The organism is Halalkalibacter sp. AB-rgal2, from assembly GCF_041821005.1.
Lineage (GTDB): Bacteria > Bacillota > Bacilli > Bacillales > Bacillaceae_D > Halalkalibacter.
Window position 1 is genome coordinate 1 of sequence record NZ_JBGUAV010000024.1, and the last position, 57,671, is coordinate 57,671.

The window sequence follows — 57,671 nt, forward strand, 5'->3', positions numbered from 1 at the left end:
TTTTCTCTTTTGTTTTTTCAAAAGAGATAATAAGTACTTTTTTTCTTCATAAGTAAACATTTTTAAATGTCACCTCTTTTATTACCCACTTTTAAACAATATATGAAAAAATTGATAATGAGTTACATTCAAGAAGTAAGAGTAAATGATAATTAGGGAATACCCATAAGCCATATAAGACCTGTGATGAGTTATTATAATTGTGGCTACAAAAAGAGCATCTGCCTATCATTAAGGCTCATTTTTAAACTGGAGTAAAGCCCTAGTAGACTCTACGGGGCTTTGGTCTCCACATCTATAACCGTAAAGTCAACCTTCTAACTTTAACCGTTTCTATGTTGCTTTCAGAATTCTAACCATTATTGGTGAGGAGTAATCTTTAATAAGCGGTCATTATCTCCTGGGTTACCAGCTCTTGGTGATGTGTTCGTTGTAATTAGATACAAATTCCCTTCATAAGGAAATACATTCCTAAGCCTTTCGTTCGAACTAAATATAGGATCTAATGAACCCGCTGATTCATTGTAAACGTATAAGCTTTGCCCACTTCATCCTGTTACCAATAAATAACTTTCATAAAATGCAATCCCTGATGGAGCCCATGTATCATTCCCCGAATGCAATGTCTCAATTTCCTGGGATAGTTTTAAGGTTTCTAGTCCTAATTGCATACCCACCTGGATCATTTGTTTCCGCTTCTTTTTCAACTCAGCTCTTATTTTTTTCAAATCTTGTAATTAAATTTACCTTTTATAGTTAACTCTAAGTCAAGTAAATCGATTAAACTTTTGATTGTTCTTTCTTAATTTTCAGATAAAAAATAAAATAAACCCTAAAAAGCATGCTTTTAGGGTAGATTATGCTCAGCATCACTACATATCCGATATTTTAAACCGAAGCTAATACTCCATTCGTATAATTCATCTATTGGTTCGCCAATAATATAGAGTCTTACATTCTTATTTACTCAATATTTTCAGCCAAATCAAAAGCGATATTTATATCACCGTCTCCGGCAGCTTGAGCAAAGCCTACTGCCTCTTCAATATACCCGAGACGAGTGTAGCTATAAGAACTTGAGAAGGTTTCATAAAACAATACCAGACCATTATCCCCATACAACATGATATCTCCTGCATTAATCTCCCCGGGTCTCTCGGAATTTGTTGGGAGTGCATCTGGAAAACGATAGAATTTTTCATTACTATTAACATCGCTCATGTTTATGTCTAAAGGTAGTTTTTGAATGAATGCCTGAGTGGTTTGGTTATTGTAAAGCTTTGCAGAAAATACCTGATCACCTATTGTTATGTTTATGCTTAGGGTGTTTTCAGCCTCAGCCTCAGCCTCACCCCTTTCTTGGTTAACCTCACTGCTATGATCTCTTGCTACATTCGTCTCTTCACTTTCTTGGTTAGATTCACTTCTTGGAATTTCCTCTGCATTTATCTCTTCGCTTTCATTTGTTTCACTAGTAAAACAGGCAGTCAGGCCAAAGCTGATTATAAACATATATAGTATTAATAACATTTTTTTCATTTACCGGCATTCCTTTCTTTTATTAAATTATTTAAGGGCTTTTAATTTAATATATATCATCTCTTAATCTGCTGATAACATGAAAACAGTAGGATTACTCCATACTGTTTTCGATTTTTTTAAGAATGTTTGCTAGTACACCGCCAACAATAACGTTAGGTGGTACAACATTGGTGACTGTAGCACCAGCTGCTACAGTCACCAATGATCACACCAGGTACAACTGTTGTCTTTGCTCCAATCCATACATTATTACCTATCACTATGGGCGCAGGATGCATCGTACTGCGTTTGATGGGATTTATGTCATGATTTAGGGTAGCCAAAACAACATTCTGTCCGATAAGTGCCCCATCGCCAATTGTAATGGCCTCCCTGATCTTGCAAACGGCATCCTGAATGGATAAAAACATTCTATCCCACTTTGATACTTTTACCAAAGTCTGTATAATTCGTAAATTATTTTCTGATTTAATAGGCACTCCCGTGGATGAGACGTTTGCCTTCGGCAAATGAGAGGAACGCACCCAAATGAGACTACACTAACTATTTAATCTCTTGGGAAAGAAGTTCCTATCTTAGTTTCATATGCTTCAATTAACTGGTCCTGAGCAGTTTCATCATAGATAACTGGATTAACTTTTGGATCTTCCTCATTTTGAAAGAAGTATTTTCCTGTAATATCCGTGCCTTCTTCGATACCTTCAGCAAGCCAAACATAAGTCATGTATCCAGCACGTAAGTCATCAGGTGTAGTAGTATTACCATTATGGAATCCCATTAGAGTCGGAACCCATCCTGGTTGAATTGCATTCACTTGAATGTCTGGCCAGTAACGAGATACTGTCATTGCTAAAGTAAGAATTTGAAGTTTAGTATCATTGTAGTTAATATTAGGGGTACCACTTACGATTTCTTCAACTTTAAGGTTTCCTCCTAAATGTTGATCTGATGAAATGTAAATCAGATGCTGTGGTTTATTTACTAAACTAGTCAGAATATACGGGGATAGAGAATTAACATTTAACATCTCTTCTGATGGAGCACCGTATACACCTGCATTATGAATAATGACATCGAACGTACCGAATGCATTAATTTGATCCGCCAACTGTCTTGTTTGTTCTAGGTCAGATAAATCCCCAATAACTACACCAAGTGCTTCTGGTAAGTCTCTTCGAACATCTTCTGCACGACTTTCATTTCTAGCGTGTACGACAACCTCATGACCTCTCTCTATAAGATACTTAGCAGCAAGTTGTCCTAACCCACCTGTTGATCCAGTAACAAAAATTTTCTTTCGATAGGCTTCATCAACTGGTTCGGTATTTTCTTCTATATATAGAAGTTCTTCAACCACTTCTTCTGTATTGTATGCTCCCAAACCGAATCTCCCTTCGTTTTGGCTGTTGTTATTTTCACTTTCTCCGTTATCAGGAGTTTCATTATTTACAGTTTCGCTAGGATTTTGATTAGCCTGATTTGATTGAATAAGTATATTAATAATTAATCCTACTACAATCACGATAACCAATCCTGCTATTAATCGTTTATATCTTATCATTTTTCCTCCATATATTTACTAATATACTTTATTCTAGTTCCAGTCCCCTTATTTTGCTAGAATTTTTATTTTAAAAAATCTATTCTACTCGTTCTATTGTCACCATTACTGGTTCAGTATTACCTCTCAAAATAGATAAGTTACCCTCAATCCGTCCTAATCGAACAGCACCCACCCATTCTCCAAGATCAGAATATGTCAGTGAGAGTGCATTGCTCGGTGCATAGTAACTCAAATCTCCAGCTTTTGGTGAATCTCGTTCAGGCATACCTTCCATTGTAATCGATTGTGGTGGTTCTGCGATAAGCTCACGACCTCCATAGTCTTCAAATTCTAGTGTTAGTGGCAGCTGTGCAAGGAGTAATTCTGAAGCAGGATTTTCCCATAAGACAGCGGTAAGTGTCTGATGCCTACCACGATTCGAAGTATAGCCAGGTTTTCAATTTCAGAAGAAATCGGAGTTTCTTCTGGGTTTTGTTCAACATCTGAAGTTTGATTATTATCAGATTCTTGAGGAAGTTCTAATGAATTTGGTTGCTGATAAATAAAGTATGAGCTTCCTGTGATAAGTATTGCGCAAGCAATAAATATGGTAATAACTCTGTTGCGTTTCATGTTTTTTCTCAATGGCTCCTTTACTGTTTTAATTAAAAAGCTACAAACAGATTTAATTTTATTTGATAAGATAGAATCATTTTTCACAGAAAATATATATATGAATACTAGTAAAAAGCATGTAGATTGAAAAAACCATAAAGAGCTGCACCCTCACAATTAGGAATCACAAAGAATTATTCCTTACTGGTTTCAATTTTCTTTAATATCTTCGCAGGCACACCTCCTACGATAACATTTGGAGGGACATCCTGTGTCACAACTGCACCAGCAGCGATAATAGCTCCTTCACCAATGGTTACACCGGGAACGACTGTGGCATTTGCACCAATCCAGACATCATGACCAATCGAAATAGGCGCAGGATGCATAGTGCTGCGTTTTCTAGGATCAATGTCGTGATTAAGAGTAGCCAAGACGACATTGTGACCAATTAGAACACCATCGCCAATTGTAATTCCACCCTGATCCTGAAAGCGACAGCCTGAGTTGATAAAGACATTCTTGCCCACATTAATGTTTTTCCCAAAATCTGTATAAAAAGGAGGGAACACGGCAAATGAGTTGTCTACTGGTTTACCAATCAACCGGGAAAACAGTTCCTGAACTTCTTGGGGAGTATGATAATATCCGTTTAACTCGGCGGTTAACTTCAATGCCTCTTGTGAGACTTTGTGCATCATCTGATGCATCTCCGAATCTCCCTCCACCGCTTCTCCACGGTTTAAGTGCGCTAAAAAGTCTTGGATATCCATTAAAATCCTCCTTGTCGTTAAGATTCAGTAAGTATAGTTAATTTATTTATCTTCTTAACTCTGATGAGAGACATCTTTGACAATCTTATCCTTTAGTGAGTAATGTCATATTAGGTGGGTAATGCATTATAAATATAATCATTCATGTAGGCATTCTTACCATAAAGCAAGGGGCTGTTTCATGCTAGGTTTTGTATAGATTAAGTCTAATTGATCCAAATCTTGCTGGGTTAATTGAATCTCAGCTGCTTTCACATTATCGATCACATGATTGGTATTACTAGATTGTGGTATAGCAATTGTTTGACCATTTCGAATACACCATGCTAATAAAATTTGAAAAATATCCGATTGGTGACTTTCAGCAATTTCCTTTAAAACTTTTTGTTTAGTTAGGTTGGTACCAAAACATCCCCCCGAGCAACTGGAGAATAGGCGATTAATGGCATTTCAAGTTTGTTCATCATTGGTACTAAATCAAATTCAATCCCACGATCTCCCAAATTATAACGCACTTGATTTGCTCCACAGTTTATTCCATAAGGTAATTTCATTATTTTATCTAAGTCAGCAACATCTAAATTAGAAACACCCCATGACTTAATTTTCCCCTGACTTTTTACTTTCTCCAAGGCTTCAACCGTTTCTTTAATAGGAATATTCCCTTGCCAATGGAGTAAGTATTGATCTAAATAATCTGTATTCAATCTTTTTAAGCTATTTTCTAAACTAATCGGTAACTGCTTTTTTGAAGCATTGGAAGGAAGGACTTTGGAAATAAGAAATAATTCTTCCCGGTCATAAGGCTTAATGGCATGTGCAACTAATTTCTCTTCATTTCCATTTCCATACATTTCAGCAGTATCAATAACTTGAACGCCATTATCCAGACCAACTCTTAATGCTTCTACTTCTTGTTCAAATTGATTTGCTCTTTCTCCCATATTCCAGGTTCCTAAGCCAATGGGAAAAACTTTCCTTCCTGCAATTTTTACTTTTTTCAACTTTTTCACTCCTCACCTGATAATTTTATTGCTGATTTCAATAATTTTTTTGCTTTATGACTACTAATCACGGGCTAGAGCAGATTCAGAAAAAAGTTTTGCAGGGTTAAACATATAGTTTCTTAGTAAAATAGTTATTAAACCTAATATCAATGATAGGATTCCCACCAATACGACATATTGCACACCCATTTGTGAAATGAAGAATCCGCCCGCAACTGCACCCACTGTCGTCCCTACGTTACAGGCTGATATAAATATTCCATTGGCGAAATCAGGAGCTTCTAGAGCTGAAGATGAAATTAAATATTGGTTAATATTTGCCATGATTCCTCCAGCTAATAGTCCCCAAAAGAAAGTGATTATTATCATAGGTACGACAAACTCTCCAGTGAAGAATAAAAGGATGTAAATAATAATCAATAACAATGGAAAAATAAAAATGGTCTTGATAGGAATATTTGTGAGTGCCCTTCCTGCAACGATGTTTCCAATAATATTAGCTCCCCCGAAAACTAATAGCGTTAAACTGATGGTATTCGAAGATATTTGGGTGACAGTTCCCAGGTACTCCGAAATATAACTATATACCCCGAATACGGAAGCATTTAATAAAATGACAGCTACTATAGAAACCCATATAACGGATTTTTTTAATACAGCAAGTTATTCCCCGTAAGATTGTCCTTTTTTAACAGGCATAGATGGTACAAAAATCATTGTAGCAACCAATTCAAATGTAGTTATCATAAAAAAAGAAGGCCATCGCCACTTCATATGCAATCGGTATGCCGGCTACCATACCAGCAGATACTCCTATGAATACTTTTGAAACAGCTTTTGGAGCTTCTTCGGATTTTACGGAGGAAGCAGCTATACTAAATGCCATGGAACAATAAACCGGATGGAAAAGACCTAGCGCAATGCGAATGATTAATAGGAGGGTAAAGTTAGTTACAAATACAGATGCAATGTTCCCCACCACAAAAACACTTAATACAAGTAACATGACCTTCTTTCAATTGATCCCGGAGAAGATAACGGCATCGTTGGTCCAGTTATAGCAAGAGCAAGAGCAAAAAGACTCACCGTCATTCCTGCTTGTGATATGCCGACGTTAAAGTGATCAGCAATGGAAGGCAGTAACCCAATAACCCCCATCTCCGTATTTAGGATACCGAAAACACCTATGGTTAATATGAAAATCAACATCTTATTTTACTTAACCAAAATACAACTCCTATCCTCATTTTGTTTATTTAATCAATTGATTTTTTTAGTTTTTCAATCATATCCAACGAAAGGGACTACAAAAAATTCCTTTTACATAAATGCATGAACTACCATTAGTAAAAAATTGCCCTCAACAATCTAAAGGACAATTTTTCACTAAGGAAGTTTTTATGATAGCTATCATATAGAGCAAATATTATTCCGTTATACTTTTACCATTAAAAAATTTGTTTGGTTGGACGAATCAAAATTTCGCTTACCACAACTGTTTCAGGTGTGCTAATCGCATAAACTATTGCATCTGCAATATCGCCTGACTCCATAGACAAACCATCTGTATTCCTAAGATTCTTTACCATTTCTCGACTTTCAGGATCATTAATTGTTGAATAAAGTTCAGTACTCACAGCACCTGGTGAAATGATAGTTGAACGAATATTATTTTCTCTTTCTTCTTGGCGCAATCCCTCCATAATAGATCTAACTGCAAACTTAGTCCCGCAGTATACAGCCGACCCTGGATAAACAACATGGCCAGCTACGGAATCAGTAGCAATTATTTGACCGGATTGTTGTTTTTTCATAATCGGTAGAACTGCAGCAATTCCATTCAAAACACCCATAATATTAATATCTAACATTTGTCTCCATTCATCAATGCGTGCATCTGAAAGTGGTGCAAGCGGCATGATTCCAGCGTTATTTAAAAGTACATCTACACGACCATACTTTTTGACTGCCAAATCTACCACTGATTGAACTTCCTCTTTATTCGTTACGTCTGCAACTACATATGAAACTTCTGCATTTGGCAATGATTCAACAAGAGATTTCAAGCGATTTTCCCGACGAGCAGCAATGACTAATTTCGCTCCTTCTTGTGCAAGCTTTGTGGTTGTAGCCTCACCAATCCCACTAGATGCTCCCATAATTACAACAACTTTATCATTAATAGTAGACACACTAATCACTATCCTTCCTACTGATGTTATACTATTTATTTTATCTATGTAATATATATATAGCTAATACCTATATCGAATAGAACGATATGCTTGTTGAGCATTTCTTGAACGTATATACTAAAACATTATAAAGGAGGAGTATTTTATGGAATTAAGAGTTTTGCGTTATTTTCTTACTGTTGCTAGAGAAGGAAGCATTACAGCTGCCGCTGTTTTTTTGCATCTTACACAGCCAACCTTGTCAAGACAATTGAAAGACCTAGAAAAAGATTTAGGTAAAAAACTATTCGTTCGAAGTAGTCACAGTATCATGCTTACCGAAGAAGGAATGCTCTTGCGAAAGAGAGCAGAAGAAATTCTCGATATGGTCGATAAATTAGAGGCAGAATTTAGTTCCATGAAAGAAACAATAGGTGGTGATGTCTATATAGGTGGTGGGGAAACAGAGGCTATGAGACAGATTGCACGGGTAGGAAAGGATTTACAGTTACGTTATCCAAATATCAGGTATCACCTTTACAGTGGAAACGAAGACGATGTGACAGAAAGGCTTGACAAAGGATTGCTTGACTTTGGAATTTTAATTCAACCAGCTGATTTATCAAGATACAATTATATCGATATTCCAGCCAAGGATGTTTGGGGAGTTATTATGAGGAAAGACAGTCCTCTTGCCTCCAAAGATACCATTCAAGCTATGGATTTATTAAATGTACCGCTAATCTGTTCCCGACAGCCTATGAAAAAGACATTTTCTAAAAATGAATTTATGGATTGGTTTGGTGAAGATTTTGATAAATTAAACATCGTGACTACATACAATCTAGCTTATAATGCTGCCATTATGGTTGAAGAAGGCATTGGATATGCAATAGTTCTTGATAAAATAGTCAATACATCTAGTGATAGTAACCTTTGTTTTAGACCGTTAGAACCCAGACTTGAATCTGGCTTAAATATTGTTTGGAAGAAGCATCAAGTTTTTTCCGCCGCTGCTGATTTATTTTTAAAAGAAATTCAGGAAAGATTTCAAATTCTTTGAACTGATGACGGCAGCCTCAACATCTGATGGATAAATAACTTCCATATTCAGGGTCAACAGATTTGTCGTAGTCGCCCAAAACTTTGACTATCTTGTAGATAATTAGGACCAGTGGCTACCACAAGAACCTGCGGCAAAGGAGATATTGTGAATTCTACGCCGATTCCAAGTCCAGCACACGTTATAGTCCATAAACAAATTTTAAGGAATTATTTAATCAAAAAGAATTTAGACCTAATATTAACACTAGGTGTCTTTTGCTTCGCAGTATACTACGTATTACAAGAGTTAATCTGTAAGCGTGCACCTGAGAGAATGTGGTGAACATATAACACAAAAAAGCTTTTCAAAAGTTGAATCAACTTTTGAAAAGCCTCTTTTATGTTAGCAATTTGTTAGCAAAATTACTCCAAACCTTATATATCAAGGGAGTTGAGCAGCTATTACATCATGCCGCCCATTACGTTCCAAACTGTAATATTTTATCGGATTGCGTTAAATTAATGTTAAATTTAACATTGTACAAACTCCCAATATCTATCCTTGAATTGTTTAGGTGTTAATTCACTACCCTATCAAATTTGAACCTTCCAGTTCAAACTTGATTAAATTTAATTGTCAAAGTTAATGAAAGGTTCTCAAAGAAACCGTTATAATAACATTTTACTAATCTCACTTTTCAAAGTTTATTCTATTTTATCAGTTAAACTCGGCACAAGAATCGGCACGCGTTAACCATTGAAGTGAGGAGAGTATGGGCGTTCCACAATCAAGTGTTTATCGCATTAATTACTCATTGACTGCATGTTCTCAGTTAACTCGAGACAATAAGTAAGCGAAAAACCTTACAAATCAGTCGTTACCTAAGAGCGGCTTTGTTGAAGCTGACACGTGTTTGGCTTCGTAAAAATTGAAGATCGATCAGGTTAATCACCAGACACAATAAAGTCAAGTTGGTAATGAGGATAATTTATGGATAATAGTTGCTCAATATTATGTTTACTAGTTCGCAATGCTGCTATCGGGACAACCGGTTCCGTAAATTCAAGCATGACAGATATATGGATAAACATGCCAACCTTGCGAACTTGACATGTAGTTAATAAACAAATATCTGGAAGATTCTGCTCAACAATCGGCTGTATTTGTTCCCGCCACTGCACACGAGGTGTGATCCCTGAAGTAAGCTCAATAAAGCTATTTTTGAGTAATGAAACCGGTGTTAGCCAAGCAAACATAACCAAAATCAGACTAATAATTGCATCACCGATATAAAGCACGAACGAAAGTGGCCCTCGTTCATCAACGAGCAGAAACAATCCGACACCTGTGGCCACACCCGTAGCCATTAAACCATCGACAAAGGCAGTACGTGAGTCAGCCGCGAGTATCGTGCTTGCTTCCCCAATCTTTCGGTTCTGATAACGCGCAAATATTGATAAGCCAAAGCTCAAGACAATCATTAGCATAATATAAGGAATAACCGGGGTAACATTTAATTTATCTACATCACCTGTTCGCCAGTATGTGTACAGGATAGCTGCACTTTGGCTCAGTGCAATTAGCAATAAACTAATCGTAACCAGAGATTTGAATACCGCATACAGCGGCTCTAATACAAATCGTCCGTATGGATAAACCTCACTGGATCTTACGCTATATCGAGAAATCAAGATCGCAACTATGCTGGAGATGGCTACGATCAATGAAAAGTATGCGTCTAAAAAGACCGCAGGTATTCCCGTCTGAGCGTATACTCCAAAAGCAGATGCACCGAGTGATATATTAATTAATATACTGACGATTAATGTCTGTTGTTCTACTCGCTTTTGCTGCATCATACCCTCCCGTTCCAACTGACATCTCAATCCCCACAGCTTCATTGCCTCTGAATCGGACAAGTCGCACATCGAAAAGCCCCATCCAATCGAGCATGCCAAGTAAAGTCGACAGGTTCAACTGTATATCCCCATTCTTCCAAACGCTTCTGTAACTCCTGATGTCGCTTTTGTATGATAATCGTCTGCGGATCAAGTACAAGAACGTTCGTCCCCATCTGAGTACGGGTGATATCATCCACTTCAATAAATTCATAGGTATGAAGCGGTGCTGGTAGCGGTTGCTGTAAGGACTCACGGTGAATAATACCTCGTTTATCACCAATGATAGTCATACAACAATCAAGATGCAGAATACCATCATTTGTAAGCTGAACCGGAATGACTTCTGCCTGATCACCAAGTATGGCCTGTAGCCATCTACTCCCTTCTTGATTACTTGCATACTTGCCTATTCCTACATATACATATGGCAAATCCACGATTACATCGCCACCTTCTAGATAAAGTCCGCTTTCCGCAGCAATTCGCTCAATGCGAGCTTGCTCCAGATCGAACATCTCAATCAGCTTTTCCATTCCTCGCAGTTCTTTATGCCTCATCTCGATCTGAAGTTGTCCAGCAATCAGCCGATCATCTACGCATAAAATAGGATCGCGAGCAAACATCTGACCTAGACCTGGCGGTTCCTTTGACTGAGGCTTGATCGCTTCAGGATGATGTACATGAACACCATGACGTAATAACACCTGCTTTAATTCAGCCAATTCCTGCTGGAACTTCCTTGTTAACCATTTCGGCGCTCTCTTCCCCTTTAGCAATGGGTAAAGATATTGGGTAAGCATCTGCTTCCACCATGGACTCGCTGATTCAGTTTCAATATTATGCATATCAGGAATATAGAGTTCTTCAGCGGTTCCCAAGATCACCTCTTCCAATTTTCCATACTCATTCCGAATCCTAATGCGAGATTCCATTTCTTTCACTCCTCTTCCACTTATGCTAGATTCATAACCATTACTACACGCTAATTCCAAACCAAAACATTCGCCACATCGTCTCAGCAGTCTGCTTGAAGGATTCATCTGACACATAATGGATTTGCATCATCACACCATCTGCTGCACAAAGAAAAGCAGTTACCAGATCTTCAACAGGCTCCGTACGAATAACTTCGTCTTCTATCCCTGATTTTATGACCGAAGCCAGCGAATCTTTTAACAGTAACTCGTACTCCTCCAGTTTGAGTCTTAATTCCTCATATAGAGCTGTAGGTGGAAAAAACAGCATATTTAACTGACCTAGGGAGATCATTTGTACCGGTATTGAATGCTATGTGTGAATGGGGGAACCAATATGCGGGTATGAAAGGAATAAACAAAGATCAACTCATTGATTGTGAACATCATTAAGCATAGCTTTTAGCAAAGACCGACGAAAACAATATATTCATTTAACTCAAGAGGGAGAAGTTATAATGAAACAGGCATTTGCCACAATGGAAGACCGTTTTCTAAAACGCATACTAAACGCTTCTAACGATGATTTAGAAGAGATTGAACGTGCTATCCATACTCTCCAGAAGAAATTATTTCATTCTTAAACATAAGTTAACTTTCAATCAAAAACCTCATTTACTCAATAGTTCTCAGTCACAGAATATGAAGAAGCCTCACACTTCTGCAAAGTGCGAGGCTTTCCTATTACTGACCTTTATAATGAAAAGGACATTCTCCCTGTATCGGTTCTGCATCATCTCCAATGAAGAATTGCTTCCATTCATTGTGATCAGGGTCTCCAAAGTGAGAAATATCAGGATGTTTAGGGAGCTTATCCCATTTTTCTACTCGTTTTCTCACTTTTTCACGAGACATAATCCCACCCTTTTGTGTTCCTTCAAGTCCTTCAAAAATCTTTCTTGGTTGAAAACCAAGAATAAGGCTGTTTCCAAGGTCACGCGTTTTTCGTTGTTTGTATGCAGGAGCATTTCCAAACACAAAGATCGGTTCCCCGCCAAAATGGAAGTCCCATAAGTAATGTTCGGGATCTTTAGGTTTGTTGTCTGGCCATTTCTGTTTATCGTTTTCATGCAAGTATTGCAAAATCTCCCAAAACCTTTTACGGTAATGTTCGAGGTCATCCTTCTCTTCTTCAGGTTCTACAAAAACAAAAAGGCCATGACGGACGTATGGGGGTTCTACAAAAAGCATTAAAAATTCCTCTACCGCATTGGGTAGGTTAGACCAATCCTCTTTAGTGATATAGGCATAACGGAGCTCCCCTTTCATCTCTGCTTTCATTCCAAAATAACAGGGAAATGTATCATTCGTTACAATCTGATGGAAGGTATTGTACTCATGTATGACCCATTCAGGAACGACCGCTGGATTTATCATATCATCCTTTGTTAACAGTATTTTATTCATTTCCTGCATACCATTCCTCCTTTTTACTTAGTCTTTCTCTATAGTTACCCGAAAATGCCTAACCAAAAACTCTACTTATGGGCAGTATAAACATATTCTCTCTTGTAACCCTTTAATGACTTCTTCTGGCACTTCCCTGACCTTAATATCCCCACCTAGAAAAAGCAGCCAATTCGTTATTTCGGTTAATTCTTCTGAATGATTAACATTGATAAAAGTCTTTAGAATGGCTGTGGTTTGGCAAGGGCTCGTATAGGAAATGGAAGCTTTCAAAGGATGGTATTTTTTAAACTGGACAATCGCCTTCGGACCAAGCTCTAGGACAAGATTGATGACTTCTTCCTGCTTACTTAGTTTTTCTAAAATCTTTTTTGTTAGGGTATGATTTGACATGATGTAAGCTATCAACAGGAAGCATCCTCCTCTTTTCATCCTATAAGCCAAAGCCTTCTATCATCCAAAGGCATTTTTCATTATAAAGGTGCAAGAAAATGGGATAAGCCTTTATGACCTGCTCTTCTTTGATGGTAATCAATAAATAGCTATCCAAAAGGAGAATTTGGATAAGCCTTTCTAACATAGAATGCTGGAGGTGTATATACACAAATTTCTATTTGACCATAAAGTATATACCAGTAGAGCATCAAGCTTAGTAGCCAATCGTAAAAATGCCCAATCGGGTTGCTTAAGCAATTCTGTTACTTTTTTTGTTTAAATCGAATAAATATATGAACCGAAAGTAACACTATACACAAAACTAATGGGGGTAGTAATGACATGAAACAGATTATTCTCTGGTCACTCTTGATATTGCCTTGGGCGTCCTTGTTTTTTTTGAAAATGGATACTGTGCGCAGGTACATGCCGGTCGCTCTATTTATGACCATTATACATACCTTATCATATCAAGCGGCTTATCATTACGGATGGTGGAACGAGGCAGATTCCAGTCTTTTCGGGTGGGATAAGGTCGCGCCGATTCCTTGGGTGTATGGAGCATATTTAGTTATAGTTATCTGGGTATTCCACTTTACTTTTAATAATTTTTGGATGTATCTGACTGTCAATATACTTTTGGACGGGTTATATATGTACATCGTTTACCCGGTATGGCAACGGGTGGGTCTTGTTTCGAGTGAATCGACTATATCTACAATAGCTGTTGTTGCTATGATGATCGGTTTTGCGCTTATCATCTATCTGTATCAAATGTGGCAGGATGAAGTGTTCAAACAGCCCAAAAGCGAAACTTATAAATGACCGAGAACTGACTTGATGTCCCTTCATTTGAGAAGAAAAGCGAAATGACCGGAAACATGGATATCTGCGATTCTAAGACTTGTCGACATTGACTTTATAATAGCACCTTGTACGAAGCATTCCACACATTCTACATTGGTTTCGCCTTCACCTTGCTAGGCCTTGTTATTGCGAAGTTGGCCATGGCTGTGAAAATCTGTGCACTCCCCTCAAGTATTGTCCTCATAATCAAATGATACTCCTTGCTTATGCTTTATTTATGGTACCGTTTCGCCGTAGAGTATCTAAATGAGGTTTTATAATACTAATTTAGGCCCACTATTCAAAAAAAATGAATCTTACCGTTCTTCCATTCCCGGAAGGCAGCTAGCTAGCAACCTGACTCCATTTTCAATTTCATCAATTGATAAACCACCAAATCCCAACATGATATAGGAATGAGCCTCAGGGGGTGGATGAATCCAATACTGTGCCGGGGAATAAACGTTGACACCCTTCTTGAGACCCCTTTCAATCAGCTCTAAGGCTGTTATCCCTTTTAGTTTCAATAAAATATGTAGGCCAGATTTTTCTCCTACGATTTTTGCTTGAGTGCCCATATAGTGTTCAATGCTCCTTAGCAAAGCCTGGTGCTTTCTTTGGTACAACTTGCGCATTCTTCTAATATGCCTTTCGAATTCTCCAGATTGCATGAACAAGGCTATTGCCCGCTGAATAATAGGAGAGACAGTTTGGTTATAAACAGCGAACTTTCGTGAATACTGAACCATTAAAGACGGAGGAAGTACAATATAACTTAACCGAACGGACGGAAGAAAGGATTTAGAAAATGTACCTAAATAAATGACTCTTTCCCCTTTATCCAGAGATTTGAGCGAAGGAATCGGCTGACCCTCGTATCGAAACTCCCCGTCATAATCATCCTCGATAATGTATCCTCCCGTTTGATACGCCCATTTTAACATTTGCATTCTTTTTGAAATGGACAGGACCATGCCAAGTGGGAATTGGTGAGAAGGCGTTACGTATACAGCTGTTGCCTTGCTCCTTTGAAGATAGTCCATTGACAATCCGTCCTTTTCAAGAAGTATCGGTTCAATATAGCATCCTTGATCTTCAAAAACCGATCGTACACCCGTGTAACCTGGTTCCTCCATTGCCAACGTCTCTTCTCGAAGTGCTAAAAGTTGGCAGATCAGCGTCATGGAGGCCTGTGTTCCAGCCGTAATCAAAATTTGCTCTGGTGTAGATCGCACACCTCTCGATTGCAATAAATAATTTGAAACCTCCTGTCGTAGTGCCAGTTCTCCCATTTTATCACTATACTGAAATAACCAGTTGCTCTCTTGATCAATTGCATCTGTCAGACATTTCTTCCATTGTTTTAAAGGAAATTTCTCAATATCAACATTTCCATATTCAAAATCAACTAGAGCCTTGCTTGGCGGCTTACATTCCAAATTAATAGGATGCTCCTTCGCAATCGGATGCAAAAAAGGTTTCTCGATCTCTGCTACCCATATTCCACTTCTAGGGACACTTTCGAGATATCCCTCTGATTGTAACTGCTGATAGGCAGCCTCAACCGTGTTTCGACTAACCTTTAAATGAAGCGTTAGCTGGCGAATGGATGGCATCTTCATTCCTGGTAAAAGTCTGCTTTCTTCAATTTCCTTCTTAATCCAATTATACAACTGACTGTATAATGGATCTTTTAAATCCTTTTGTAAAAATGGGGTCAATTCCACATTCAATCCTCCATCTGTCCCTATCAAACTTTTCAATTCTGGCACTTTTCTTATGTACAGATATTGCTTAAAATCATTTTATCATTTAAAAAGAGAGTGGGGATGGAAAATGAATAAAATCCGCCAAGAAAAATTAGAATGTAAGGATGATAAGCGTATTGAACAGTTTTTAAGCGAGACACGGACAGGATACCTTGGATTAACGGATGGAGAGGTTCCTTATGTTGTACCTTTGAATTTTGTCATGATGAAGGAGGCCGTATATTTTCATGGAGCTGCACATGGGAGGAAAATAGATTTGATTCATTCCAACCCCAACTGTTGTTTCACAGTATCTGAAGATTATGGAACGATGGTAAGTCCTATACCAGCCAAGACTGATACTGCTTATTTTAGTGTGATGCTGTTTGGCGTACTCGAAGTAGTAACGGATTTGAATGAAGCAACAGCAGCCATGCAAGCGATACTCGATAAGTATGTACCAGGATACTATCATAACAGCCTATCACAAGCTCATATTGAGAAATACCGCTCCTCACTAGGCAGTCATACACTTGTTTATAGACTAGTTCCCAGCGTACATACAGCAAAAGAAAATCCGTTGAACCCGCAATTGGCTTTTTACTCAGGGAGGAAAGTGGATATGGATATTTAACTTTCTTTTGTCTTGTGAGTCATTTCCGGTGGGGAGGGAGAGCTGATGCTGAAGGAGACATTAGCTCACTTTTCTACCTTTAATCGGTTCTGATATTTCTACAACATGTTCCTGTGACTAGCTAATTCGATAACCATCCCAATGTCGCTTCTTTTATAAGAGGTCTATCCAAATTTTCAATGCTGATACAGCAATCAATACAGCTAATATCACTTGCAAAATCTTTGTATTCATCTTCTTTCCTGTCATTGCACCTAGTGGAGAGGCTGTTAAACTCGCCACAATCATAATAAAAGCAGGAAAATAATCAATTTGCCCAGTTGTCATCTTCCCGACCGTTGCTCCTATGGATGAAATAAAGGTAATAGCTAATGAAGAAGCAATGGTCATGCGCGTTGGAATCTTTAATACAACAAGCATGATTGGCACTAGCAAAAATGCCCCAGCTGCACCAACAATTCCTGCTCCAATTCCGACAATTAATGCAAAGCTTGCAGCTAACCATTTGTTACATGTCACCTGATCCATTGGAACATGATCAATCCCCTTTTTAGGGATAAACATCATGATTGCAGCAATTAAAGCTAAAATACCGTAAATTAGATTAATCCCGTCTTCTGAGATCAGTTTTGATCCATAGCCACCCACAAAACTACCAATTAGAATCGCTGATCCCATATAAATGATTAACGTCTTATTTAAGTATCCACCTTTACGATAAGCCCACACTCCACCAATGGTTGCAAAGAACACTTGAATTGCACTAATCCCCGAAACTTCATGAGCACTAAAGGCAGCTAAACCAAATAGAGGTGGAAGATACAGTAACATAGGATATTTTATAATCGATCCACCAACCCCTACCATTCCGGAAATATACGAACCTATGAACCCGATTAAAAAGATAGTAATAATAAAAGCAAAATCAATCATACTCTACCTCCTTTTAAAGAAAAGGAGGCTGAGACATAATAAAAGTGGTAACTGAGATTCCGAACATGTAGAGAGCGTAGAAGAAAAAACATATACATAGACTCCTATTCGATGAAAAGGGAAACCACTGAAAAAGTGCTTTCTAGTAACTCAAGGAAGAGTAATGACTCCGCTCGTTGCGCGCCTTGCTATTGAGAAACCCACTCATTGCAAGGCTTTCAAAATCGGGCAACGGCTACGCACATTACTTCAAAGCCATTGAAAAAGTTAAAACCAAACTTTTTCAGTGGCCTCATGAAAAGGAGGTCACAAAAAGCGAAATAGCGGTGAATGTGCTCCACTCTAGATTTGTTCGGCTTCTCATTTATGAAAATACTTTTGTCCCAACCTCTTTCTTTTTTACCCTTTTTTAATCCAGAACTTTAATACACCATCTTCTTCCGTATTTGATCGTAGCTCATGCCCACCAGACTTCGCCCAAGCTGCTAGGTCATTTTTTGCTCCTTTATCAGTCGCATGAATTTCTAAGATTTGACCTGACTCAAGTTCATTCATTGCTTTCTTTGTGCGAACGATTGGCATTGGGCATGCTAATCCTTTTGCATCTAATACTTTATCTGAATACATTTATGAAGCCTCCAATTATCAATTTCTATGTTGTTATCTTACTGCACAACGGTTTGGACCAATTTCCATTTCACGTTGTTTTTCTTCATCTGGAGTGATTTTCCCCATATTTGTTTCACGAATTTCTTGATACGCGTTTGGTTGTGGAGGTAGGTTCTCTGTCACCATTGATCTAAACTCATGTTCATCTTCAATATTTAATCCATGATTTTGAGCGAATAGTGTACCTAACTTCTCGGCCACACTTCCATCATCATTTAACTCTTCAATGATCATAAAGTGAGCCGGTAAAACCATTAACTCTTCTGACAGCTCTCTATAACGCTTATAAAGCGACTCACGTAAATCTCCTACCCAATCTTCTGCGAGCCCTGCTAGGTCAGGTCTTCCAATGGAATCAATGAACAGAATATCTCCGGATAATAGGTATTTTTCATCGATAACAAATGAAGTCGAACCGATTGTGTGACCAGGTGAATATAAAGCATGGATGTTGATCGTTGAGTTCCCGATTTGTATGTCATTCCCTCCGTCTAATGCTGCATATTCAAACACAACTTCTCCTGCATCCCTTGAAGGCAACCAGTACGTCGCACCAGTTGCTTCCGCAATTTTTCTTCCACCTGAGATGTGGTCAGCATGCAAGTGTGTATCAAATACATGTGCAATATTCGCTCCGATTTCTCTCGCGAAATTTACAAACACTTCCGCCATACGTGTTGCATCAATAATCGCCGCTTCACCATTTGAAACAACCATATAGGATAGACACCCTTTACCTAGACGAACAAATTGATACAACTCACCACCGTCTTTCAAATCTCCTACTTTAACTGGTTCTAGATATTCACTCCATGCCTTCATACCTCCCTCTAAATAAGCTATATCTAACCCTTCATCAGAAAGCATTTCAGCTACCATCACAGAAGAACCTTCCTTCGCACAAACAACTAATACTTCTTTATCTGTTGGAATTTTATCCAAGATTTCTTCTACACCATCTAATAGTGCAAAATAAGGTATGTTGAAATAATTAATGTTTTCTCCTTCAACTTTCCAATCAGCAAAATCATCTTCATTACGAACATCTAGAATAAATAGCTCTTTCTTTTCGATTACTTTTCTTGCTAATTCCTTTAATTTCATCGCTTTAACAGACACCCTACATACCCCCAATAGTATATATTTATATAAAAAAATATTTAGTTAAAACCTTAATGTTACACCTGCACCCTTGGCGAATTCTAACATCATACAATATCGACAACAATTATTTACTTAGACTATCAGTTGGATAACTCCATTCACTCATTCCAGGTACGACATTTATCACTTTTTTAAATCCTGCTTCTGTTAATGTTTGTGCGGCTAAATCACTACGGCTTCCCGTTCGACACACAACATAAATATCTTTATCAGTGCTTAATTCATTTAAACGATTGTCAAGCTCACCAAGTGGTATGGATTTCGCCTCAGGAATATGATTAAAGGCATATTCAGTTAATTCACGAACATCTAAAACTAGAATATTTTCATTGTTAACCAATTTCGCTTGAAGTTCCTCGTTGTTTACAACATGTGGGTATTTCTTCTCTTCTTCCTCAGTGGCCTTACGAAGATAATGCTTTAACACATCTCCCTCTTCAACAGTTCCTAAATATTGATGTCTCATGCTCTGTGCCCACGCTTTAATATCAGCAGTTGACCCTTTATCTGTTGCTTGAACTTCTAGTACTTTTCCTGGCTGAAGGTCACTCATCGCCTTTTTTGTACGAACAATCGGCATTGGACATGCTAACCCTTTTGCATTTACTTGTTGATCGAATTTAACCATTTCCATTCTAAATTCCTCCTATTATACACAGTTTTAATTAATTTCAAAAAAATTTATTAAATATATTCGTATCAATTTGTTATACACCTTTAACAGGCATGAACTTATTAATTATGAAGAGTGTGACTATAAGGGCAACTTACGTATCCCCATAGGTTAAATAAATAAGTTCACATTTCCTTCTTCTGCATCAGCTAAATACGCAGCTACACCCGCATATTCTAAACCATCAATCAACTCTTCTTTTTGTAGTCCTAATAGATCCATAGTCATCGTACAAGCAACTAACTTTACACCTTGTTCTTGTGCCATTTCTACTAAATCAGGTAATTGCATTGCATTGTGTTTTTTCATAACATGCTTAATCATTTTTGGTCCCATTCCTGCGAAGTTCATATTAGAAAGGCCCATGTTATCAACGCCTCGTGGCATCATTTTCGCAAACATTCTTTCTAAGAACCCTTTTTTCACTGGTATATGTTGATCCTTTCTAAAAGCGTTTAGTCCCCAAAATGTTGAGAAGATTGTTACTTCATGATCATAGGCTGCAGCACCATTTGCAATAATAAAAGCTGCCATTGCTTTATCATAATCACCACTAAATAAGATAATTGTTGTTTTCTTTTTGTCTGTCATATTGTCGACTCCTTCGGTTCAAAAGTAATACTAGTATGGGTATATATTAATAAGTAGCTTAGACTTTTTTTACCCAAAACTTCAATACACGATCTTCTTCAGTATCTAAAAGTACTTCATGCCCACAAGGTTTTGCTAAGCCAATCAATCATTTTTAGCTCCTTTATCAGTCGCATGAATCTCTAAAACCTAACCTGATTCCATCTCAATGATTGCTTGCCTCTCTCTCCAAAACACATATACCCCTACATGTATTATAAAAAATAAAAAAATTTATCTGTAACATATTAATTTCGTTCCTCAAGGTTCATTTAAACCTATGAGGGTATTATAATTACTACACTCACCTCTGTCAATCATCTTTGTATTATCTGCTTTTTACTAATAAGTTCACAGCTTCTTGAATAAAAGCTTCCGTGTCTTCACCTTTTACAATTTGCTCGCGAACACAGTGCTCTAAGTTAGAACTTACGACTAAACCAATCGCTCGGTCCATTGCATTTCTTGCAGCTGACATCTGGACGACGAGATCCTTACAGTCCTTCCCTTCTTCCATCATTCTAAGAATGGCTCTCACTTGTCCTTCTACACGTTTGACTCTGTTTTTCATTTTGTCATTGTACTCCATTGGGTTTCCTCCTTTCCTTAGGTAAACCTAGTTGGTTGTTTATTATTATATAGATATGGCTCCCATGAAAAAGATCATCGTTTCTTTTTAAATAGGCTAATTACTATCTATATCCCCTCATTAAATTCATGAGTCTCTCGAACATCTACAAAGAAAACATCTTGATGCTGCTCATTCATTAAATTGATGCTAATATTTTCTTCAATTATCTGCCCTCCTTATTGCTTATACTTACACATTATATACCCTATAAGGTATAAAATCAATCTTTATTAAATTACTTGATGAAAAGGCATGACCTTTCACAAGATAATTAAATGTTAAGGATACCAATACAATATGTGGAAGGATTGCTGATTATGAAAAAGAATGAACTTAGCATACAACTAAGCTTATCAGATACAAAGATTATATGAGGAACTTATTAGAAAAGGACACTGAAGTGTATCAACGGTCCCCAAGGGAAATAGAAAAACAGCTTTTTCAATTCTTATTGCACAAGGTCAAAATCAAACCTTATCAAGCCCGATTCAGATGTGTACATAAATTCGAGCTCGATTTTGATTTCACTGAAGTCAATATACTGTTTCGCGAAATGGATAAACTAAGTAAAACATTCATTAAAATAGAGATTTCCACCTAAAAAACTACCCTATATGCTCTCAAGTTGTGGTTACAGTTCACCCTTTCCCTGTGAAGGCTCAAGTTGTTTTTCTACTAAAGATATGCATACAAATTAAATCCTAAGTATAATGCCATTCCCAAAATTATTATTGCTGAAATCTGATTCATTCTTTTTAACAGCATTCGGCTGTTTCCAAGTTGTCCAATCTTCCGACCTAACATGGCCAAAAAGAAAAACCAAATCCAAGAAACGACAATACATGCGATGGCAAAGATCAATTTGTCATGACCTGTGTAAGTGAGAGAACTCGTTCCAATGACACCAATAGTGTCAATAATCGCATGAGGATTAAGTAATGAAACTGAAGCAGCAAATGTGATCTGTCTTCTCGCAGAAAAACGATTTTGATTTTCGATATTGTCATTGGCTACTGGATTACTCCTCCACATCACAACCCCCATATAGATTAAAAAGATAAATCCAAATATAAATAGCAAAATGGTTAACCACTCAAAATTTAATACAACCACTGATACTCCTGTTACAGCCAGAAAGATAAGTATTGTATCACAAATCCCTGCTGTAATAATAGCGGGACAAGCATGTATGAATTTCTTATGTGTTGCCCCTTGGTTGAAAATAAATACATTTTGAACCCCTAAAGGTAAGATTAAGCCAAACGACAAAATTATTCCGTGAATAAGAGCCTGCAATTTTTTTCACCCCCGAATGTAATTTCTAGGATACCTAATGTATTTTGTTGTGTCTTCAACCAATTGGATGGAAAAGCACCCAACCAATTTGCTAGTATATAAGTAAACAAGAAAGATTGAGGGTTATCTAATGAAAGAAATGAAGTGGAAACCACAAAAAAGTTCTTCAGTGCCTCTACATTTACAAATATATAATTACTTAAAAAGAAAAATAATGCATGGAGAATGGACAGTAGGAACGAAAATCCCCACCCAAAGGGAGCTGGCTAAACAGTTTCAGGTAAATCGAAGTACAGTGGTGTACGCTCTTGATGGTTTGATTGCGGATGGGTTATTAGAAACGAAAGTCGGTAATGGTACATGGGTAATAAATAATACTTGGAGTTTACTAACTTCCACACCTCCTCCTGATTGGAAAAGTTATGTTTCTTCAGGTATATATAAACCAAACCTTACTATTATTCAAGAAATCAACAGGGCTGAAGCACAACCAGAATTTATAAGATTAGGAACTGGTGAATTATCTCCAAATCTATTGCCGAATGATAAAATGAAGGAAATTTTACGGACAGGTAATGAGGCCTTGTCTTTAGGCTATGTCGAACCAAAAGGGCTTTTATCCTTACGTAAAACGGTTAGTGACTATCTAAAGCTTAAAGGAATTGTAGCATCTCCGGAATCCATTTTAATTGTCTCTGGAGGGCTCCAAGCCCTCCAGTTAATTTCCATTGGATTGTTAGAAAGAGGATCAACCATCCTTCATGAAACACCTTCGTATTTAAACTCTGTACATGTTTTCCAATCTGCAGGAATGAATTTATTAGGTATACCATTGGAGCAAGAAGGAATTAGAGTTGATGATATCGAACATTTAAAGCGACAGCATCATGCTACTTTACTTTACACAATTCCTAATTTCCAAAATCCAACTGGTACATTAATGACTGAAGGGAGACGCTCTAAACTATTAAATGCCTGCCAAAAATTATCTTTGCCTATTATCGAGGATGACGTTTATGGTGACTTGTGGATTGAAAGTCCTCCAGTCAATCCATTAAAAGCAAAAGATACTCAAGGGAATGTCTTATATATAGGGAGCATATCGAAGACACTAAGTCCCGGACTACGAATAGGTTGGATTGTTGGCCCTGAACCCGTCATCGATCGTTTAGCAGATATAAAAATGCAAACAGATTATGGTTCAAGCTCTTTATCACAATATACTGTAGAAAAATGGTTGGCTAGCGGCTTATACACTAGTTTCTTAAAGGAAATAAGAGCGGAGTTAAAGTCTAGAAGAGATTTTACCATTCAACTCTTAAACGACTTTTTTTTAGAAATTGCCACTTGGAGTCTTCCGAAAGGTGGATTTTATATATGGCTTAGGATCAAATCTAATATCTCAACTAAGAAACTATTTGATTTAGCACTCAGAGAACGCATCCTATTAAATCCGGGAATTATATATGATAAAAGCGATTTAAACCATCTCCGGTTATCTTACTCTTTTGCCTCATTAGAGCAATTAAAAGATGGACTAATTAGATTATCACAACTAATAAAAATTCTTTCGTGAAGTAAAGGACGGATCGTACTGGGAAGGAAATGATATATGATTATATGAAATAGATATTTGAAAGGAGAAATGGATTATGGAAACGACAATGGTTCAAAAAGTTGGACAGATTGGTGTACCTGTTAAAGACTTGAATAGAGCATTACATTTTTATAAAGAAAAATTGGGTCTTTCCCTTCTTTTTAACACTGACAGTTTGGCCTTCTTTGAATGTAATGGGTTACGCCTAATGTTAACACTACCAGAAAAAGAGGAATTCGCTCATTCAAGTTCGGTTATTTATTTTCAAGTCACTAATATTAAAGAAACTTATGAGCGCTTAGCAGGTAAAGGTGTTAGTTTTATCGATGAACCACATGTGGTAGCAAAAATAGGACAAACAGAAACATGGATGGTATTTTTTAAAGATACAGAAGATAATACGCATGCATTGATGAGTGAAGTACACGTTTAAGATATTAAAAGAAGACCGTCTAAATCACATGGACGGTCTCCTTCATTTTGAATTAGCCTTTTAATACTTCTTTATTTATGCAGAATTACTTTTATCCTTAGCTTTTAACCTTATTAGAAACGGATTCTTTTTTCATTTATTTAGTGAACAAAAAGATAGGCGATATTAGCTTATTTCTGAAAATAGAATAGGACTGGTTTATATTTATTCACCGTCTACCTTTATTCTGCCTAACATACTTCTATATTTGTTTCTCTAATCCTAGAACAGTAGAACTCCAGTCCCATAATTCTTCCGCTCGGTTTTTATTGTATGATTCTTCAGATGATGGAATTTCTTTTAGACCATCCCAATACTTCCCACTCTTCCCCGCGAGGCTATTATCCAATATTAAATTTGCAAGATCCTTACCTGATTGTTTTGTCGTTCGAATACCTGGATGAAAATAACGCATTAAAGGAAAGATATTATTCCACATGAATTTGACGAAAAAGTTAAAATCCCGAGTTAAACCTGATCCTTTTCCCGGCATAAAACCAGGGTTAAACGCTTTTACAGTAATAGGAAGTTTAGCTTTTTCAATGCGGCGTGTTAATTCATAGCTGAAATACAGATTACATAACTTAGAAGTCGTATACCGTGTCGGACCTTTCATATAAGAGGGGATATCTAATGATTTATCAGATTTCTGCGGATCTGCCAGTATACTAGGGTGAAAATATTTCGGTGCTGGCATCCCTGTTTTCTTACTGGGGTCATGTGTATCACTGCTTACCACAATGACAGATCCTTGCTCTTGAAATTGGTTAATAAGTAATCTGACTAGTAGAAAATGTCCAAGATGATTGATCCCAAATGTACCTTCAATCCCATCAACCGTCGTTTCGGTTTTAGAAAATTGAATTCCTGCATTACAAATAATGCTATGTAACGGCGGGAAGTCACTTTGATTAAACTCTGAGACAAAATGATGAATAGATGAAAAAGATGCTAAATCTACAACCATTCCAGTAATATGTTGATTTCCCGTAGCTTTGATCAATTCACTTACAGCGGCATTCACCCTTTCTTTGTTACGTGAAGCTACAATAATTTGCCAATCTCTTTTTTTCATTGCTATTTCTCTAGCTGCTTCATACCCTAATCCAGTATTTCCTCCAGTAATTATGACCGTTTTATTTACATTCTCCATATATTACGCCTCCTCATCTTTATATATGATACGATACTGTACCGTATCATTATTGTCAATAAAAAAACTTGCTTAACAGCAAGAAATTTTATCAGTTGGCTTTTATCCCGTTTAGCACCATATCAATACCTGCCTTCAAGCTGGATTCCATATCCCTTGTAGTTGGCTTGAGTAAGAGTTGGTAGATAATAAATCCGATTAAAAGTTCGGAAACAAGATCAATATCTGTATCATCGCGTAATTGATCTTGTCCAGAGTACTCTAGCAAAATCTTTGAAATTTCCTTCGTTTTAGGGAGGGAGTGGTTCTCCCAATACGTTTCGGCTATTTGTGAATCACTTGATAAGGTTGAAATTAGCAAGGAAAGCATCTGTTTACCAAGAGGATTATTCATTTGCTTAGTAAAGTTTTGAGATAGTTCATATAAGACTTGATCTAACTCTCCATGTGCAGGCATGTTCATCTCAGGTTTCAAGTATCCGAGAGCTTCAATAATTAAATCATCTTTATTATTCCACCTACGATAGATCGAACTCTTGCCTACCTTTGCTTTCGTAGCAATAGATTCTATACTTATTTTCTCAGCCCCAATTTCTGAGAGTAACGTTAATGTTGCATCAATTATACGTTTATCAACATCACTACTCCTTGGTCTTCCTTGTGAGTTTTGTTTGGGGGGAGTCATTTTATGAGAATCCAACGGTATCCCTTCTTTCTCTTCGTGACTTTAAAATATTGTACCATATATGCCTGTTTCTTATTAAACTATCCAGAGACTAAAATATTAGAAAGTTCCGCTCTTTGTAGGTTTATTGTCTTTCCATATAATACCTATGCAAACAATTAGGAGGAATAAAGAAGAGACTTTGGAATATATCCGGATTCATGCTGTTTAATAGGCGTGATAGCTGAGAAATACTAATTGAATCAAGGTCGATACCATTTTGAATTTGATCATCAAAAAGGCAATCACTTAGTGCATGAAGACTTTCGACTTCCTGCAGCTGCGCAAAACTAAAAGAGTGAAGAGTTTAGGTGTTTATAATATTGGAATTTAATTAATGCAACACTAGTGGGAACAAGTACTTAACAAAATCCGCGTTGCTTTCCGCTGAAAAGTGGCTCAATTTTAAATTATCAAATACAACATTAAACCAAAAGCCTCATTTACTTATGATACGGTTCACCCCGCACTATCCGAAACGCCCGATACACCTGCTCCACCAACACCAGCCTCATCAACTGATGCGGAAACGTCATCTTCGAAAATGATAGCGCTTCATTCGCGCGTTTCATGACTTCATCACTCAATCCAAGCGATCCGCCGATGATGAAGGTGATCTTGCTTTTGCCATAGGTCGCAAGCTTGTCAAGGTTTTCGGCGAGTTGTTCAGATGTGAGCATCTTGCCTTCGATGGCGAGGGCGATGACGTGGGCGTCTGGGTGGAGCTTGGCTAGGATGCGTTCGCCTTCTTTTTGTTTGACCTGCTGCATTTCGGTATCGCTTAATTGTTCGGGTGCTTTTTCGTCAGGGACTTCGATGATCTCTATTTTTGCGTAGGCGCCTAGGCGTTTTTCATATTCGGCGATCCCTTGCTTTAAATATTTTTCTTTAAGCTTCCCGACCGTGATAATCGAGATATTCACATTGTTCACAACCTTTTTATTGTTTATCCACAGGTTTTATCCACATATCAACATGTGGATTTACTTATTTTATCGTGTAAACCGGTTCGTTTTTGCAAAAACTACATGTTGTGGACAGTTTTTGGTTCTGTTCGATTTTGTCGACGATTGGCGGATGCTCTGTTTCATCGACTACTATATCTAGTGCTAGTTCAATATGCTCTTCACACGCGTAATACATTTTGACAACATCCTTTCACATATTTTCATTATATCATACCCACAATTCGCTTGTGGATGAATACTATTTATTGAACCTCGAAGCGATTTGGACTTTGATGAATTCATTAAGCGAACCCACTGCTCTTCCTTAAATCCAAACTTCCTTCCAAAAAGAAAAGCTATCCACAAGAGGATCACCTCTCATAAATAGCTTCTCTTATCTATGATTAAAAGCTTTGCTGTTCGCTAAGCTGTACATTGACTTCTCGACGTTGGCCGTCTCGGTAAATCGTGACGACAATTTCTTCTCCGATGTTTGTTTCTGTGTATAAATACTTACGGAGATCATGACCGTCATTGATTTCTGCACCTTCGATTTCAACGATTACGTCATATTCCTGGAAGTCTGCTCGATCAGCTGGGCTTCCTGGTGAAATGCCCGTAATGACGACTCCAGCTTTCACGCTTTCTGGTAGGTTCAATGTTTCCTCCCAATGATAGCTTGCAATTTCGCTTAATGAGCGAATACCGACACCCATTTGTGGACGTTGCACTTCTCCTAATCGCTCCAAATCCTCAATAACCGGAATCGCTATTTCTGTCGGGATTGCAAAGCCAATCCCTTCTACGGCACTTTGGGCAATTTTCATCGAATTAATCCCAATCACTTGACCTTCAATATTAATTAGAGCTCCACCACTGTTACCAGGATTAATCGCTGCATCGGTTTGCATGACCTCCGCATACCAATCTACTTGACGATTTCCAGTTAGATCAACCGGAATGCTTCGTTCCGTTGCACTAATAATCCCTTGTGTGACCGTACTAGAGAATCGGAGCCCGAGTGGGTTTCCAATCGCAATCGCCGGTTCACCGACACGAAGCAAGCGCGAATCACCAAATTCAGCAACGGTATCCACGTCGCTCCCATCTATTTCAAGGACGGCTAGATCGGTTATGACATCACTTCCTAATAGCTCTGCTGGGACTCGCGTGCCATCCGTTAAGCTCACTTCAATTTCTCGTGCATTTTCTATTACATGATGGTTAGTCACGACAAAGGCTCGATCTCCTGCTTGCTTATAAATGACCCCTGAGCCCGTGCCCTCCTCAGTCGATTCTTGCTCAAAGAAGCTTGCCTGTCTCGTATCAACGATAATACCGACGACCGCATCTGACACCTTGTCAACCGCATTCGTCACATCTGAATTAACATCCACATTAACGGTACGTAACGAATCCTCAGCTTGCTCTCCACTCTCTATTAATCCCAATTGTTCATCATTCGAGTCTAGGAATGAAAGATATCCGAAATTCGCTAGAGTTGGAATTGCTAATAAGACAATAAGTCCACCGACGACCGCACCAAAAAAGGCCATCAGCAACGAACTGCCCCGCTTAGGTGCTGGAGGCTTTTGGCGTTGCATCTCCGTTACATGATCATCATAATACCCCATAATCAACTAACCCCTTTCGACTTTATTCTATTAACTCTATAGCAGTCTCACCTGCTTTATACAAAAAACACCTTATACTTATTATTATAAGGAGGTGTGAATAAAATACTAGAACTTCGCTTACTTTTAGGATATTTTTGACGATTGTTTCATATTTACCATATAAATATGAGTCATTGTGTGACTGGATAGATACAGACACCGTATCAAGTGGATCGTCATTCCGCTATTTGCTCCATAACGTCCATTTCGAACCTTTTTTGGAATCCTCGTTCCACTAATTAGCCATATTAATCTCGATTCACCCTTGGTTTAACCAATTAACGGAATAAGGTTCCGGTGCGACTAATTTTCTAAAAAAATGGCTGAGAAAGGATGTAATGAGTAGAGCGATGCCTGAAAAAGAGTATCATCCTTCTTCTTCCATATACTTATGTTATTCTCATTATTCTACGTGCTCGATTGCTTATTACTCTACACCTTTCAGTTCAAATGTCCGAATAACATTCAAATAACTGTCGAGCAAATCTCCATATTCAAGAGCCTCAATGGCAATATCAAAAGTAACCTCGTACAGATGTCCGTCAACTTCCTTAACAAACCAATACTCTTCATAGCCATCAAAGTCAACCTTTACAGCCGTTGTGAACACACCAGTATTTACATTTTCATCTTCATGCAAGTATGTGATTGACCGAGCGTAGTCATACTGAAAGGCAACAAAATCTTGGAGGTTTCTATTTCGAATTTCTTCTTCCCCGTATCCGACATGCTCCTTTTTCTCTACACGAATAAATAATTCTGAACTTCTTAAAGTAAAGTGCTCTTTTTCAATGCTTTCCTCATAAAGGGTGCGAAATGTATAGCGATAAGGGTATAATCCAGGGAAAGAAGACCCATACATCACTCCATCTGGAACTTCGAAGGAATAGCCTATACTTGGATAACTTCCTTGAAGGTTCTCTGCTGGTTTATAAGATAATTTTAATGGTTTATCCAAAACTGGATGATCAATAAACTCATCTTCGTTATAGGTGATTGTTTGCAGAAAGGCAAGCATGCTTTCAAACAATTCTTCTTTCTCTTCATTCGGAATCGATAACGTAGCTCTTAAATATTCATTTTCGACTTCCCCAATGAATTGATAACGGATTATCCCCTGCTCTGTTGCACTTTGAAGCATATATGTAAAAGGCTCTATATCTAATTCTTTATTCGTATAGACGACCGTCCCAGACTCTTCCATCTCAATCATTTCTTCTTTCATTTCTTCGATTTGTGCCTCTGATTCTTCCTCGACCGTTCGCTTAATGTCTTCTATAATCTCTTGAACTTCCTCATCTGTTAAATCATGAGCAAAATAGCTAGGATCGTCGGCATATAACAGGCTATACATATATTTATTAATCGGATTAATCTCTAAGGTCGGCACGTATTGCTCAAAGTCACTTCTCGTTGTACCTAATTCAAATGGATACTCACTTGCTGAAGGCTTGTGCCAAAAATACATATTCTCTGAAGCTGTATCCTTTCCGTATCTCGGAACCATCTCAAATGATTCATCTATTGTTATTTGATAAGAATTGGCTAGAAACTCTCCCCCTTCTTCCTGTACTTGCTGTTGATCTTTTTCAAATTCATAGGTAATGCCACTTAGCTCATCAGTAGAACAAGCACCTAGAAATAATAATCCAATGAAAATAACGATTAATTTCTTCATTTTTGTCCTCCTACTTATTTAGGTCGTCCATCCATTTATTGTAACATTTTCGATTCCCTCGTAACGAAAGGAAATTGTATATGTTGATAGCAAAATGTACTGCTCACTTTCTTCGCTAATATTATAGTAGATACTGTTATTTAGACTATTTATAAGTTCTTTTCATTTATATAATAACAATTGAATAGAGGCCAAATCACATAGTGATTTGGCCTCTATTCTGGTTCTTCTCTACCGAAACGGAACTACTTACTCATTGCCGCGTTCACTTATTAAACTCCATCTATGAAACAACCGCAAGCGGCGTCGGCTTCAGCGGATCGGTATCGTAAAGCTCAAATTGCTCGCCTACGGCCATTCCTTGCTCCTTTAACACTTGCTCGACCGAAAGACGAGCTAAATCCTTCATATTGTTATCTAAGCTTAAGTGCGCAAGGTAAATGCGCTTCGTATTATCGCGTATGACATCAGATAAGGCAAGTGCCGCATCCTCATTGGATACGTGACCAACATCACTTAATATACGTCTCTTCACACTCCACGGATACTTACCCATTCGCAGCATATTCATATCATGATTTGATTCAAAGATAAACATATCTGCGCCTTCAATGGTTCCTTTAATGCGTTCACTTACATAGCCCATATCTGTTGCAAGCACAAGCTTCTTGCCACCATGATGAAAGGCAAAGAACATCGGCTCAGCTGCATCATGCGACACCGCAAATGACTCGACATCAAGATCACCGAAGCTCTTCACTTCGCCTGTTTTGAAGATGAATTTCTGCTCTGTTGCGATTTGGCCAAGCTGCGAATCCATTGCCTGCCATGTTTTTTCGTTTGCATAGATTGGGAGCTTATGCTTTCTCGCGAAAATCCCGACCCCTTTTATATGATCACTATGCTCATGACTCACAACAATTCCGTTCAATTCCTTTGGATCACGCCCTATTTTCGTAAAGAGCTCGTCCATTTTTTTGCCACTTAAGCCAGCATCAATTAACAGACGCTCTGTTTCAGTTTCCACATAAACAGCATTGCCTGTACTACCACTAGCTAAAACACTAAAGCGTAATGTCATCCAATCTTCCTTTCTCCTTTTGTACCCCTCTATTACGTCAAATGCTGTACGGAGCTATTAATCGCATGAACTAAATAGATTTCCTCTTCAACCGTTACTCTCCACATTGGGGCAAACACTTGAACATCACCAGCTGGACTAAAAAAGCTATAATAGCCAAACTGAACATCTGTAATCGTATCGTTCATTCCAATTAGCTGATCACTCCACAGCTTTTCAATCGCCTTTAAGCTCGACAGCATCTCCGGTTCATTATCCTGCTGTTCTTCAAATTCAAAATAACGCTGTTCATATGATACCACTTCACGATCATCATTTAAATACAACCTTAACGGCTCATCATCGAATGTATAGGCTGTGTAATCTTCGTAAGCCTGGTATAAATATAATGATTGAGTCTCCAATTCATACCCACCAAAGCGATAATCCATACCTTTATACACATACGACGATAAGAACTGAATTAAATCCTCAAAAAACTGCTCCTCTGACAGGAAGAAAGGCTCCTCTAAAATCGATTGAATTGCATAATCCTCTTCCATTTCAATTAATTGACCATTTGTGAGGAGTTCACCCTCTTCAAATGGAACGTGTTTTCCAACAATTAATGGGCTTAGGATTTCAACTTCAGGAAGCTCAACATCAATGGTGACATTGTTTTCACTAAGCATTTCTTGAATCGTCACTTCTTTAATTAAGCTCATTTGATTCGCATTATTCGTTTCAACGAGCTGCCATGTTAAGTACACATTCAGGAGCAGAAACGTCACTATGAAAATCGTTTTAGTTCGATTCCAATCCATCGTCGTCATCTGCTCCTTCCTCTTCATCAACAGTTTGCTCTTGGCTTACTGCCTCGACCTGGCTTGCCTCAATTCGTTGCCAACGATTGCCGTATAACACATACCAATGTGGCTCCAACGTAACAAATGTTGGGTTTCGCATTTCCATTTCATAGCCGAGGCTCACCTTTACGATTCGTTGCCGTTCATAGTAATCATCCTGCTGTAACGAGCGAACGACATCCTCACCAGAAGGCAGCTCAACTCTTTGTGTCGTATTTAATGGTACTAAATCAAGGTCAAATAATGGCCTAGAGTAAGCAACTATTTGATTCCCGGACCTCATTACTGACAGCTTCATTAGATCTTTGCCATCAATACTAAATACAGGGAGACCGTTCATATGTAAACGGAACTCAACCTCTTCTCTATTATTTAGATTCATCCAATTGCTGAGTATATAATCATCTGTCCAGCCGCCATGCCCATTAATAAATTCATATCCGGCTTGAGTTACATGCTTCGACAGCTCCTGAACCTCAGAGAACATCGGATTGCCATACTCCATAAACGTGCCATTATGACGAAGGTTAATCATTCGATTTCCGTCCGTATACGAATCCTCACCGTCTGACTGCTGATAATACTTCACCGCACTCGGATCGGTAAATAACGATTGTCTAAATAAATCAATCGAAATCGGTGACGCTCCATAAGACAGCGTATCAACAATCATTGGCTCAGTCGTCACATACACATGCTCAGTCATGAGTGACGACTGTGCTCGCTCCTCCTCTAAAGAACGTACTGTGACGTATTCATCACGATTTTGAATAAATAATCGCTCAAATTCACCAACCGATAAATTCGATTTCAATGAGCCGACTCTGCGCTCATCACTTGAATAATATTGCATATACACTTGATCGTGTACATCATGAATATAAAGATAGACACGATCAATTTCCGAAATAGGTGTTTGATAGTCATCCTCTAATGTTAACATCGTGAAAAATAGTTCCGCTGGTATCGAGGTAGGAAATACGAGCTCAATTCCCCCCCGTTCTGTAATAAGAGGATACGGCTCCGTCATAAATACGTGATCGGCCTCATAATTAGCCTGTCCCAGCTTTTCTAATAGCTCATAAAAATCCCCACGGTCCCGCGGGATCATCGCTTTTTCACCATCAGCATGCACGACGATTTGATCAGGTCGAATCACTTCATGTAAACTCCGCTCTTCTCCAATCAGTTCATTTGATACATAACGTGATGACACATCTAGTAGCGCAATGTCAGGCTGATATGTATACAAACTCCAAGATAGAATTACACTCATACCAATAAGAATAATTAATATGGCGGATTTAATATGCTCCTTATTCATGATTTTGCCCCCTTACTAGCATAAGGCAAAGTAATAAATATCGTCGTCCCTTTCCCGTACTCACTCTGCGCCCAAATGTGTCCACCATGCGCTTGAATGAGCTCTTTAGCAATGGCTAATCCAAGCCCTGTGCCACCAACACTCCTTGCTCGTGCTTTATCGACACGATAGAAGCGTTCAAAGATTTTTGTCTGACTTTCCCGGGGAATACCCATTCCTTGGTCAGAAATACTCATTCGAATATTCTTTCCTTGCAGTAACAAGCGGATTTTCACTGTCCCGCCCTCAGGTGAATACTTCATCGCATTCGATATAATATTATCTAATACCTGTGTCATTTTATCACGATCAATGTCCGCATAAATTGACTTTTTATTCAGCTTTCGATGAAAGTCAATGTTCTTATTTGACGCAATCATTTCAAAGCGTTCAATCGTCTCATCCAAATATCGATTTATTTCAACAGTCTCTAGATTCAACTGATAATCATCACTATCAATTTTCGAAAGCTGCAGTAGATCCTTCACGAGTCGAATCATTCGATCGGTTTCATTTTGAGTCACATGTAAGAAACGCGGGGCAATCTCTGGATCTGCCAACGCACCATCCTCTAATGCCTCCAAATAGCTTTTCATGGTTGTTAATGGCGTTCGTAGCTCATGAGACACATTTGCTACAAACTCACGTCGATCCTGTTCGATCTTTTCTTCCTCTGTTACATCATGTAAAACAATAATTAAGCCATTGACAGGACCACTTTCCTCTTGAATAACCGAAAAATTAGCCTCTAACAAAAACGCTTCCTCATCGTAACTAAAATCAAGCAAGATCGAATCCGCCTGCTCATATAAGTCCTCAACGGTTTGTTCCTCTAAATGGAGAAGTTCGACAATCGATTTCCCTACAGCCTGCTCACTTGTAACTGACAACAGCTCCTCAGCACGCTTATTCATTAAAATAATGTTCCCATCTTGATCGGTCGACATCACCCCATCTGTCATATGTGTTAAAACCGATTTAAGACGCTTCTGCTCACGATCACGAGTAACGGTCGCATCACGTAGCTTCATTGTTAGATCATTAAAGGACATCGCCAGCTGACCAATTTCATCGCCACTATAAACGGAAACCTGATTCGTAAAATCACCACGCCCCATACGGAGGGCTTGCTTTCGCATATCAATAATCGGTGCGGTAATCGTTCGTGCTAATAAAATGAATAAAATAATCGAGATAATCGTTGCAATGAACACACCACTAATGAGAATCGTCGTAATTTGTCGTGTTTGATCATAAATCTCTTCAATGGATGCTTCAATATAAAGAGCGCCAACCGTATCCTCTTCGATGTTAATTGGTACAGTAAATACTCGAACACGCTGTCCGTTGCTAGGATCACGAAGCAAGGCTTCATCTGGTGTTCCAAGTAAAGCGCGCTTTACACGAACCTCTGTGGTCTGCTGTCCGACAATTTGTCGATTAGCTAAATTGGATGTACTTATAACAACCTTGTTTTGATCAATGACTTGCACTTCGGCATGTTCAATCGAAAAAATATCACGGAGCAGTACATTAATATTGGAAATAAGCTCTGATCGCTCCTCATGCTGACTTTCTATTTCCTGCGCAATATTGTATGCAAGTAAATTAGCGCGTTCATCTAGCATCTCATAATAATTTTCTAGCATTTGACTTTCAAGCTGATTGGTGAAATAGACACCTACTACTTGCATAGCAACGAAAATAATTAAGACGTAAATAATAATGAGCTTAAACTGGATTGACTTAAAAAAGCCGACCTTCTCATTCATTTACGATTGCTCCTCTGATGGAGAAGCGAGGTAATAGCCAACACCACGTCTTGTCATAATCCAAACAGGGTAGCTTGGATTATCCTCAACCTTTTCCCGTAAGCGGCGAACCGTTACATCCACTGTACGAACATCTCCAAAGTAATCATACCCCCACACGGCTTGTAGTAAATGCTCCCGAGTCATCACTTGATCAAGATGCTTCGCTAAATAATGAATCAATTCAAATTCACGATGCGTTAAATCAATCGTCTCACCGCGCCTCTTCACTAAATAAGAATCTGGGTAGATCGACAGCTCGCCAATCGACATTTCCTTATGTGCTGGCGTCTCCTCATTTGACTTGTGCCGGCGTAGGTTAGCCTTCACACGTGCAAGCAGCTCTCTCGTACTAAATGGCTTTGTCACATAATCATCTGCTCCAAGCTCCAAGCCAAGCACCTTATCAATTTCTGAATCCTTTGCCGTCAACATGATGATCGGAATATCATAATCCTTCCGCACCTCACGACATACGTCCATTCCGTCCTTATATGGGAGCATAATATCTAACAAAATCAAATCAGGATTCTCTTCTTTTACAAGCTTAATCGCTTCTAATCCATCATAAGCACAAAGAACGTCAAACCCTTCCTTCTCTAAATTAAATTTCAAAATATCTGCAATTGGCTTTTCATCGTCAACAACTAAAATTCGTTTATCCATCTGCACTCTCTCCGATCTCTTTAACAATTTCGTTCATCTATGTCTAATAGCTACCTTTTCTTACTTGCGTCGTACGAATGTAGGATCCTTACAGATCAACGTGTAACGAACATGAACGAAGCCGACACTGTTCTCACTTTTTTAAATTTTATACTTTCTTTACATATAGAAAACATATCTCATAAAGAGGCTTACTAGTAATAATTCTCTACCTTTTACTTTATCTCCTTCCTTCCTAACAAGCAAATCAAAAAGGAAAGACAAGTTCTTCCTCGTAATACATTCCTATTTTTTTAGAAAAAAGAAAAGGCAAGTTAAAAGTACTCTTCTCTTTTAACCTACCTTTTCTTCAATTAACGATTCAAATAATCCATTGGATCACGAAGGCTTCCATCTTCATACACTTCAAAATGTAAGTGAATGCCTGTAGAGTTCCCGGTTTGACCCATGACTCCGATTTTCTGTCCCTTCGAAACGGTTTGACCGACACTTACATCAATCGAATCAAGATGTGCATACATCGTTTCAACGCCATTGTTATGATCAATACGAACGACATTCCCGTATCCACCTTGACTACTCGCTTGAGTCACTGTTCCGTTATCCGCAGCTAAAATATCATAGTTACTCGGACGAGCAATATCAATTCCTCGGTGGAAACGACCCCAACGATTCCCTTGATAACTGGAGATGTATCCTCCAACTGCTGGCCAGCCTAGCTGACCTGACCCACGAGATGGCGTTTCCTTCGTACCTTTCACAACGATACGATTAACAGGCTCCTCTGTTATTTCCTCAGAAAGCACATCACGCTTCGTTAATGAGCCATTTCTTTCTGTAATTTCGTACTCAATTAATTGTGTACCCTCTTTACCTTCTTGAGTGACCTCTTGTTCACCCTTCCACATCGAATCGTCTTCCTTCACTTCTGTTTCATAAGGAATCGACTCTTCGGTTATACGAATTTGTACAGTGATGACATCTAATACCGATTCATAGGCTGTCACATTCATTTCGTCACCAATTTGAATTAAGCTATCCTCTTCAAGCCCGTCATTCAAGCTTAGAAATTCCTTTAATGTTAAATCATGGTCGTTGGCAATACTGCCTAATACATCACCTTCTTGAACCTCGTAGACCTTTTCTTCAAGTACTCCTTTTTTCAATAAAGTTAAAGCATCCTTTAAGGAAAGCACTTCACTTGGCTCAACTGTCGCTTCTTCTAATTCGACCTCTTCATTAAAGTCAATGTCAGTGTACATACGTTCATCGACTTCTATATCGCTCGTGTCCATTTCTTCTTCTAATACCTCTAAGAACGCTTCATAATCCTTTTCAGAAACATATTGAATAATATATTCCTTTAAAAGCTCATCCGCTTCTTCCTCAGAAGCAACATAAACAGCTGGTTCTCCCTCTACGACAACCGCTATTGCCTTTGCCTCTACTGTTAAATCCTCTTTCAATATTTCTGTAACTGTCTCATTCTGACTACGCGTATGGAAAACAAATTCTGGAATCACTTCAAGCTCTTCTTTAATATGTAAAGATACTTCTAGATCCTCTGATTTGCCTTCTTCTAGCTTCTCTTGCACAACCGTTTCAACCACTTCTTCATCATTAACAAAACCAATATGTTTATCATCAACGTAAACGTGGTATATCGTTTGTATGGAAAGTGATTCTTCCGCCTTAACTGTAGTTGTTCCGACAAAAAAATACATCATCATGAACACACATAAGAGTGATGCTAAAAGTAAACCACTTGTATTCCTTGAATAGTACTTATGTATTGAGCTATCCCCTACTTCACTCATGCCAAACCTCCTATTAAACATATAAAATTAAAATGTAAACGTCTATCATGTATGTCAAAAGTTCGATTTTAAAGACAAGTTTCGATAACCTCTATTATTCTAGCATAAACTTCGCCTATTTTCATAAAAATATTTAAATGTTAAAGGATTGTAATATAACTGTAAGATAAGAAAAACACGACTGCGTTTTACTTATAAGCGTTGTACGGAGCCGTTACAACGTTTTTTAGTCTTTATGAAAGTGGGGTTCTTTCATAAAGACGTGTAACGTGTGAAGCCAACGCCACCTATGAATTCACCTACATCTTCCTCGATTCTCCCTAAGTTTCTTCTACGTCATTTAGAAATTCGTATTTTATAAGAAAAGCGAGAAGGTGTTTCATTGATCTGAATGTGGCCTCTCCTCACATCCCCATGTAACAAACGAGACCATCGACACTTAAATTAACCGACCTTGATGAACCTCATTCCATTATTCTTTGTTTCTGTATTATCTTGTAAATATGACAAGGCAAGTTAAAAAAATAGGTAGAGGCTAATTATTAGAAGTGCTACAAGCCAAGATACTGTTTAATTCATAAAAAGCGTAAGCAACGATTTAATCCAGGTGCTCTTAACAAAGCTATGTTATACGATACGGTCAATTAGCATGAAGTAACAGACTACATCATAAGAGGAAACGATGGTGTCGATTTTGCCACACTTATGAAGAAATTGGAAAAAGAAGACTTTTAAGCCCTTTTCCTTTTCCACTATAAAATCCAAATACCTAAAAAACACAAAAAATCCGCATGAATTCTCACACGGATTTGAAAGTGCCGGCCAGAGGACTTGAACCCCCAACCTACTGATTACAAGTCAGTTGCTCTACCAATTGAGCTAGACCGGCAAATGGTGGCTTGGGACGGAATCGAACCGCCGACACATGGATTTTCAGTCCATTGCTCTACCGACTGAGCTACCAAGCCAAAATTCATATAAAGTGGCGGTCCGGACGGGACTCGAACCCGCGACCTCCTGCGTGACAGGCAGGCATTCTAACCAACTGAACTACCGGACCGAATAAAGTGGTGACCCGTACGGGATTCGAACCCGTGTTACCGCCGTGAAAGGGCGGTGTCTTAACCGCTTGACCAACGGGCCACTTTATCAAAAAATGGTGAGCCATGAAGGACTCGAACCTTCGACCCTCTGATTAAAAGTCAGATGCTCTACCAACTGAGCTAATGGCTCTTGTTTTGCTTAATTCAAGAGCCTGTACTCTTGACGACAAGATTTATAATATCACACAAAAAAAAGACGTGCAACTACTTTTTTAAAAAATATAAACGCTAACGTTTTGAGAAGCAAGTACATACAAAAAGCGTATACACTTGCTTCTATTTTATTTCAATTATGCAAAAACTCCGCGCACTAAATTCGTTTGATCACGATCTGGACCTACAGAGAAGATCGTTAATGGAATACCTGTAAGCTGTGAAACACGCTCAATGTAATGACGAGCATTTACCGGTAGCTCATCTAACGACTTCACACCTGTAATATCCTCATCCCATCCAGGTAGTTCCTCATAAACTGGCTCACACTCAGCCAACGTCTTCAGACTTGCCGGAAACTCTTCAATGACTGTCCCGCGATACTTATAGGCTGTGCAAATCTTTAATGTTTTAATCCCTGTTAATACATCGATTGAATTTAACGACAGATCGGTTAACCCACTCACGCGACGAGCATGGCGAACAACGACACTATCGAACCAACCGACACGACGTGGGCGCCCTGTTGTTGTCCCATATTCATTTCCTACCTCACGAATTCGATCGCCAATCTCATCATGAAGCTCAGTAGGGAATGGCCCATCGCCTACACGAGTTGTATAAGCCTTTGAAACACCAACAGCTTTTGTAATCTTCGCTGGACCGACTCCAGAACCAATCGTTACTCCCCCAGCAATCGGATTCGACGACGTGACAAACGGATATGTCCCCTGATCAATGTCTAACATAACACCTTGAGCACCTTCAAATAAGACACGACGTCCATCATCTAATGCATCGTTTAATACAACAGATGTATCACATACATATTGTGCAATTTGTTGACCATATTCATAGTACTCTTCAAGGATTTCCTCTTTCGTAAATCCTTCTACCTCATAATATTTCTCAAATAAACGATTCTTTTCTTCTAGAATACGTTCTAACTTTTCCTCAAACACTTCTTTATCTAATAAATCGGCAATACGGATTCCAATTCGTGCAGCCTTGTCCATATAAGCAGGTCCTATGCCCTTTTTCGTTGTTCCAATTTTATTAGCGCCTTTACGCTCTTCCTCAACGATATCAAGCTTCAAATGATAAGGAAGAATCACATGGGCACGATTACTAATTCGTAAATTGCTCGTATCAACCTGACGTTCATGCAAATAAGCAATTTCCTCCACGATCGCTTTCGGGTCTATGACCATTCCATTACCAATGACACAAACCTTATCTTTATAAAAAATACCAGAAGGAATTAAATGTAGCTTATATTTCACACCGTCAAACACGATCGTATGACCTGCGTTGTTTCCCCCTTGATAACGGGCGACAACCTCTGCTCGCTCTGAAAGGTAATCGGTAATTTTCCCTTTCCCTTCATCACCCCATTGTGTTCCTACAACAACAACTGATGACATGACATGCACCTCCGCATTAGCCTTTAGTAAGTTTAGTTTTCCAAAGCCACTGATTAGTATACCAACTCCTCCTCATAGCGTCAATGTAAACACGAACATTTATATATTTCTTACATAACTTCGTTCGACTGTAATTCGTTTTTTGAGTGAGAAACAGCAAAAAAAGCGACCAAAAAAGAGAAATTTCTTTAATGGTCGCTTCATTTATGCACCTGGTGGCATATTACTTTCATCATGTCTACGATCTAAATTAACAAATTTATTATATTCCTTCACAAACGCTAATTCCACCGTTCCAACTGGACCGTTACGTTGTTTCGCTATAATGATCTCAATAATATTTTGAATTTCCGATTCTTTATCATAATAATCATCACGATAAAGAAAGGCGACAATATCAGCATCCTGCTCAATACTTCCCGATTCACGAATATCAGACATCATTGGCCTCTTATCCTGTCTCGACTCAACACCACGAGAAAGCTGGGATAAAGCAATAACAGGTACTTCAAGCTCACGAGCAATTTGCTTCAGTGTACGAGAAATCTCTGATACCTCTTGTTGTCGGTTTTCACCACTCTTGCCGTTCCCTTGAATAAGCTGTAAATAATCAATCATAATCATACCAAGCCCTTGCTCCTGCTTCAATCGGCGACATTTCGCTCGGATGTCATTCACCTTCACTCCAGGAGTATCATCAATGTAGATACCCGCTTTCGCCAAACTTCCCATCGCCATTGCAAGTTTCTGCCAATCTTCGGCATTTAACGCACCTGTTCTCATTCGCTGCGCATCAATATTGCCCTCTGCACAAAGCATCCGCTGTACAAGCTGACTCGCTCCCATCTCTAAGCTAAAAATCGCCACATTCTCCCCCGTAGCCGTTGCCACATTTTGAGAGATATTTAACGCAAAAGCCGTCTTACCGACGGAAGGCCTTGCTGCAACAATAATTAAGTCATTACGTTGAAAGCCTGCGGTCATTCGATCAAGCTCTTGGAAGCCTGTTGGAATTCCTGTAATTTCCCCTTGTTGATTTTGTAGCATTTCAATCTTTTCATATGTCTCAACTAAGACATCTTTAATCGAAATAAAAGCACTCGTGTTTTTACGCTGCGCTACATCTAAGATGGTTTTCTCCGCTTCTGACAAAATCGTATCGACTTCTTCTTCACTTGCATAGCCGTCAGCCGCTATTGATGTTGAAACTTTAATTAACCTTCGCAAAATCGACTTCTCTTCGACGATTTTCGTATAATATTCCACATTTGCAGCTGTCGGTACAGAATTAGAAAGGTCACTTAAATACGCAATACCGCCAATATCATCAAGCCACTTTCGATCTTGTAACTCTGAGGTCACTGTTACTAAATCTACTGGCTCGTCTTTTTCCGACAAATCGAGCATCACCTCATAGATTCGCTGATGTGAGGCTCGATAGAAATCATCAGGGGCAAGTCGTTCAGAAGCGGTGACAAGAGCATCAGCAGATAGAAAAATAGCCCCTATGACCGCTTGCTCTGCTTCGATATTTTGTGGTGGTGTACGATCTGCAAATAAATCACTCATGCCAGTACCGCCTTTCTCATAATGATTTTTAAAGAGGGTATCGCATCTCTCTTTTGCGACACCCTCCGCTATTTTCTTATTCCTCTACAACGTGCACTTTAACAGTGGCAATAACCTCTGGATGTATTTTAATTGGTACGTTCGTATAGCCAAGTGCACGAATGGGATCATCTAGCATAATTTTACGCTTGTCTACCTTCTTCTTCATTTTCTTTAACGTTTCAGCAATTTGCTTTGTGGAAACAGCTCCGAATAAACGGCCACCTTCTCCTGCCTTTGCTTTTATTTCTACTGTTAAGGCCTCTAGCTCCGCCTTATAATCCTGAGCTGCCTTTAACTCTTCATCTTCCTTCTTTTGCTTACTTTTCTTTTGTGCTTCTAAATTCTTCACGTTACCTTGCGTAGCCTCAACGGCCAAGTTATTTGGTAACAAATAATTGCGAGCATAGCCTTCTGAAACATTTTTTGTTTCGCCTTTTTTCCCTTTTCCTTTTACATCCTCTAAGAAAATCACTTTCATTAATTATTGACCTCCTTCGATATATTGATCAATTGCTTCCTGTAGCTTTTCCTTCGCTTCCATAACCGTTATATCTGTTAATTGAGTCGCTGCATTCGATAAATGCCCTCCACCATCAAGTGATTCCATAATAATTTGAACATTCACATCACCTAATGAACGAGCACTAATGCTTACATAGCCATCCTCTCGCTTGGAAATGACAAAAGAAGCAACAACATCCTTCATTGACAATAACGTATCCGCAGCTTGAGCAATAATAATTTGGTTATATGATTTCGTTTCGCTTGCTGTAGCAATCGCAAAACCATCTCGATACGTTTCTGCACTTTTCACTAGCTTCGAGCGTGCCACATATTGATCTAAATCTTCCTTCAAGAGCTTTTGAACGAGCGTAGTATCTGCTCCATTTGAGCGAAGGAAGGATGCCGCATCAAAGGTTCTCGCTCCTGTTCGGACAGCAAAGCTTTTCGTATCAACGATAATCCCAGCAAGCAATGCTGTTGCTTCTAGTCGGTCCATCTGTAGACGCTTAGGCTGATATTCAAGTAGCTCTGTAACAAGCTCTGCCGTCGATGACGCATATGGCTCCATATAAACAAGCACAGGATCCTCAATAAACTCTTCACCACGCCGATGATGATCCAAGACGATGATGCGCTCAACCCTATTTAATAATTCTGGTTCGATCACCAATGATGGCTTATGCGTATCAACGATAATTAAAAGCGTATCTGATGTGATTTGATCCTTTGCTTCTTCAGGAGTAATAAAGTGCGACCATAAGTAATCATGCTCCTCTATTTCCTCCATCAGCTTTTGAACCGTGTAATTAATATCATTCGGGTCTAAAACGATGAAGCCCTCCTTATCGTTGACCTCAGCTAGCTTCTGAACCCCAATTGCCGCACCAATTGCATCCATGTCCGGGTTTTTATGCCCCATTATGAGGACTTTATCACTTTCTGTCACAAAGTCGCGCAGTGCATGAGAAATAACTCGCGCTCTAACACGCGTACGCTTTTCCATCGCGTTCGATTTCCCACCATAGAAACGAACACGACCGTTTGTGCGCTTAATAGCCACTTGGTCACCGCCACGTCCAAGTGCAAGGTCTAAGCTTGATTGCGCGATTTTCCCTAATTCACGCAAATCATCTTCATCTGTCCCTACACCAATACTAAGCGTAATCGCTAATTTTTCTTTAGCCGTTCGCTCACGAATATCATCAATAATTTCAAATCGACTTTCTTCCATTTCATTAAGCGAGTAGGCATGCATAACAGCAATAAATCGATCCGCCGATGTTCTCCTTAAATAGACCCCATAATAGTCAGCCCACTCATTTAACGTCTTCGTTACAATACTCATCATCCGTCCGCGAACTTGATCATCGATCCCCTGCATCACTTCATCATAATTATCTAAATAAAGCATCGCTAGAACGGTTTTGGACTGATGAAATTGCTCTAAAGCCTGCTCTTGCTCCGTCACATCAATCATATAGAGCAATCGTTCTTGAGGCTCAATCGTTACTTGGTAAATGGACTCATCTATGTGTAAAAGCCCTTCCATTGTTTCCTCTTCTAACCATTTTTCAAGCTCTTCACTAATCACACTTAGAGGACAATCAATGAGCTTCTCATCAAAGGTTGAGGTCATATACGGATTGACCCATTGAATCGTATGTTCTTCATTGTACAAGAGTATACCAACGGGCATCCTCTTGACCGCTTCTTCCCCTGCTTTCGATACACGTGAGGATAGAGTCGAAATATAATTGATTAAGTCGCGCTCAAACGCCATTCTTGCTTGAATCGTGAAAACAAGTACGACCCCTAATAAGAGGAAACCAATGACTCCTACCTTCCAATTGTACCATGCGACAAAACTAACAAATCCAGTTGCAACGATAAAGAGAGCAATGACATGATACCCGTGCCAGCGATTTAATAAAAAGTTTGGCATATCGTCAGCTCCTATTATCCTGGCCAGCAATGCGCTTACGCAAATCAAAGCCTAAGTCAATAATTCCTACTATACGAATAATCTCAATGATTGGTAAAAGGATGAAGGATGCTACGACAATGATAATAGGGAGAGCGATAGAAACTTTTTTATGATGACAATAAAAGAAAATAAAAGCGAATCCTTGAATTGTCAAAACAAACCCTAATAGCATCATCAGGTTTTGAACAACCGTAAACATCACTGTTCCTTCTTCAACACCGATTAAAGCAACAATAAGTACAACTAAATAATACCATAAGAAGCTTTTCGGAAACGCCCAATGACGAAAGGGAGGCAATTTCTTCACATCATGTCCTAATCTTTTTAAAACGAAATAACTAAGAAGCACCGTAATGATCGCTAATAGGATCCCTGAAAAGACAATGGCTACCGGTGCTAAATACAGTAATGTATCCAATGCTTCATCAAGCATCTCGGTATTCATTTGTCCCATTCCACCTAATGTACGCTCAACAAGCTCCATTTGATCACGTGTTAAATCAGCTGCTAGCTGCATAGGACTTTGTCCAACTAACAGAGTCATACCGACGAATAAGAGCAAAATATGTACGATATATGCCAAAGATGCACCTAGCAGAACGGCAAAGCCACTCAAGCCTCGACGGTGAATCTCACCAATCACCATACCAGCTGTTCCAAACATGATAGCCGGAATTATTGCTAATACCCCTCCTCCTAGAATAAAGCCTAAAAAGGAGGAAATAAGTAATAATACCGTCCCGGCCTTCAGCCCCCGACGAAATGTGAAAACGACAAAAGGCAATGGCAACGCCCACATTATAATCGTGTTTATTAGTGGAACATATAGAGTGAGAAGTAATAGAATCGTAACGATAGCAGCCAATATGGCTCCCTCTGTCATCGTTTTTGTATCTCTCACAAATACACCTCATTTTTCCGATCTTTTATATCTTTATAGATATTCCTTTATATTTTACCGTAATTAACAGGAAAGTTAAAGCATACAAAGGTGAACATCCTATTACATGTGTTGTTTCTTTATAAAATACCATGGATATTGGCATCATTTAATAAGTGATTGTCGTTGGTATGAAGATCCTCAAGTTATAAACAATGGTGGAAATGGCCTATGCATGCGTGTGATAAATCTAGTAAAAATAGGAAATATGTATCTTAATAAAGGAGTTTGGAACAATAATCAGATTGTTTCAGAAAGTTGGATGGAAGACTCTACTGCCCCTCAATATCTTACATATAGAGATATCGGATATTATACTCGCCACTGGTGGACGAAGCGTATTTTTTAGGATCAGCCTTGGAACGAGAAAAATCATTATTATTTTGCTTTGGGGTACGGTGACCGTTTTTGATCAATTTTTTTCAAAACACGCTTTTTCTATTTGCTCTTTTATCAAGGTTTATAGAGTTAATTTAATTTATTCAATTTTTATTTCATGGCCACATGGATGTCGTCTTCTAACATATTCTGACTAGAAAGCTTTATGAGCTTCTTCCCTTCCTGCTATTCCAGAAACCCTTCATTTTCCCACCCTATTTAGGTAAACTCGGCTTTGCTATTATGAACTTAGATGAAATTAAGCGGAATGTTAAAAAAAGCACGACAGAGACTGTATCTCTATCCTGCTTTGTTTTGATATATCTAATTAGTTTACATCATTCACATATGGCAATAAAGCGATTTGACGAGAACGCTTAATAGCAATTGTAAGTTGACGTTGATACTTCGCTGACGTTCCAGTTACACGACGAGGTAAAATCTTACCACGCTCAGAAATGAAACGTTTCAAAAGGTCAGTATCTTTGTAATCGATTTTCGTAATTTTGTTTACAGTGAAGAAACAAACCTTACGACGCTTTGGACGACCACGACGAGCCATTTGACAGCACTCCTTTCCTTTTAAATTGTATTCTATTCACACAACCATTCATTAAAGGTGAGAGGTAATTAAAACGGTAAATCATCATCTGAAATATCAATTGGCTTGCCATCATTTGCAAACGGATCATCAAAGCCAGATGGACGATTTGGTTGCTTACCAAAGTCGTTATTCCCTGCTGAACTTGGAGGTCCGCCAAATGATTCATTCCCTGCCCCTCCACTATTACGAGGCTCAAGAAATTGTACACTTTCTGCAACGACTTCTGTGACAAAGACTCTACGGCCTTCATTGTTGTCATAGCTACGTGTTTGTATACGGCCATCCACTCCCGCTAAACTACCCTTTTTCAAATAGTTTGCGACATTTTCAGCTTGCTTCTGCCAGACGACACAATTAATGAAGTCAGCCTCACGCTCCCCTTGCCGATTCGAAAATGTCCGATTCACAGCAAGCGTAAAGTTAGCAACAGCAACTCCATTTGGTGTGTAACGCAGTTCAGGATCACGCGTTAAACGTCCAACTAGCACGACTCGGTTAAGCATTCATACCCCTCCCATTTTCCATTCATTATTCTTCGTCTTTTGTAATAAGAACACGAATAATGCTTTCGTTGATCTTAACAAGACGGTTAAATTCTGCAATCGCTTCTGAATTAGATTGTACATTTAGCAATACATAGAAACCCTCGCGGAAATCATTAATTTCATATGCTAAACGACGCTTACCCATTTCATTCACCTTTTCGATTTCAGCACCATTCGTTGTAAGAACATTATTAAAACGTTCAATTACTTCTTTAGTTGCTGCCTCGTCTAGGTTTGGAGCGATGATGTACATAATTTCGTACTTACGCATTCCGATCCACCTCCTTTTGGTCTAACGGCTCCACTAACGGAGCAAGGAGCAAAACTCATCAAAATAAGTCATTTTACTCACATTCCAATATTATAACAGATCGTTCACTGTACCGCAATCTCTTTCCCTTAAAATAAGTATACTAAGAGAAAACGCGGTAGCAGGTACACTGGAAGTTCGGTTGATAAATTTTCCATTGTACTACATGAAAAGAAAAGCTGGTGACTCCACAATGCATAGCACTATGGAGTCACCAGCTTCCCTCGGAAAGCGAATTATATATCAGGAGCGGTATATTGGCACCAAATGTATTTGTTCGGTTTCACATTAAGAGGAATACTTTGCTTTCATCTATCATCACTGCATTTAATTACACATTAAACCTAAAATGGATAACATCTCCATCTTGAACGATGTACTCTTTTCCTTCTAAGCGAACTTTCCCTTTTTCCTTCGCTGCATTCATTGAGCCAGCTTCCATTAAGTCATCATACGATACCGTTTCAGCTCGAATGAAGCCTTTCTCGAAATCAGTATGAATAATCCCTGCCGCTTGCGGCGCTTTCGTTCCTTTTCGGAATGTCCATGCACGCACCTCCTGTACACCGGCTGTGAAGTACGTTTGTAGGCCTAATAGCTGATAGGCTGCGCGAATTAATTGATCTAATCCTGACTCCTCAATACCGAGCTCTTCAAGGAACATCTCCTTTTCGTCACCTTCAAGCTCAGCAATTTCTGATTCAATTTTTGCACAAACAACAATGACTTCACTATTTTCTGCATGAGCAAATTCTTTTACCTTTTGTACATACTCATTATCATCTGGAGCTAATAGGTCATCTTCGCTCACATTTGCTACATATAAAACAGGCTTAATCGTTAGCAAATGAAACTGCTTCACGATAGCCAGTTGTTCATCCGTGAAATCAATGCTTCTTGCAGGCTTCTCTTCTTCAAAGGCATCCTTAAGCATTTCTAATACTTCAAGCTCAGCAACGGCTTCCTTGTCTTTTGTCTTCGCTAGCTTCGCCACTCTAGTAAAGCGCTTATCAACCGTTTCAAAGTCCGCAAGAATTAACTCTAAATTAATTACCTGGATATCACGAAGTGGGTCTACCCCGCCGGAAACATGCGTTATATTCTCATCTGCAAAACAACGAACGACATGTGAAATCGCATCAACTTGGCGAATATGGGAAAGGAACTTATTTCCTAATCCTTCTCCTTTACTTGCACCTTCGACAATACCAGCAATATCTGTGAATTCAAAAGCGGTTGGGATCGTTTTCTTCGGTGTTACAAGCTCTGTTAGCTTTTGTAAACGTACATCTGGTACTTCAACAATTCCGACATTCGGATCAATCGTACAGAACGGATAATTTGCTGATTCAGCTCCTGCTTGTGTAATTGCGTTAAATAACGTTGATTTTCCGACATTTGGTAACCCTACAATTCCTGTCGTTAAAGCCATTCGGTCACTTCCTTTTCTATTTCAACTTCCACTTCATCTATTGATCATAATCATTCCAATTATAGTGAGTTTGGATTAAAAATACAACCTATTGTCAAAAGGCATTGAAAAAGATCATTTTTTCAATACTCTATTAGCAACGTACAGTGGCAAAGCTAAATCTTTGATTAATACTACCAGGTACATTCCCATAGTAAAAGGCATCATAGGAGGACTTACCTCTTCTATAATGCCTTCACACCGTTTTAAGTTGAAGCGCGTTCTAGAACTCGCTTCATTTTCTTCAGAAATTCTTTACGAGGTAGCATGACACTGTGCTGACAGCCTAGACACTTAATCCGAATGTCCATCCCCATCCGAATAATTTGCCAACGGTTTTCACCACAAGGATGCTGCTTCTTCATTTCAACTACATCATGCAAAGCAAATTCCTTATCTGACATGCCATGATCCTCCTTCTTCATTAATCCTCTTTATTATACATGAATTGATCGCGAAAATGAATCATTTCACGATGGAACGATGATGTAATATTGGATATAGTAAAATCGCCGCCAATACATACAAGTTCAACACACCGTATAGTGGATATAAAACCGAAATTAAAGTCGAAAAGCCAAAGGTAGTTAATGGAGCCATGATGCTCACAATTAGTAGGGCAATGAGCCATGCAGGGCCCTTCAACCATTCTCGCATACGTGAAAGAAGACCAAATACCCCCGCCGCTGCAGTCGTATAAATCGCCAACCATAATAGCCCAGACATAACGAGCACCATAAAATAAGGATAATGCTTTAGTATCGCAAATAATGGGATTTCATAGAGCATGATATCACCAGATACTTGCAAGAGCGATTCATTATAAAGATACGAAATCCCTCCTAAAATAACACCACTCCCTATACTTGCGATCCAGATCTCCCCTTGACGGTTAATCTCTTTGCCGACCGCACTTAAGACCGCTATTAACGGTAAAATATTCAAAGCTGTAAATGTTAAGGCTGACGGCCAATTATGCTGCTGTTCAACTCGAAATTGAATCGGAAACCCTAGTAATGATTGAAAGGCAATAAGGACACCTAATAGAAAGACAATCAATACTGGAATGATAAGGGCGTTCATCGATGTCATTCCACGTGTATCCCAAAGAAAGAGAATGACAACCATTCCTCCAATAAAAACGGTTCCTAGCCAGTATGGAACATGAATAACCTCTAACGTAGCTCCGCCACCAGCAAGCATAATAACCGTTACAGAAAACAAATAGATTAGGATCATACAATCATACATTCTCGCTAGTTTTTTTCCCATAATTTCTTGGAGAACCGGTAGATAATGAGACGATTGCTGCTTTGCACTTATCGATAGAATGATAAAGCAAGAGCTAGCAAATAAAACAGAAAACAACATGATCGCTAGTCCACTTTCAGCACCAAAAAACTCCCATAACTCCCTACCTGAAGCATATCCAGCCCCAATCATTGTTCCTATGATTAAGAACATCCACTTAAAACCATTCGCCCACATAACCGTCATTCCTCTCTTTTTTCCTCTTTCTTCACTCTCTATGTATAGAAAGGAAAAATGCACCGTATACTGTTACTACTATGGCAAAGGAGGCGATGTTATGAGTACAAACCATCGTCTATTCATAAAAAAGGAAGAACAAGCTCGTTTTCACTATGATGATCCACAAGCTATTAATCAAATGGCTAGTATCCTTCATGAAATGACCGCTTTCTTTACAAAAAGGGATCTCATTATTATTTGTATTGGCACGGATCGTTCAACAGGTGACTCATTAGGGCCACTCATTGGATCAAAGCTTGATGCTGTTTCATTACGTAGGTTTCATGTATATGGAACATTGGAACATCCCTTTCATGCCGTTAATATGGAAGAACGACTAGAGAAGATTAAAAGAGATCATTGGCGTCCGTTCATTATCGCCATCGATGCTTGCTTAGGACAGCTATCCAGTGTTGGCTATATGACGTTGGCCCACGGACCTGTACAGCCAGGAGCTGCCGTTTCGAAGAAGCTCCCGCCAATTGGAGATATCCATATGACGGGCATTGTAAATGTTGGAGGAATGATGGAGTTTTTTGTCTTACAAAACACACGTCTTCATACAGTGATGGAAATGGCCGATTCAATGGCAAAGGCAATTGTAAAAGCCGATCAAATGCTTCCAAATCAAGAACGGATTCCTACATTCTTTGAAGCATTGAAACGAAAGGGAAAATCAGCTCTATCTTAAAAGCACTGTGCCCAGTCGTTCTATGTTTCGACGAAAGCATAACGAGCTGTGCCAGTGCTCTATCATTCTACAGGGGGGGATTTTTGTAAACCTTCAAAGTTTTATTTTATCAGGTAGCGTTGACATCACTTTTTAAGTAAAGCCATCCACGGGGTTTACTTATATCAAGTACAATATTGTGACGATTACAGCAACTACGACAATTCCCGGTAATAGGTTTGCCACCCTAACCTTCAATAACCCAGCAATATTTAAACCAATCGCCATGATCATAACCCCACCTGTCGCCGTCATCTCGACAATAAATTGATCCATCAGTGCTTGAGGGACATATTCATAAATTTGCGTCGCTAACAAAGCAATTCCCCCTTGATACAGAACAACCGGGATAGCCGAAAAAATCACTCCTATCCCGAGCGTCGATGTAAATAACATCGCTGTAAAACCATCAAGCATTGATTTCGTATACAAAACAGAATGATCTCCTCGTAAACCACTATCTAATGCTCCTAGTATAGCCATCGCCCCTACGACATATATGAGCGTTGTTGTCACAAATGCCTTCGCGATTGAGCCTTCTTCAGCTGCACCAAGTCGTTGTTCAATCCACGCTCCTACTTTATTTAATCCTCCTTCAAGATCTAGAATTTCGCCAATAATCGCTCCTACGACTAAACTAGCAATAACAATTAAAAACTGTTCACTCTTTAATGCCATATCAAGCCCTAACACAACAACAGCTAATGCAATGGCTATCATAATCGTTTCTCGCATTTTATCTGGAATTCTTCTAATTAATAACCCCATTAAAGAGGCTACAACGATCGCAAGCCCATTCACAATTGTACCTAGCAACACCATTTTTTCTACTCCTCACTATTAAAACGCTTCACTTATATCTTGTAATGCTTGGATAAGCGTATCTATTTCATCTAATTTATTATACGGTCCAAAGCTAACTCGGATTAATCCTGTATCAACTGTCCCAAGCGCTTGATGAATGATCGGAGCACAGTGTAATCCAGCGCGAACGGCAATATGATAATGCTCATCCAGAATCATCGCTACCTCATGGCTGTCTAAACCGTCCAATGTAAACGAAGCAACAGCAACCCGCTTTGTTAAATCTGTTGGTCCAACTAGCTTCAATCCTTCTATTTTCTCACTTTCTGAAACGAAGTGCTTGAGTAGCGATTGCTCATGCTCATAAATGTCATCTAGTCCTCTACTGTTAATTTCATCAATCCCTGCTGCTAAACCAACAATTCCTGGAGTATTCAACGTACCCGCCTCATACCGATCAGGCCATGATTGTGGCTGATAAGGTAACTCAGAATAACTACCTGTCCCCCCAACAATCAATGGAGTTAAACCATAATCGTTTTTACTTATTAATACACCTGTTCCTTGTGGACCAAGCAATGATTTATGTCCAGCAAAGGCAAGAAGATCAATATGGTCCTCCTCCATTGAAAGAGGGAGTGTCCCCGCTGTTTGTGAAGCATCAACAAACAAGACGACATTCTTTTCCTTGGCGTATGTTGAAATGTCCCGTATTGGTACAACGGCACCTGTTACATTTGAAGCATGGGTAATCGCAATTAAGACCGTACGGTTCGTCATCTCTTCTATCACGTTTTCAGCTACTATAAGTCCTGAAGCATTTGGTTCAATAAAAGACACATCTATTTCTTTTTCCTTCATTAATTGTTTAAGCGGACGGATGACTGAATTATGCTCAAACTTCGTTGTAATCACATGATCCCCTTTTTTAAATGGGAATCCTAATATTGCTTGATTAATAGCCATCGTCGCATTTTGATAAAACCATACATTCTTACTACTAGGTGCGGAAATCAATTGCGCCACTTTTTTCCTAGCACCTTCAACGGCGAGGCGAGCTTGCTCTGCTAATCGATGACCTCCTCTTCCAGGATTCGCACTGTATGTAAGAACCGCTTCCGACATCGCCTCTGCGACTTTCTTCGGCTTCGGGTATGATGAAGCAGCATGGTCAAAATAAATCATTTCATTCACCCTTTCTACTACTAATTGTTCCTGATCAGTCTTAAGAAAAAAGCCGTTCGATGAAGGTCCACCAAACGACTAAAGGAATATTCTATTTATATTATGCATGATTTGATTCTAATAATTGAATAATACGCTCTAAGTCATCGTCAGAAAAATAATCAATTTCAATTTTTCCTTTTTTCTTTCCTGGCTTAATCATGACAGACGTTCCTAATCGTGCTTGTAACACCTCCTGTTTCTCAAGCAAAATAGGAGGGAGTGAGACTTTTTTCTTTTTTGTTTCACGTGGAACATACGAATTCATTTCATTGACAAGTGACTCTAATTCACGAACGCTTAGTTTTTCTTGTAATACTTTCTCAAGCAAAGGAGATAACTTCTTCTTATCCTTCAAGCCTAATAAAGCTCGACCATGCCCCATCGACAGCTTACCATCTGAAATGAATTGTTGGACAACGTTTGGTAATTGCAACAGTCTCAGATGATTAGCAATATGTGGTCTACTTTTCCCTACTCTCTGAGAAAGCTGATCCTGTGTCACATTCAAATGCTTCATTAGCTTTTCATAAGCCAATGCTTCTTCAATTGGATTTAGATCTTCCCGTTGTAAATTTTCAATTAATGCGAGCTCCATCATTTTTTGTTCATCGAGCTCTTTTACAACAACCGGTACTTTCTTCAAGCCAGCTTCCTTCGCTGCTCGGAACCTTCTTTCTCCTACGACTATTTCGTAGCCTTTAATTGATTTCCTAGCAATAATTGGCTGCAAAACCCCATGCTCTCGAATCGAATCGGCTAATTCAGAAATGGCCTCATCTGAAAATGATTTACGTGGTTGATACGGATTGGCTCTTAAATCTGAAAGAGAAACTTGCTCCACTTTCTCATCCATTTCCTCTGAATGATCGGGAAAAAACGCCTGTAGTCCTTTACCTAACCCTTTCGCCACTCGCAATCACTTCCTTCGCTAAGTCTACATACACTTCTGCACCACGGGATTTTGAATCATATGTAATGATCGGCATCCCATGACTCGGTGCTTCACCTAATCGAACATTTCTCGGTATAATCGTTTCAAATACTTTCTCTCTAAAGTATTTTTTCACTTCTTCTATCACTTGTATCCCTAAATTCGTACGCGCATCTAACATCGTTAATAATACGCCTTCAATAGCCAGATCAGTATTTAAATGCTTCTGTACAAGCCTAACTGTATTTAATAATTGGCTTAATCCTTCTAACGCATAATATTCACATTGCACTGGAATTAAAACTGAATCTGATGCAGTTAGAGAATTAATGGTCAATAGGCCAAGTGAAGGAGGACAATCAATGAAAATAAAATCATACTCCTCAGAAATGGTAGCTAATGCCCTTTTCAAGCGTACTTCTCTTGAAATGGTCGGTACTAGCTCAATTTCAGCCCCTGACAGTTGAATAGTAGAAGGGATGACATCCAAACGCTCAATGGCAGAAGAGCAAATGACCTCTTTAGGATTGAGATCTTCTACTAACACATCATACACACATTCATCTATATCGCCTTTTTCTATTCCAATACCACTCGTCGCATTTCCTTGTGGATCTATGTCAACAATCAATACTTTTTTCCCTAAATGCGCTAAGCATGCACTTAAGTTTACAGCGGTTGTCGTTTTACCGACCCCACCTTTTTGATTTGCAATGGAGATGATTTTCCCCAACACTGTCACCTTCTTTCCATCCTACAGTTCGTCTTTTATTTTAACACACTTTTTGTTTCACGTTTTTATAAAGTTTTCTTACATTTTAAGAGATTGTTCAAAAGAGATCGTTTTAAAAGCACTAAAAAAATTTGGCGTCAACTTTTTCGAGGCCATCTAGTTTCCTTTTTTGAATGAACTTGAAGCAATGGGCGTAGTCGCTACATCTTTTAAAAGTCTTGTGATCAATAGTTTCTGGCGATAAGACGCGTAGCATTCAAAGCCATTGCGATATTTTTTGTTGCTATTTGAACATACTCTTCAGCAATTTGTCATTTCGCGAAAAAAGTAATCTATCTTCTTCGATAGATTACTTTTTCGGAATCCGTATCGTAAATTGATAGAAATCCTCATGCTCCTCTTCATCTGCATCAACGGTTAGACCACTTTTAACGACCATATCAACCGATTGACGGATCGTATTCATCGCAATCCTCATATCCTTAGAGTATGCTTTTCGTTTTGGTACCTTCTTCTTTTCACCATTTTGCTTTTCTAAAATAGCTCGAACACGCTCTTCTGTTTGCTTGACATTTAAATGCTTTTCAAGCACTTCCTCTAATACTTTTTCTTGTAATTCAGTATTCTTTAAAATTAATAATGCTCTTGCATGTCTTTCTGTTATATGACGTCCCATAATGGCTTGTTGGACTTTTTCTGGAAGATGTAATAGACGAATTTTGTTTGCAATTGTTGATTGACCCTTCCCTAACCGTTGTGCAAGACTTTCTTGTGTGAGTCCATGTAATTCGATTAATTTCGCGTAAGCGATCGCTTCTTCAATGGATGTTAAGCCTTCTCTTTGCAAATTTTCAATTAATGCAACGGAAGCTGTCTGTGAGTCGTTAAATTCCTTCACAAGTGCAGGTATCGTTTCCCAGCCTAACGAAGTGACAGCTCGCCAACGTCTTTCGCCTGCAATAATTTCATATTTTTCATCATAAGCACGTACAACAATCGGTTGGATAATCCCATGCGTCCGTATTGTTTGCGCTAATTCAGCGATCCGCTCTTCATCAAAAATAGTACGAGGTTGAAAACGATTCGGGACAATATCCTTAATAGGAATTTCTCTTACTTCCTCGTAGTCGTGTTGTTCCAATTCCTTTATCTCTTCTATTTCTTCGTTCCCTAACTGCTCTTCTTCAGCTTGCTTGTCCCCCAAGCCAAAAAGGCGCGAAAACGGTTGCTTCATCGCCATGACACCACCTTTTGATTGTAACCCATCTTACTCATTTCGACGTTGACCGTATAATTCCTTCTATTTTCCTACCTCATTTATATCCTTGAAATGACGAACCGTCAAGTAAAAGATAACAAAATGCAGTGGCGTCTTTTCTACATTGCATCGTACAGAGAGTCGTTACAACGATTTTGTGTTGTTCTGAACGCGCGCTTCTTTCAGATTAACGTGTAACGCACGAAGCCGATCCCCCCGAATTCACTTACGAACCATTTACACCAAACTTGTTCAACAGTTCCAATTTTTAAACCTGCAACCAATGTTTCACGTGAAACATTGGCTTATAACGGTGTTTTATTTGGCATTCCAGGCTTACGAGGATATTTCTTAGGTGTTTTCTTCACTTTCGTAATATGAATAATATGTCGTTCACTTTCCTCTATCGGGAGATTGAAGGAATAATCCCCTTTAATCTCCCCTCCCAATATCTCAATCCCCTTTTTAGCATCATCTAGCTCCGTTACTCCACCAGATGCCTTCATCGCTAGAAAGTCTCCACCTTCTTTTATGAGGGGTAAGCATAATTCAGATAAAACAGAAAGTCGTGCAACAGCTCTTGCTGTAACAATATCAAAGGATTCACGAAAACGTTTATTCTGACCGAACGTCTCTGCACGGTCATGGTACAATGATACTTTTTTCAAGCCTAATGTTGAGACAAGGTGCTCTAAAAAGCCAATTCTTTTTTTAAGCGAATCGACAATACTAACATTTAATTGTGGAAAGAGGATCTTAAGTGGAATACTCGGAAATCCTGCCCCAGCTCCAACATCAATTAAATGTTTTTCACCTTCAAAAGAATAATAAAACGCTGCACTAACCGAATCATAAAAATGCTTTAAATAGACATCATTCTCATCGGTTATAGCTGTTAAGTTCATCTTTTCATTCCATTCTACTAACAACTTGTAATACAGGTTAAATTGATGTAGCTGAT

General features: G+C 38.8%; 58 protein-coding genes, 5 tRNA genes and 4 pseudogenes (1 of these 67 running past the window's edge). 9 read left to right on the forward strand and 58 right to left on the reverse strand.

Annotated elements, in window-relative coordinates; translation table 11 throughout:
• Positions 1–963 precede the first annotated feature (963 nt).
• The 10 genes and pseudogenes from ACERJO_RS16215 to ACERJO_RS16260 all read right to left on the reverse strand — a co-directional run bounded on the left by ACERJO_RS16215 (position 964) and on the right by ACERJO_RS16260 (position 7,672).
• A complete protein-coding gene (locus ACERJO_RS16215) occupies positions 964–1,539 on the reverse strand; it encodes a cyclophilin-like fold protein (RefSeq protein ID WP_373648140.1) in 576 nt (191 codons plus the stop codon).
• A gap of 155 nt (positions 1,540–1,694) precedes the next feature.
• Positions 1,695–1,952 (reverse strand): acyltransferase, encoded by a 258-nt coding sequence (locus ACERJO_RS16220; RefSeq protein ID WP_373648141.1) that lies wholly within the window; start codon positions 1,950–1,952, stop codon positions 1,695–1,697.
• Positions 1,953–2,089: 137 nt separating this feature from the next.
• The gene (locus ACERJO_RS16225) at positions 2,090–3,103 is read right to left on the reverse strand and encodes an SDR family NAD(P)-dependent oxidoreductase (RefSeq protein WP_373648142.1); all 1,014 of its coding nucleotides are present in this window, start codon (positions 3,101–3,103) and stop codon (positions 2,090–2,092) included.
• 79 nt (positions 3,104–3,182) lie between these two features.
• Complete coding sequence (locus ACERJO_RS16230) at positions 3,183–3,452, reverse strand: cyclophilin-like fold protein (protein ID WP_373648184.1); 270 nt, start codon at positions 3,450–3,452, stop codon at positions 3,183–3,185.
• Positions 3,443–3,718: a hypothetical protein gene (locus tag ACERJO_RS16235; protein WP_373648143.1), complete on the reverse strand. Its 276-nt coding sequence runs from the start codon at positions 3,716–3,718 to the stop codon at positions 3,443–3,445. The genes ACERJO_RS16230 and ACERJO_RS16235 overlap by 10 nt, the downstream gene beginning before the upstream one ends.
• A gap of 176 nt (positions 3,719–3,894) precedes the next feature.
• The gene (locus tag ACERJO_RS16240) at positions 3,895–4,473 is read right to left on the reverse strand and encodes a sugar O-acetyltransferase (RefSeq protein WP_373648144.1); all 579 of its coding nucleotides are present in this window, start codon (positions 4,471–4,473) and stop codon (positions 3,895–3,897) included.
• 156 nt (positions 4,474–4,629) lie between these two features.
• The gene (locus ACERJO_RS16245; RefSeq protein WP_373648185.1) at positions 4,630–4,917 is read right to left on the reverse strand and encodes an aldo/keto reductase; all 288 of its coding nucleotides are present in this window, start codon (positions 4,915–4,917) and stop codon (positions 4,630–4,632) included.
• The gene (locus ACERJO_RS16250) at positions 4,866–5,477 is read right to left on the reverse strand and encodes an aldo/keto reductase (protein ID WP_373648145.1); all 612 of its coding nucleotides are present in this window, start codon (positions 5,475–5,477) and stop codon (positions 4,866–4,868) included. Before ACERJO_RS16250 ends, ACERJO_RS16245 begins: the two co-directional genes overlap by 52 nt.
• A 63-nt stretch (positions 5,478–5,540) precedes the next feature.
• Positions 5,541–6,689: pseudogene (locus ACERJO_RS16255) on the reverse strand (MFS transporter).
• A gap of 239 nt (positions 6,690–6,928) precedes the next feature.
• A complete protein-coding gene (locus ACERJO_RS16260; RefSeq protein ID WP_373648146.1) occupies positions 6,929–7,672 on the reverse strand; it encodes an SDR family oxidoreductase in 744 nt (247 codons plus the stop codon).
• A 148-nt stretch (positions 7,673–7,820) separates the two neighbouring features.
• Here ACERJO_RS16260 and ACERJO_RS16265 point away from each other — a divergent pair, with 148 nt between their 5' ends.
• Positions 7,821–8,717, forward strand: coding sequence for a LysR family transcriptional regulator (locus ACERJO_RS16265; RefSeq protein WP_373648147.1), 897 nt, complete (start codon positions 7,821–7,823; stop codon positions 8,715–8,717).
• Positions 8,718–9,472: 755 nt separating this feature from the next.
• A pseudogene (locus tag ACERJO_RS16270) lies at positions 9,473–9,631 on the forward strand (IS4 family transposase); the annotation flags it as partial.
• A 12-nt stretch (positions 9,632–9,643) separates the two neighbouring features.
• Here ACERJO_RS16270 and ACERJO_RS16275 read toward each other — a convergent pair.
• From ACERJO_RS16275 to ACERJO_RS16285, 3 genes are read right to left on the reverse strand one after another with little or no spacing between them, the layout of a single operon-like run.
• Positions 9,644–10,555 (reverse strand): cation efflux transmembrane domain-containing protein, encoded by a 912-nt coding sequence (locus ACERJO_RS16275; protein ID WP_373648148.1) that lies wholly within the window; start codon positions 10,553–10,555, stop codon positions 9,644–9,646.
• Positions 10,556–10,596: 41 nt separating this feature from the next.
• The gene (locus tag ACERJO_RS16280; RefSeq protein ID WP_247101463.1) at positions 10,597–11,532 is read right to left on the reverse strand and encodes a dimethylarginine dimethylaminohydrolase family protein; all 936 of its coding nucleotides are present in this window, start codon (positions 11,530–11,532) and stop codon (positions 10,597–10,599) included.
• Positions 11,533–11,575: 43 nt separating this feature from the next.
• Positions 11,576–11,845: a hypothetical protein gene (locus ACERJO_RS16285; RefSeq protein ID WP_373648149.1), complete on the reverse strand. Its 270-nt coding sequence runs from the start codon at positions 11,843–11,845 to the stop codon at positions 11,576–11,578.
• Between ACERJO_RS16285 and ACERJO_RS16290 the strand changes: the two genes are divergently transcribed.
• Positions 11,830–11,967, forward strand: a complete 138-nt coding sequence (locus ACERJO_RS16290; protein ID WP_373648150.1) for a winged helix-turn-helix transcriptional regulator — start codon at positions 11,830–11,832, stop codon at positions 11,965–11,967. The two genes, ACERJO_RS16285 and ACERJO_RS16290, sit on opposite strands and share 16 nt — an antisense overlap.
• Before the next feature lie 65 nt (positions 11,968–12,032).
• Positions 12,033–12,158: a hypothetical protein gene (locus tag ACERJO_RS16295; protein WP_260505812.1), complete on the forward strand. Its 126-nt coding sequence runs from the start codon at positions 12,033–12,035 to the stop codon at positions 12,156–12,158.
• A 100-nt stretch (positions 12,159–12,258) separates the two neighbouring features.
• On the opposite strand, the gene ACERJO_RS16300 is transcribed toward ACERJO_RS16295, so the two are convergent.
• Both ACERJO_RS16300 and ACERJO_RS16305 read right to left on the reverse strand, forming a co-directional pair.
• A complete protein-coding gene (locus tag ACERJO_RS16300; RefSeq protein WP_373648151.1) occupies positions 12,259–12,990 on the reverse strand; it encodes a YqcI/YcgG family protein in 732 nt (243 codons plus the stop codon).
• Between the two features lie 66 nt (positions 12,991–13,056).
• Positions 13,057–13,573 (reverse strand): annotated as a pseudogene (locus ACERJO_RS16305) (WYL domain-containing protein); the annotation flags it as partial.
• Between the two features lie 185 nt (positions 13,574–13,758).
• On the opposite strand from ACERJO_RS16305, the gene ACERJO_RS16310 reads away from it, so the two are divergent.
• Positions 13,759–14,241 carry a hypothetical protein gene (locus ACERJO_RS16310; protein ID WP_373648152.1) on the forward strand — a complete coding sequence of 161 codons (483 nt, stop codon included), beginning with the start codon at positions 13,759–13,761 and terminating at the stop codon, positions 14,239–14,241.
• A gap of 338 nt (positions 14,242–14,579) precedes the next feature.
• Here ACERJO_RS16310 and pdxR read toward each other — a convergent pair whose 3' ends face one another.
• Positions 14,580–15,989, reverse strand: coding sequence for a MocR-like pyridoxine biosynthesis transcription factor PdxR (pdxR, locus tag ACERJO_RS16315; RefSeq protein WP_373648153.1), 1,410 nt, complete (start codon positions 15,987–15,989; stop codon positions 14,580–14,582).
• 109 nt (positions 15,990–16,098) lie between these two features.
• Here pdxR and ACERJO_RS16320 point away from each other — a divergent pair, with 109 nt between their 5' ends.
• Complete coding sequence (locus ACERJO_RS16320) at positions 16,099–16,644, forward strand: pyridoxamine 5'-phosphate oxidase family protein (RefSeq protein ID WP_373648154.1); 546 nt, start codon at positions 16,099–16,101, stop codon at positions 16,642–16,644.
• A gap of 153 nt (positions 16,645–16,797) precedes the next feature.
• Here ACERJO_RS16320 and ACERJO_RS16325 read toward each other — a convergent pair whose 3' ends face one another.
• The 7 genes from ACERJO_RS16325 to ACERJO_RS16355 form a co-directional block, all read right to left on the reverse strand.
• On the reverse strand, positions 16,798–17,574 hold the full coding sequence (locus ACERJO_RS16325) for a sulfite exporter TauE/SafE family protein (RefSeq protein WP_373648186.1): 777 nt from the start codon (positions 17,572–17,574) through the stop codon (positions 16,798–16,800).
• A gap of 402 nt (positions 17,575–17,976) precedes the next feature.
• A complete protein-coding gene (locus tag ACERJO_RS16330; protein WP_373648155.1) occupies positions 17,977–18,204 on the reverse strand; it encodes a sulfurtransferase TusA family protein in 228 nt (75 codons plus the stop codon).
• A 33-nt stretch (positions 18,205–18,237) separates the two neighbouring features.
• Positions 18,238–19,365, reverse strand: a complete 1,128-nt coding sequence (locus tag ACERJO_RS16335) for an MBL fold metallo-hydrolase (RefSeq protein WP_373648156.1) — start codon at positions 19,363–19,365, stop codon at positions 18,238–18,240.
• A 109-nt stretch (positions 19,366–19,474) separates the two neighbouring features.
• Positions 19,475–20,044 carry a sulfurtransferase TusA family protein gene (locus ACERJO_RS16340; protein ID WP_035347607.1) on the reverse strand — a complete coding sequence of 190 codons (570 nt, stop codon included), beginning with the start codon at positions 20,042–20,044 and terminating at the stop codon, positions 19,475–19,477.
• Positions 20,045–20,194: 150 nt separating this feature from the next.
• Positions 20,195–20,674 carry a DsrE/DsrF/DrsH-like family protein gene (locus tag ACERJO_RS16345; RefSeq protein WP_373648157.1) on the reverse strand — a complete coding sequence of 160 codons (480 nt, stop codon included), beginning with the start codon at positions 20,672–20,674 and terminating at the stop codon, positions 20,195–20,197.
• A gap of 367 nt (positions 20,675–21,041) precedes the next feature.
• On the reverse strand, positions 21,042–21,302 hold the full coding sequence (locus tag ACERJO_RS16350) for a metal-sensitive transcriptional regulator (RefSeq protein WP_373648158.1): 261 nt from the start codon (positions 21,300–21,302) through the stop codon (positions 21,042–21,044).
• Positions 21,303–22,019: 717 nt separating this feature from the next.
• Positions 22,020–22,640: a LysE/ArgO family amino acid transporter gene (locus tag ACERJO_RS16355; protein ID WP_373648159.1), complete on the reverse strand. Its 621-nt coding sequence runs from the start codon at positions 22,638–22,640 to the stop codon at positions 22,020–22,022.
• A 130-nt stretch (positions 22,641–22,770) separates the two neighbouring features.
• Between ACERJO_RS16355 and ACERJO_RS16360 the strand changes: the two genes are divergently transcribed.
• Together ACERJO_RS16360 and ACERJO_RS16365 are read left to right on the forward strand one after the other, a co-directional pair.
• On the forward strand, positions 22,771–24,216 hold the full coding sequence (locus ACERJO_RS16360; protein WP_373648160.1) for an aminotransferase-like domain-containing protein: 1,446 nt from the start codon (positions 22,771–22,773) through the stop codon (positions 24,214–24,216).
• A 76-nt stretch (positions 24,217–24,292) separates the two neighbouring features.
• A complete protein-coding gene (locus tag ACERJO_RS16365; RefSeq protein WP_373648161.1) occupies positions 24,293–24,670 on the forward strand; it encodes a VOC family protein in 378 nt (125 codons plus the stop codon).
• Between the two features lie 241 nt (positions 24,671–24,911).
• Here the strand turns inward: ACERJO_RS16365 and ACERJO_RS16370 are convergent, their stop codons facing one another.
• The 29 genes and pseudogenes from ACERJO_RS16370 to ACERJO_RS16510 all read right to left on the reverse strand — a co-directional run bounded on the left by ACERJO_RS16370 (position 24,912) and on the right by ACERJO_RS16510 (position 50,985).
• Positions 24,912–25,862, reverse strand: a complete 951-nt coding sequence (locus ACERJO_RS16370; protein WP_373648162.1) for an SDR family NAD(P)-dependent oxidoreductase — start codon at positions 25,860–25,862, stop codon at positions 24,912–24,914.
• A 91-nt stretch (positions 25,863–25,953) separates the two neighbouring features.
• Complete coding sequence (locus tag ACERJO_RS16375) at positions 25,954–26,562, reverse strand: TetR/AcrR family transcriptional regulator (protein WP_373648163.1); 609 nt, start codon at positions 26,560–26,562, stop codon at positions 25,954–25,956.
• Positions 26,563–26,719: 157 nt separating this feature from the next.
• Positions 26,720–26,875 (reverse strand): annotated as a pseudogene (locus ACERJO_RS16380) (IS4 family transposase); the annotation flags it as partial.
• Between the two features lie 154 nt (positions 26,876–27,029).
• Positions 27,030–27,509 (reverse strand): 23S rRNA (pseudouridine(1915)-N(3))-methyltransferase RlmH, encoded by a 480-nt coding sequence (gene rlmH, locus ACERJO_RS16385; RefSeq protein WP_373648164.1) that lies wholly within the window; start codon positions 27,507–27,509, stop codon positions 27,030–27,032.
• 64 nt (positions 27,510–27,573) lie between these two features.
• The gene (locus ACERJO_RS16390; RefSeq protein ID WP_373648165.1) at positions 27,574–27,729 is read right to left on the reverse strand and encodes a CxxH/CxxC protein; all 156 of its coding nucleotides are present in this window, start codon (positions 27,727–27,729) and stop codon (positions 27,574–27,576) included.
• Between the two features lie 208 nt (positions 27,730–27,937).
• Complete coding sequence (locus tag ACERJO_RS16395; protein WP_373648166.1) at positions 27,938–29,167, reverse strand: S1C family serine protease; 1,230 nt, start codon at positions 29,165–29,167, stop codon at positions 27,938–27,940.
• A gap of 469 nt (positions 29,168–29,636) precedes the next feature.
• Entirely contained in the window at positions 29,637–30,887 is a 1,251-nt protein-coding gene (locus ACERJO_RS16400; protein ID WP_373648167.1) for a hypothetical protein, read from the reverse strand.
• Positions 30,888–31,170: 283 nt separating this feature from the next.
• Positions 31,171–31,968 carry an MBL fold metallo-hydrolase gene (locus ACERJO_RS16405; RefSeq protein WP_373648168.1) on the reverse strand — a complete coding sequence of 266 codons (798 nt, stop codon included), beginning with the start codon at positions 31,966–31,968 and terminating at the stop codon, positions 31,171–31,173.
• Between the two features lie 32 nt (positions 31,969–32,000).
• Positions 32,001–32,780 carry a two-component system regulatory protein YycI gene (locus tag ACERJO_RS16410; protein WP_373648169.1) on the reverse strand — a complete coding sequence of 260 codons (780 nt, stop codon included), beginning with the start codon at positions 32,778–32,780 and terminating at the stop codon, positions 32,001–32,003.
• Complete coding sequence (locus ACERJO_RS16415) at positions 32,752–34,137, reverse strand: YycH family regulatory protein (protein ID WP_373648170.1); 1,386 nt, start codon at positions 34,135–34,137, stop codon at positions 32,752–32,754. The genes ACERJO_RS16410 and ACERJO_RS16415 overlap by 29 nt, the downstream gene beginning before the upstream one ends.
• Positions 34,134–35,948, reverse strand: a complete 1,815-nt coding sequence (gene walK / locus ACERJO_RS16420) for a cell wall metabolism sensor histidine kinase WalK (RefSeq protein ID WP_247101400.1) — start codon at positions 35,946–35,948, stop codon at positions 34,134–34,136. The genes ACERJO_RS16415 and walK overlap by 4 nt, the downstream gene beginning before the upstream one ends.
• Complete coding sequence (gene yycF / locus ACERJO_RS16425; RefSeq protein ID WP_247101399.1) at positions 35,949–36,653, reverse strand: response regulator YycF; 705 nt, start codon at positions 36,651–36,653, stop codon at positions 35,949–35,951.
• A 353-nt stretch (positions 36,654–37,006) separates the two neighbouring features.
• Positions 37,007–38,470 carry a peptidoglycan DD-metalloendopeptidase family protein gene (locus ACERJO_RS16430; protein WP_373648171.1) on the reverse strand — a complete coding sequence of 488 codons (1,464 nt, stop codon included), beginning with the start codon at positions 38,468–38,470 and terminating at the stop codon, positions 37,007–37,009.
• An 816-nt stretch (positions 38,471–39,286) separates the two neighbouring features.
• Positions 39,287–39,359: transfer RNA gene (locus ACERJO_RS16435), tRNA-Thr, on the reverse strand.
• A gap of 3 nt (positions 39,360–39,362) precedes the next feature.
• Positions 39,363–39,438: transfer RNA gene (locus tag ACERJO_RS16440), tRNA-Phe, on the reverse strand.
• A gap of 15 nt (positions 39,439–39,453) precedes the next feature.
• Positions 39,454–39,530 (reverse strand) — tRNA-Asp (locus ACERJO_RS16445).
• Positions 39,531–39,538: 8 nt separating this feature from the next.
• A tRNA-Glu gene (locus ACERJO_RS16450) sits at positions 39,539–39,613 on the reverse strand.
• A 14-nt stretch (positions 39,614–39,627) separates the two neighbouring features.
• Positions 39,628–39,703: transfer RNA gene (locus ACERJO_RS16455), tRNA-Lys, on the reverse strand.
• Between the two features lie 160 nt (positions 39,704–39,863).
• Positions 39,864–41,150 (reverse strand): adenylosuccinate synthase, encoded by a 1,287-nt coding sequence (locus tag ACERJO_RS16460; protein WP_373648172.1) that lies wholly within the window; start codon positions 41,148–41,150, stop codon positions 39,864–39,866.
• A 204-nt stretch (positions 41,151–41,354) separates the two neighbouring features.
• Entirely contained in the window at positions 41,355–42,719 is a 1,365-nt protein-coding gene (dnaB, locus tag ACERJO_RS16465) for a replicative DNA helicase (protein ID WP_373648173.1), read from the reverse strand.
• A gap of 76 nt (positions 42,720–42,795) precedes the next feature.
• Entirely contained in the window at positions 42,796–43,239 is a 444-nt protein-coding gene (gene rplI, locus ACERJO_RS16470; protein ID WP_247101390.1) for a 50S ribosomal protein L9, read from the reverse strand.
• A gap of 3 nt (positions 43,240–43,242) precedes the next feature.
• Positions 43,243–45,207 carry a DHH family phosphoesterase gene (locus tag ACERJO_RS16475; RefSeq protein ID WP_247101387.1) on the reverse strand — a complete coding sequence of 655 codons (1,965 nt, stop codon included), beginning with the start codon at positions 45,205–45,207 and terminating at the stop codon, positions 43,243–43,245.
• A gap of 4 nt (positions 45,208–45,211) precedes the next feature.
• Positions 45,212–46,150 (reverse strand): YybS family protein, encoded by a 939-nt coding sequence (locus ACERJO_RS16480; protein ID WP_373648174.1) that lies wholly within the window; start codon positions 46,148–46,150, stop codon positions 45,212–45,214.
• A 745-nt stretch (positions 46,151–46,895) separates the two neighbouring features.
• A complete protein-coding gene (gene rpsR / locus ACERJO_RS16485; RefSeq protein ID WP_034745548.1) occupies positions 46,896–47,129 on the reverse strand; it encodes a 30S ribosomal protein S18 in 234 nt (77 codons plus the stop codon).
• Positions 47,130–47,197: 68 nt separating this feature from the next.
• Entirely contained in the window at positions 47,198–47,674 is a 477-nt protein-coding gene (gene ssb / locus ACERJO_RS16490) for a single-stranded DNA-binding protein (RefSeq protein WP_247101384.1), read from the reverse strand.
• A 25-nt stretch (positions 47,675–47,699) separates the two neighbouring features.
• Positions 47,700–47,987 carry a 30S ribosomal protein S6 gene (rpsF, locus tag ACERJO_RS16495; RefSeq protein WP_247101382.1) on the reverse strand — a complete coding sequence of 96 codons (288 nt, stop codon included), beginning with the start codon at positions 47,985–47,987 and terminating at the stop codon, positions 47,700–47,702.
• Between the two features lie 370 nt (positions 47,988–48,357).
• A complete protein-coding gene (gene ychF / locus ACERJO_RS16500; RefSeq protein ID WP_373648175.1) occupies positions 48,358–49,458 on the reverse strand; it encodes a redox-regulated ATPase YchF in 1,101 nt (366 codons plus the stop codon).
• Positions 49,459–49,703: 245 nt separating this feature from the next.
• Positions 49,704–49,901 (reverse strand): DUF951 domain-containing protein, encoded by a 198-nt coding sequence (locus ACERJO_RS16505; protein ID WP_035346616.1) that lies wholly within the window; start codon positions 49,899–49,901, stop codon positions 49,704–49,706.
• A 61-nt stretch (positions 49,902–49,962) separates the two neighbouring features.
• Positions 49,963–50,985: a YkvI family membrane protein gene (locus tag ACERJO_RS16510; RefSeq protein WP_373648187.1), complete on the reverse strand. Its 1,023-nt coding sequence runs from the start codon at positions 50,983–50,985 to the stop codon at positions 49,963–49,965.
• A gap of 100 nt (positions 50,986–51,085) precedes the next feature.
• Here ACERJO_RS16510 and yyaC point away from each other — a divergent pair, with 100 nt between their 5' ends.
• Positions 51,086–51,718: a spore protease YyaC gene (gene yyaC, locus ACERJO_RS16515; RefSeq protein ID WP_373648176.1), complete on the forward strand. Its 633-nt coding sequence runs from the start codon at positions 51,086–51,088 to the stop codon at positions 51,716–51,718.
• A gap of 159 nt (positions 51,719–51,877) precedes the next feature.
• Here the strand turns inward: yyaC and ACERJO_RS16520 are convergent, their stop codons facing one another.
• The 6 genes from ACERJO_RS16520 to rsmG all read right to left on the reverse strand — a co-directional run.
• On the reverse strand, positions 51,878–52,579 hold the full coding sequence (locus ACERJO_RS16520; RefSeq protein ID WP_247101376.1) for a DUF554 domain-containing protein: 702 nt from the start codon (positions 52,577–52,579) through the stop codon (positions 51,878–51,880).
• A gap of 18 nt (positions 52,580–52,597) precedes the next feature.
• Complete coding sequence (locus ACERJO_RS16525; protein WP_373648177.1) at positions 52,598–53,746, reverse strand: aminotransferase class V-fold PLP-dependent enzyme; 1,149 nt, start codon at positions 53,744–53,746, stop codon at positions 52,598–52,600.
• A gap of 100 nt (positions 53,747–53,846) precedes the next feature.
• Positions 53,847–54,698 carry a ParB/RepB/Spo0J family partition protein gene (locus ACERJO_RS16530; RefSeq protein ID WP_373648178.1) on the reverse strand — a complete coding sequence of 284 codons (852 nt, stop codon included), beginning with the start codon at positions 54,696–54,698 and terminating at the stop codon, positions 53,847–53,849.
• Entirely contained in the window at positions 54,679–55,452 is a 774-nt protein-coding gene (locus tag ACERJO_RS16535) for a ParA family protein (RefSeq protein ID WP_247101373.1), read from the reverse strand. The genes ACERJO_RS16530 and ACERJO_RS16535 overlap by 20 nt, the downstream gene beginning before the upstream one ends.
• Before the next feature lie 349 nt (positions 55,453–55,801).
• Complete coding sequence (gene noc, locus ACERJO_RS16540) at positions 55,802–56,686, reverse strand: nucleoid occlusion protein (RefSeq protein WP_247103038.1); 885 nt, start codon at positions 56,684–56,686, stop codon at positions 55,802–55,804.
• Positions 56,687–57,015: 329 nt separating this feature from the next.
• Positions 57,016–57,671 carry the 3' portion of a 16S rRNA (guanine(527)-N(7))-methyltransferase RsmG gene (rsmG, locus tag ACERJO_RS16545; RefSeq protein WP_373648179.1) on the reverse strand. Its footprint extends 58 nt past the window's final position, so only the last 656 of its 714 coding nucleotides appear in the window; its start codon lies beyond the right edge, outside the window; its stop codon occupies positions 57,016–57,018.

Excerpts from the sequence above, each read along its gene's own strand:
- ACERJO_RS16280 (WP_247101463.1), bottom strand. The coding sequence starts at position 11,532 with ATGGAATCTCGCATTAGGATTCGGAATGAGTATGGAAAATTGGAAGAG.
- ychF (WP_373648175.1), bottom strand. The coding sequence starts at position 49,458 with ATGGCTTTAACGACAGGAATTGTAGGGTTACCAAATGTCGGAAAATCA.
- ACERJO_RS16340 (WP_035347607.1), bottom strand. The coding sequence starts at position 20,044 with ATGGAAATGGTTAAATTCGATCAACAAGTAAATGCAAAAGGGTTAGCA.
- ACERJO_RS16320 (WP_373648154.1), top strand. The coding sequence starts at position 16,099 with ATGAATAAAATCCGCCAAGAAAAATTAGAATGTAAGGATGATAAGCGT.
- ACERJO_RS16525 (WP_373648177.1), bottom strand. The coding sequence starts at position 53,746 with ATGATTTATTTTGACCATGCTGCTTCATCATACCCGAAGCCGAAGAAA.
- ACERJO_RS16415 (WP_373648170.1), bottom strand. The coding sequence starts at position 34,137 with ATGAATAAGGAGCATATTAAATCCGCCATATTAATTATTCTTATTGGT.
- ACERJO_RS16520 (WP_247101376.1), bottom strand. The coding sequence starts at position 52,579 with ATGGTGTTGCTAGGTACAATTGTGAATGGGCTTGCGATCGTTGTAGCC.
- ACERJO_RS16220 (WP_373648141.1), bottom strand. The coding sequence starts at position 1,952 with ATGTTTTTATCCATTCAGGATGCCGTTTGCAAGATCAGGGAGGCCATT.
- ACERJO_RS16345 (WP_373648157.1), bottom strand. The coding sequence starts at position 20,674 with ATGACAGACAAAAAGAAAACAACAATTATCTTATTTAGTGGTGATTAT.
- ssb (WP_247101384.1), bottom strand. The coding sequence starts at position 47,674 with ATGCTTAACCGAGTCGTGCTAGTTGGACGTTTAACGCGTGATCCTGAA.
- ACERJO_RS16275 (WP_373648148.1), bottom strand. The coding sequence starts at position 10,555 with ATGCAGCAAAAGCGAGTAGAACAACAGACATTAATCGTCAGTATATTA.
- ACERJO_RS16365 (WP_373648161.1), top strand. The coding sequence starts at position 24,293 with ATGGAAACGACAATGGTTCAAAAAGTTGGACAGATTGGTGTACCTGTT.
- dnaB (WP_373648173.1), bottom strand. The coding sequence starts at position 42,719 with ATGAGTGATTTATTTGCAGATCGTACACCACCACAAAATATCGAAGCA.
- ACERJO_RS16265 (WP_373648147.1), top strand. The coding sequence starts at position 7,821 with ATGGAATTAAGAGTTTTGCGTTATTTTCTTACTGTTGCTAGAGAAGGA.
- ACERJO_RS16300 (WP_373648151.1), bottom strand. The coding sequence starts at position 12,990 with ATGCAGGAAATGAATAAAATACTGTTAACAAAGGATGATATGATAAAT.
- ACERJO_RS16285 (WP_373648149.1), bottom strand. The coding sequence starts at position 11,845 with ATGCTGTTTTTTCCACCTACAGCTCTATATGAGGAATTAAGACTCAAA.
- ACERJO_RS16430 (WP_373648171.1), bottom strand. The coding sequence starts at position 38,470 with ATGAGTGAAGTAGGGGATAGCTCAATACATAAGTACTATTCAAGGAAT.
- ACERJO_RS16400 (WP_373648167.1), bottom strand. The coding sequence starts at position 30,887 with ATGAAGAAATTAATCGTTATTTTCATTGGATTATTATTTCTAGGTGCT.
- ACERJO_RS16460 (WP_373648172.1), bottom strand. The coding sequence starts at position 41,150 with ATGTCATCAGTTGTTGTTGTAGGAACACAATGGGGTGATGAAGGGAAA.
- ACERJO_RS16475 (WP_247101387.1), bottom strand. The coding sequence starts at position 45,207 with ATGCCAAACTTTTTATTAAATCGCTGGCACGGGTATCATGTCATTGCT.
- yyaC (WP_373648176.1), top strand. The coding sequence starts at position 51,086 with ATGAGTACAAACCATCGTCTATTCATAAAAAAGGAAGAACAAGCTCGT.
- ACERJO_RS16350 (WP_373648158.1), bottom strand. The coding sequence starts at position 21,302 with ATGGAGTACAATGACAAAATGAAAAACAGAGTCAAACGTGTAGAAGGA.
- rplI (WP_247101390.1), bottom strand. The coding sequence starts at position 43,239 with ATGAAAGTGATTTTCTTAGAGGATGTAAAAGGAAAAGGGAAAAAAGGC.
- ACERJO_RS16240 (WP_373648144.1), bottom strand. The coding sequence starts at position 4,473 with ATGGATATCCAAGACTTTTTAGCGCACTTAAACCGTGGAGAAGCGGTG.
- ACERJO_RS16310 (WP_373648152.1), top strand. The coding sequence starts at position 13,759 with ATGAAACAGATTATTCTCTGGTCACTCTTGATATTGCCTTGGGCGTCC.
- ACERJO_RS16410 (WP_373648169.1), bottom strand. The coding sequence starts at position 32,780 with ATGACGACGATGGATTGGAATCGAACTAAAACGATTTTCATAGTGACG.
- ACERJO_RS16510 (WP_373648187.1), bottom strand. The coding sequence starts at position 50,985 with ATGTGGGCGAATGGTTTTAAGTGGATGTTCTTAATCATAGGAACAATG.
- ACERJO_RS16235 (WP_373648143.1), bottom strand. The coding sequence starts at position 3,718 with ATGAAACGCAACAGAGTTATTACCATATTTATTGCTTGCGCAATACTT.
- rpsF (WP_247101382.1), bottom strand. The coding sequence starts at position 47,987 with ATGCGTAAGTACGAAATTATGTACATCATCGCTCCAAACCTAGACGAG.
- walK (WP_247101400.1), bottom strand. The coding sequence starts at position 35,948 with ATGAATGAGAAGGTCGGCTTTTTTAAGTCAATCCAGTTTAAGCTCATT.
- ACERJO_RS16225 (WP_373648142.1), bottom strand. The coding sequence starts at position 3,103 with ATGATAAGATATAAACGATTAATAGCAGGATTGGTTATCGTGATTGTA.
- ACERJO_RS16505 (WP_035346616.1), bottom strand. The coding sequence starts at position 49,901 with ATGTCAGATAAGGAATTTGCTTTGCATGATGTAGTTGAAATGAAGAAG.
- rpsR (WP_034745548.1), bottom strand. The coding sequence starts at position 47,129 with ATGGCTCGTCGTGGTCGTCCAAAGCGTCGTAAGGTTTGTTTCTTCACT.
- ACERJO_RS16330 (WP_373648155.1), bottom strand. The coding sequence starts at position 18,204 with ATGTATTCAGATAAAGTATTAGATGCAAAAGGATTAGCATGCCCAATG.
- ACERJO_RS16295 (WP_260505812.1), top strand. The coding sequence starts at position 12,033 with ATGAAACAGGCATTTGCCACAATGGAAGACCGTTTTCTAAAACGCATA.
- ACERJO_RS16395 (WP_373648166.1), bottom strand. The coding sequence starts at position 29,167 with ATGGGGTATTATGATGATCATGTAACGGAGATGCAACGCCAAAAGCCT.
- ACERJO_RS16390 (WP_373648165.1), bottom strand. The coding sequence starts at position 27,729 with ATGTATTACGCGTGTGAAGAGCATATTGAACTAGCACTAGATATAGTA.
- ACERJO_RS16370 (WP_373648162.1), bottom strand. The coding sequence starts at position 25,862 with ATGGAGAATGTAAATAAAACGGTCATAATTACTGGAGGAAATACTGGA.
- ACERJO_RS16215 (WP_373648140.1), bottom strand. The coding sequence starts at position 1,539 with ATGAAAAAAATGTTATTAATACTATATATGTTTATAATCAGCTTTGGC.
- ACERJO_RS16405 (WP_373648168.1), bottom strand. The coding sequence starts at position 31,968 with ATGACATTACGCTTTAGTGTTTTAGCTAGTGGTAGTACAGGCAATGCT.
- ACERJO_RS16360 (WP_373648160.1), top strand. The coding sequence starts at position 22,771 with ATGAAAGAAATGAAGTGGAAACCACAAAAAAGTTCTTCAGTGCCTCTA.
- noc (WP_247103038.1), bottom strand. The coding sequence starts at position 56,686 with ATGAAGCAACCGTTTTCGCGCCTTTTTGGCTTGGGGGACAAGCAAGCT.
- yycF (WP_247101399.1), bottom strand. The coding sequence starts at position 36,653 with ATGGATAAACGAATTTTAGTTGTTGACGATGAAAAGCCAATTGCAGAT.